The sequence below is a fragment of the Streptomyces sp. NPDC052016 genome, assembly GCF_044548445.1.
Classification (GTDB): Bacteria; Actinomycetota; Actinomycetes; order Streptomycetales; family Streptomycetaceae; genus Streptomyces.
Map to the genome: position 1 here is coordinate 112,355 of NZ_JBIUBX010000006.1, position 57,671 is coordinate 170,025.

Annotated in this window: 44 protein-coding genes (2 of these 44 running past the window's edge); 23 read left to right on the forward strand and 21 right to left on the reverse strand. The window is 72.0% G+C overall.

Annotation, left to right across the window (positions count from 1 at the left end; translation table 11 throughout):
* The 5 genes from ACIHAR_RS09970 to ACIHAR_RS09990 form a co-directional block, all read left to right on the forward strand.
* Positions 1-1,440 carry the 3' portion of a PucR family transcriptional regulator gene (locus tag ACIHAR_RS09970; RefSeq protein WP_400018389.1) on the forward strand. 144 nt of this gene lie to the left of the window's left edge, so only the last 1,440 of its 1,584 coding nucleotides appear in the window; the start codon falls outside the window, past its left edge; it ends in the stop codon at positions 1,438-1,440.
* 191 nt (positions 1,441-1,631) lie between these two features.
* Positions 1,632-2,474, forward strand: a complete 843-nt coding sequence (locus ACIHAR_RS09975) for a nitrilase-related carbon-nitrogen hydrolase (RefSeq protein ID WP_365459267.1) — start codon at positions 1,632-1,634, stop codon at positions 2,472-2,474.
* Positions 2,475-2,591: 117 nt separating this feature from the next.
* Positions 2,592-3,995 (forward strand): dihydropyrimidinase, encoded by a 1,404-nt coding sequence (gene hydA, locus ACIHAR_RS09980; RefSeq protein ID WP_400018392.1) that lies wholly within the window; start codon positions 2,592-2,594, stop codon positions 3,993-3,995.
* 11 nt (positions 3,996-4,006) lie between these two features.
* On the forward strand, positions 4,007-5,026 hold the full coding sequence (locus tag ACIHAR_RS09985; protein WP_365459273.1) for a TIGR03842 family LLM class F420-dependent oxidoreductase: 1,020 nt from the start codon (positions 4,007-4,009) through the stop codon (positions 5,024-5,026).
* 126 nt (positions 5,027-5,152) lie between these two features.
* Entirely contained in the window at positions 5,153-6,679 is a 1,527-nt protein-coding gene (locus tag ACIHAR_RS09990; protein WP_400018394.1) for an NCS1 family nucleobase:cation symporter-1, read from the forward strand.
* Positions 6,680-6,776: 97 nt separating this feature from the next.
* Here the strand turns inward: ACIHAR_RS09990 and ACIHAR_RS09995 are convergent, their stop codons facing one another.
* Positions 6,777-7,439: a hypothetical protein gene (locus tag ACIHAR_RS09995; protein WP_365459279.1), complete on the reverse strand. Its 663-nt coding sequence runs from the start codon at positions 7,437-7,439 to the stop codon at positions 6,777-6,779.
* Between the two features lie 294 nt (positions 7,440-7,733).
* Between ACIHAR_RS09995 and ACIHAR_RS10000 the strand changes: the two genes are divergently transcribed.
* From ACIHAR_RS10000 to ACIHAR_RS10015, 4 genes are all read left to right on the forward strand, one after another.
* Positions 7,734-9,560 (forward strand): gamma-glutamyltransferase, encoded by a 1,827-nt coding sequence (locus ACIHAR_RS10000; RefSeq protein WP_365459282.1) that lies wholly within the window; start codon positions 7,734-7,736, stop codon positions 9,558-9,560.
* Between the two features lie 94 nt (positions 9,561-9,654).
* Positions 9,655-10,503 carry an inositol monophosphatase family protein gene (locus ACIHAR_RS10005; protein ID WP_365459285.1) on the forward strand — a complete coding sequence of 283 codons (849 nt, stop codon included), beginning with the start codon at positions 9,655-9,657 and terminating at the stop codon, positions 10,501-10,503.
* Positions 10,504-10,627: 124 nt separating this feature from the next.
* Entirely contained in the window at positions 10,628-12,040 is a 1,413-nt protein-coding gene (locus ACIHAR_RS10010) for an NAD(P)/FAD-dependent oxidoreductase (RefSeq protein WP_365459566.1), read from the forward strand.
* A 44-nt stretch (positions 12,041-12,084) separates the two neighbouring features.
* Entirely contained in the window at positions 12,085-12,606 is a 522-nt protein-coding gene (locus ACIHAR_RS10015) for an O-acetyl-ADP-ribose deacetylase (RefSeq protein ID WP_365459288.1), read from the forward strand.
* Positions 12,607-12,914: 308 nt separating this feature from the next.
* Here the strand turns inward: ACIHAR_RS10015 and ACIHAR_RS10020 are convergent, their stop codons facing one another.
* Entirely contained in the window at positions 12,915-13,403 is a 489-nt protein-coding gene (locus ACIHAR_RS10020; protein WP_400018398.1) for a DUF4396 domain-containing protein, read from the reverse strand.
* 347 nt (positions 13,404-13,750) lie between these two features.
* Here ACIHAR_RS10020 and ACIHAR_RS10025 point away from each other — a divergent pair, with 347 nt between their 5' ends.
* The 5 genes from ACIHAR_RS10025 to chvE all read left to right on the forward strand — a co-directional run bounded on the left by ACIHAR_RS10025 (position 13,751) and on the right by chvE (position 25,927).
* Positions 13,751-17,911, forward strand: coding sequence for a molybdopterin-dependent oxidoreductase (locus ACIHAR_RS10025; protein WP_400018604.1), 4,161 nt, complete (start codon positions 13,751-13,753; stop codon positions 17,909-17,911).
* 180 nt (positions 17,912-18,091) lie between these two features.
* A complete protein-coding gene (locus ACIHAR_RS10030) occupies positions 18,092-22,000 on the forward strand; it encodes a glycoside hydrolase family 2 TIM barrel-domain containing protein (protein WP_400018400.1) in 3,909 nt (1,302 codons plus the stop codon).
* A 306-nt stretch (positions 22,001-22,306) separates the two neighbouring features.
* A complete protein-coding gene (gene lpdA / locus ACIHAR_RS10035) occupies positions 22,307-23,719 on the forward strand; it encodes a dihydrolipoyl dehydrogenase (protein WP_365459300.1) in 1,413 nt (470 codons plus the stop codon).
* A gap of 103 nt (positions 23,720-23,822) precedes the next feature.
* A complete protein-coding gene (locus ACIHAR_RS10040) occupies positions 23,823-24,311 on the forward strand; it encodes a hypothetical protein (RefSeq protein WP_365459303.1) in 489 nt (162 codons plus the stop codon).
* A gap of 524 nt (positions 24,312-24,835) precedes the next feature.
* Complete coding sequence (gene chvE / locus ACIHAR_RS10045) at positions 24,836-25,927, forward strand: multiple monosaccharide ABC transporter substrate-binding protein (protein ID WP_365459306.1); 1,092 nt, start codon at positions 24,836-24,838, stop codon at positions 25,925-25,927.
* Between the two features lie 178 nt (positions 25,928-26,105).
* On the opposite strand, the gene ACIHAR_RS10050 is transcribed toward chvE, so the two are convergent.
* On the reverse strand, positions 26,106-26,462 hold the full coding sequence (locus ACIHAR_RS10050; RefSeq protein WP_365459309.1) for a metalloregulator ArsR/SmtB family transcription factor: 357 nt from the start codon (positions 26,460-26,462) through the stop codon (positions 26,106-26,108).
* Positions 26,463-26,530: 68 nt separating this feature from the next.
* Between ACIHAR_RS10050 and ACIHAR_RS10055 the strand changes: the two genes are divergently transcribed.
* The 4 genes from ACIHAR_RS10055 to ACIHAR_RS10070 all read left to right on the forward strand — a co-directional run bounded on the left by ACIHAR_RS10055 (position 26,531) and on the right by ACIHAR_RS10070 (position 31,194).
* Positions 26,531-28,735 carry a heavy metal translocating P-type ATPase gene (locus ACIHAR_RS10055; RefSeq protein ID WP_400018405.1) on the forward strand — a complete coding sequence of 735 codons (2,205 nt, stop codon included), beginning with the start codon at positions 26,531-26,533 and terminating at the stop codon, positions 28,733-28,735.
* Between the two features lie 79 nt (positions 28,736-28,814).
* Positions 28,815-30,341 carry an AlkA N-terminal domain-containing protein gene (locus ACIHAR_RS10060; protein WP_400018407.1) on the forward strand — a complete coding sequence of 509 codons (1,527 nt, stop codon included), beginning with the start codon at positions 28,815-28,817 and terminating at the stop codon, positions 30,339-30,341.
* A 33-nt stretch (positions 30,342-30,374) separates the two neighbouring features.
* Positions 30,375-30,884 carry a methylated-DNA--[protein]-cysteine S-methyltransferase gene (locus ACIHAR_RS10065; RefSeq protein ID WP_400018409.1) on the forward strand — a complete coding sequence of 170 codons (510 nt, stop codon included), beginning with the start codon at positions 30,375-30,377 and terminating at the stop codon, positions 30,882-30,884.
* A 109-nt stretch (positions 30,885-30,993) separates the two neighbouring features.
* Positions 30,994-31,194 carry a DUF2191 domain-containing protein gene (locus ACIHAR_RS10070; RefSeq protein ID WP_365459318.1) on the forward strand — a complete coding sequence of 67 codons (201 nt, stop codon included), beginning with the start codon at positions 30,994-30,996 and terminating at the stop codon, positions 31,192-31,194.
* Positions 31,195-31,232: 38 nt separating this feature from the next.
* Here the strand turns inward: ACIHAR_RS10070 and ACIHAR_RS10075 are convergent, their stop codons facing one another.
* On the reverse strand, positions 31,233-31,730 hold the full coding sequence (locus ACIHAR_RS10075; protein ID WP_400018411.1) for an NUDIX domain-containing protein: 498 nt from the start codon (positions 31,728-31,730) through the stop codon (positions 31,233-31,235).
* 76 nt (positions 31,731-31,806) lie between these two features.
* The gene (locus tag ACIHAR_RS10080) at positions 31,807-32,883 is read right to left on the reverse strand and encodes an ADP-ribosylglycohydrolase family protein (protein ID WP_400018413.1); all 1,077 of its coding nucleotides are present in this window, start codon (positions 32,881-32,883) and stop codon (positions 31,807-31,809) included.
* Between the two features lie 243 nt (positions 32,884-33,126).
* Here ACIHAR_RS10080 and ACIHAR_RS10085 point away from each other — a divergent pair, with 243 nt between their 5' ends.
* Positions 33,127-34,245: a glycerate kinase gene (locus tag ACIHAR_RS10085; protein ID WP_365459572.1), complete on the forward strand. Its 1,119-nt coding sequence runs from the start codon at positions 33,127-33,129 to the stop codon at positions 34,243-34,245.
* A 1,005-nt stretch (positions 34,246-35,250) separates the two neighbouring features.
* Here ACIHAR_RS10085 and pssA read toward each other — a convergent pair.
* The 12 genes from pssA to ACIHAR_RS10145 form a co-directional block, all read right to left on the reverse strand.
* Positions 35,251-36,069 carry a CDP-diacylglycerol--serine O-phosphatidyltransferase gene (gene pssA / locus ACIHAR_RS10090; RefSeq protein ID WP_059254185.1) on the reverse strand — a complete coding sequence of 273 codons (819 nt, stop codon included), beginning with the start codon at positions 36,067-36,069 and terminating at the stop codon, positions 35,251-35,253.
* A 22-nt stretch (positions 36,070-36,091) separates the two neighbouring features.
* Positions 36,092-36,748 carry a phosphatidylserine decarboxylase gene (locus tag ACIHAR_RS10095; RefSeq protein WP_365459327.1) on the reverse strand — a complete coding sequence of 219 codons (657 nt, stop codon included), beginning with the start codon at positions 36,746-36,748 and terminating at the stop codon, positions 36,092-36,094.
* A 170-nt stretch (positions 36,749-36,918) separates the two neighbouring features.
* On the reverse strand, positions 36,919-38,124 hold the full coding sequence (locus ACIHAR_RS10100) for an acyl-CoA dehydrogenase family protein (protein WP_400018415.1): 1,206 nt from the start codon (positions 38,122-38,124) through the stop codon (positions 36,919-36,921).
* 2 nt (positions 38,125-38,126) lie between these two features.
* Positions 38,127-38,639 carry a MaoC family dehydratase gene (locus ACIHAR_RS10105; protein WP_365459333.1) on the reverse strand — a complete coding sequence of 171 codons (513 nt, stop codon included), beginning with the start codon at positions 38,637-38,639 and terminating at the stop codon, positions 38,127-38,129.
* Between the two features lie 5 nt (positions 38,640-38,644).
* Positions 38,645-39,604: a CoA ester lyase gene (locus ACIHAR_RS10110; protein WP_365459336.1), complete on the reverse strand. Its 960-nt coding sequence runs from the start codon at positions 39,602-39,604 to the stop codon at positions 38,645-38,647.
* Positions 39,601-41,628 (reverse strand): protein meaA, encoded by a 2,028-nt coding sequence (locus tag ACIHAR_RS10115; protein ID WP_365459339.1) that lies wholly within the window; start codon positions 41,626-41,628, stop codon positions 39,601-39,603. The genes ACIHAR_RS10110 and ACIHAR_RS10115 overlap by 4 nt, the downstream gene beginning before the upstream one ends.
* Before the next feature lie 18 nt (positions 41,629-41,646).
* Entirely contained in the window at positions 41,647-42,990 is a 1,344-nt protein-coding gene (ccrA, locus tag ACIHAR_RS10120) for a crotonyl-CoA carboxylase/reductase (RefSeq protein WP_365459342.1), read from the reverse strand.
* Between the two features lie 414 nt (positions 42,991-43,404).
* On the reverse strand, positions 43,405-44,220 hold the full coding sequence (locus tag ACIHAR_RS10125) for a TetR family transcriptional regulator (protein ID WP_400018420.1): 816 nt from the start codon (positions 44,218-44,220) through the stop codon (positions 43,405-43,407).
* Between the two features lie 136 nt (positions 44,221-44,356).
* On the reverse strand, positions 44,357-46,162 hold the full coding sequence (locus tag ACIHAR_RS10130) for a 3-hydroxyacyl-CoA dehydrogenase family protein (RefSeq protein WP_400018423.1): 1,806 nt from the start codon (positions 46,160-46,162) through the stop codon (positions 44,357-44,359).
* A 413-nt stretch (positions 46,163-46,575) separates the two neighbouring features.
* On the reverse strand, positions 46,576-46,965 hold the full coding sequence (locus ACIHAR_RS10135; protein WP_365459351.1) for a hypothetical protein: 390 nt from the start codon (positions 46,963-46,965) through the stop codon (positions 46,576-46,578).
* An 88-nt stretch (positions 46,966-47,053) separates the two neighbouring features.
* Positions 47,054-47,521, reverse strand: coding sequence for a hypothetical protein (locus ACIHAR_RS10140; RefSeq protein WP_400018426.1), 468 nt, complete (start codon positions 47,519-47,521; stop codon positions 47,054-47,056).
* Positions 47,509-48,021 carry a hypothetical protein gene (locus tag ACIHAR_RS10145; protein ID WP_400018428.1) on the reverse strand — a complete coding sequence of 171 codons (513 nt, stop codon included), beginning with the start codon at positions 48,019-48,021 and terminating at the stop codon, positions 47,509-47,511. The genes ACIHAR_RS10140 and ACIHAR_RS10145 overlap by 13 nt, the downstream gene beginning before the upstream one ends.
* 646 nt (positions 48,022-48,667) lie before the next feature.
* Between ACIHAR_RS10145 and ACIHAR_RS10150 the strand changes: the two genes are divergently transcribed.
* Positions 48,668-49,243 (forward strand): adenylosuccinate lyase, encoded by a 576-nt coding sequence (locus tag ACIHAR_RS10150; protein WP_365459360.1) that lies wholly within the window; start codon positions 48,668-48,670, stop codon positions 49,241-49,243.
* A 31-nt stretch (positions 49,244-49,274) separates the two neighbouring features.
* On the opposite strand, the gene ACIHAR_RS10155 is transcribed toward ACIHAR_RS10150, so the two are convergent.
* From ACIHAR_RS10155 to ACIHAR_RS10170, 4 genes are all read right to left on the reverse strand, one after another.
* On the reverse strand, positions 49,275-49,805 hold the full coding sequence (locus ACIHAR_RS10155) for a GNAT family N-acetyltransferase (protein ID WP_400018430.1): 531 nt from the start codon (positions 49,803-49,805) through the stop codon (positions 49,275-49,277).
* A complete protein-coding gene (locus ACIHAR_RS10160) occupies positions 49,802-50,200 on the reverse strand; it encodes a RidA family protein (protein WP_365459363.1) in 399 nt (132 codons plus the stop codon). The genes ACIHAR_RS10155 and ACIHAR_RS10160 overlap by 4 nt, the downstream gene beginning before the upstream one ends.
* A gap of 62 nt (positions 50,201-50,262) precedes the next feature.
* Positions 50,263-51,843 (reverse strand): alpha/beta hydrolase, encoded by a 1,581-nt coding sequence (locus ACIHAR_RS10165; RefSeq protein ID WP_400018433.1) that lies wholly within the window; start codon positions 51,841-51,843, stop codon positions 50,263-50,265.
* 135 nt (positions 51,844-51,978) lie between these two features.
* Positions 51,979-53,022 (reverse strand): Rv2578c family radical SAM protein, encoded by a 1,044-nt coding sequence (locus ACIHAR_RS10170; RefSeq protein WP_365459369.1) that lies wholly within the window; start codon positions 53,020-53,022, stop codon positions 51,979-51,981.
* Between the two features lie 168 nt (positions 53,023-53,190).
* On the opposite strand from ACIHAR_RS10170, the gene ACIHAR_RS10175 reads away from it, so the two are divergent.
* The 3 genes from ACIHAR_RS10175 to ACIHAR_RS10185 form a co-directional block, all read left to right on the forward strand.
* Entirely contained in the window at positions 53,191-53,634 is a 444-nt protein-coding gene (locus tag ACIHAR_RS10175) for an SRPBCC family protein (protein ID WP_365459372.1), read from the forward strand.
* A 161-nt stretch (positions 53,635-53,795) separates the two neighbouring features.
* The gene (locus tag ACIHAR_RS10180) at positions 53,796-56,201 is read left to right on the forward strand and encodes an MFS transporter (protein WP_400018435.1); all 2,406 of its coding nucleotides are present in this window, start codon (positions 53,796-53,798) and stop codon (positions 56,199-56,201) included.
* A gap of 142 nt (positions 56,202-56,343) precedes the next feature.
* Positions 56,344-57,671, forward strand: the 5' portion of a protein-coding gene (locus tag ACIHAR_RS10185) for a SpoIIE family protein phosphatase (protein ID WP_400018438.1). Its footprint extends 1,135 nt past the window's final position; the window shows 1,328 of its 2,463 coding nt (coding positions 1-1,328); the start codon lies at positions 56,344-56,346; the stop codon falls past the right edge of the window.

Genomic DNA, 57,671 nt, shown 5'->3' on the forward strand with positions numbered 1-57,671 from the left:
TGGGTGCACGTCGCCGAGGCCCCCGACGTCGGCGTGATGCTCAGCGGCGGCGAGATGGTGCTCACCACCGGGGTGCTGCTCGCCGGCGACGAGGGCAAGCAGGGCGAGTACATCCAGTCCCTGTACCGCGCGGAGGCCGCCGCCGTCGTCCTCGGCCTCGGGCGGGCCTTCCCCGCGCCGCCGGACGTGATGCGGCGCGCCGCCGAACGCTGCGGGCTGCCCATGGTCGTCCTGCACCGGCCCTTCCCCTTCGCCGAACTGACCGAGGAGGTCCAGTCACGGCTCGTCCGCAGGAAGTTCGCCGCCGTCAGCCTCTCGGAAGCCGTACGCACCGCCCTCACCGGGCTCATCACCGCCGGCGCGCCGCTGCAGAGGCTGCTCGACGAGGTCGCCCAGCACAGCGGCTGTCCCGTCGTCGTCACCAACCTCGCCCACCGCGTCCTGGCCACCGCCGGGGAGCGGTCCGCGGTCGACGACGTGCTGCGCGACTGGGAGCGCATCGCCCGCCAGGCCGGCGGCAGCGAGGGAGACGGCTGGATCCGTGCCGAGCTGGGCGGACGCGGGGAACGCTGGGGGCAGATCGTGCTGTGCGGCTACCGCGGCGACACCGCGGGCGGGCGGCTGCTCGCCGACCGGGCAGCCGAGGCCCTCGTCCTGCACCGCATGCTGGGCGGCACCGCCGCCCACACCTGGGAGGAGCAGTCCGCCCAGGGCCTGCTCACCGACCTGGTCTCCGGCGTCGTACCGGCGCGGCAGCTGCTGCCCCGCGCGCGGGCCGCCGGGCTGCCCGTCAACCGGCGCACCTTCGTCCCGCTGGTCGTCCGCGACGCCACGCCCGCCCCACTGGACCGCATGCTGCGCCTGCTGGGCCTGCCGGGACTGGTCGCCGAACTCGCCGACGGGGCCACCGCCGTGCTGCTCAGCCTCGCCCGCGACCAGGACGCCGAGGCGCTCGCCGCGCACTTCGCCGCCCGGCTGCGCACCGAGTCGGGGGAGAGCCGCACCGTCGTCGCCGCGGCCGACCCGCGGACCGCCTGGGACGACGTGCCCGCCGGACTGCGCGAGGCACAGCACGTCGCGGACGCCGTCGCCGACTCCTCGGCCGCCCTCCACCTCCCGGCGGTCGTCCGCCTCAGGGACGTCCACCTTAGGGGCCTGATCCGGCTGCTGCGCGACGACCCGCACGTGCAGTCCTTCGCCGAGCGGGAGCTCGACGGGCTGCTGTGCGCGGCCGGCGAGGACCTCCTCGCCGTTCTGCGCACCTACCTCGCCACCGGCCGCAACAAGTCCCGCACCGCCCAGCTCCACCACGTCTCCCGGCCCGCGCTGTACCGCCGGCTGGAGGCGATAGAGAGCCGGCTCGGGGTCGACCTGGACGACTTCGAGCAGGCCGCCTCGGTGCACATCGCGCTCCTCGCGCACGACGCCCAACAGGGATGACAGAGCGCCGCACCGCACGGCGCGCAACAGGAGTGAAACATGGGACGACCTGCGACAACGGCGGTGAAACATGGGCCGGCGAACGCGTGACACGGTGGCACGCCGCACGCCCGCAGACGTGACACGCTGCCACTCAAAGCCCGCTCGCGGACTTCCTAGGCTCGCCGCACACCGAGCGACCGGAGGTTCCGATGAGCAGAGTGATCCGTGCCGCCGTCTTCCAGACCGCGTGGACCGGCGACAAGGAGTCGATGATCCAGGTACACGAGCGGGCGGTGCGCGACGCGGCCGCGCAGGGTGCTCGCGTCATGTGCTTCCAGGAACTGTTCTACGGGCCGTACTTCTGCCAGGTCCAGGACCCGGCGTTCTACGAGTACGCCGAGCAGATTCCCGACGGGCCGATCGTCAAGCGCTTCCAGGCGCTCGCCCGGGAGCTGGGCATCGTCCTCGTCCTGCCGATGTACGAGGAGGAGCAGCCCGGTGTCCTCTACAACACCGCGGCCGTGATCGACGCGGACGGCTCGTACCTCGGCAAGTACCGCAAGCACCACATCCCGCAGGTCAAGGGCTTCTGGGAGAAGTTCTACTTCCGCCCCGGCAACGCCGGCTGGCCCGTCTTCGACACCGCCGTCGGCAGGATCGGCGTCTACATCTGCTACGACCGGCACTTTCCCGAGGGCTGGCGCGCCCTGGGCCTGGAGGGCGCCGAGATCGTCTTCAACCCGTCCGCGACCTCGCGCGGCCTGTCCGCCTACCTCTGGCAGCTCGAGCAGCCGGCGGCGGCCGTCGCCAACGAGTACTTCGTCGGCGCGATCAACCGGGTCGGCGTGGAGGAGCTGGGCGACAACGACTTCTACGGGACCTCCTACTTCGTGGACCCGGAGGCCCAGTTCGTGGGGGAGGTGGCGAGCGACAAGGAGACCGAGCTCGTCGTCCGCGACCTGGACATGGCCAAGCTGCGCGAGGTCCGCGACCGCTGGCAGTTCTACCGCGACCGCCGTCCGGAGGCGTACGGTCCGCTGACCGCGCCGTGACGGACGCGGTTCCCCGCACCCCCTGCTGCCGGGGGCGCGGGGAACCGCGCGATCGAACCTGGACGACCCGAGCCTTCCAGACTGCCCCCAGCCGAGCGAAACCGTAGGAGAGGGAGCATGAGCAGCCGTACCGTCATCCGCGGCGGTCTCGTCATCACCGCGTCCGACGAGATCCACGCCGACGTCCTGATCGAGGACGGCCGTGTCGCCGCCCTCGCCGCCTCCGGCACCCCGGCCGCCGAGGCCTGGACGGCCGAGCGGACCATCGACGCTACCGGGAAGTACGTGATCCCGGGCGGCGTCGACGTCCACACCCACATGGAACTGCCGTTCGGCGGCACCTTCGCCTCCGACACCTTCGAGACCGGCACCCGGGCGGCCGCCTGGGGCGGTACGACCACCATCGTCGACTTCGCCGTGCAGAGCGTCGGCCACACCCTGCGCGAGGGCCTGGACGCCTGGCACGCCAAGGCCGAGGGCAACTGCGCGATCGACTACGGCTTCCACATGATCGTCTCCGACGTCAACCAGGAGACGCTCAAGGAGATGGACCTGCTGATCGAGGAGGGCGTGACCTCCTTCAAGCAGTTCATGGCCTACCCGGGCGTCTTCTACAGCGACGACGGCCAGATCCTGCGCGCCATGCAGCGCTCCGCCGAGAACGGCGGCCTGATCATGATGCACGCCGAGAACGGCATCGCGATCGACGTCCTGGTCGAGCAGGCGCTGGCCCGGGGAGAGACGGATCCGAGGTATCACGGCGAGGTCCGCAAGGCCCTGCTGGAGGCCGAGGCCACCCACCGCGCCATCAGGCTGGCCCAGGTGGCGGGGGCCCCGCTGTACGTCGTGCACGTCTCGGCGATGGAGGCCGTCGCCGAACTGGCCAGGGCGCGCGACGAGGGACTGAACGTCTTCGGCGAGACCTGCCCGCAGTACCTGTTCCTGTCCACGGACAACCTCGCCGAGCCCGACTTCGAGGGCGCGAAGTACGTCTGCTCCACGCCCCTGCGCCCGAAGGAGCACCAGGCCAAGCTCTGGCAGGGACTGAGGACCAACGACCTCCAGGTGGTCTCCACCGACCACTGCCCCTTCTGTTTCGTCGGCCAGAAGGAACTCGGCCGCGGCGACTTCTCCAAGATCCCCAACGGTCTGCCGGGCGTCGAGAACCGTATGGACCTGCTGCACCAGGCCGTCGTCGACGGGCACATCTCGCGCCGCCGCTGGATCGAGATCGCCTGCGCCACCCCGGCCCGCATGTTCGGCATGTACCCGAAGAAGGGCACCATCGCCCCGGGCGCCGACGCGGACGTCGTCGTCTACGACCCGCACGCCGAACAGATCCTCTCCGCCGGGACCCACCACATGAACGTCGACTACTCGGCCTACGAGGGCAGGCGGGTCACCGGCCGCGTCGAGACGGTCCTGTCGCGGGGCGAACCCGTCATCACCGAGCGGGAGTACACCGGACACGCCGGACACGGCGTCTACACCCCGCGCTCCACCTGTCAGTACCTCACCTAGGGAGTGGCGCCATGGACTTCGGACTCGTCCTGCAGACCGACCCGCCCGCCTCACGGGTCATCAGCCTCATGAAGCGCGCCGAGCGCAACGGCTTCACCCACGGCTGGACCTTCGACTCCGCCGTGCTCTGGCAGGAGCCGTTCGTGATCTACAGCCAGATCCTGGCCAACACGCAGAAGCTCAAGGTGGGCCCGATGGTGACGAACCCGGGCACCCGCACCTGGGAGGTCACCGCATCCACCTTCGCCACCCTCAACGACATGTTCGGCAACCGTACGGTGTGCGGCATCGGCCGCGGCGACTCGGCCATGCGCGTCGCCGGCCGCAAACCCAACACCCTGGCCCGCATCAGCGAGGCCATGAAGGTCATCCGCGCCCTCGGCAGCGGCGACGAGGCCGACCTCGGCGGCACGGTCGTCAGGTTCCCGTGGATCAGGCCGGGGGCCGAACTCCCCGTCTGGATGGCCGCGTACGGCCCCAAGGCGCTGAAGATGACCGGTGAGGAGGCCGACGGGTTCATCCTCCAGCTCGCCGACCTCTACCTGACCGAGTACATGGTCAAGGCCGTGAAGGACGCCGCCGTCGCCGCCGGCCGCGACCCCGCCGAGGTCAGGATCTGCGTCGCCGCCCCCGCCTACGTCACCGAGGACGACTCCCCGGAGGCGCTCGCCCACGCCCGCGACCAGTGCCGCTGGTTCGGCGGGATGGTCGGCAACCACGTCGCCGACCTGGTGGCGAAGTACGGCGAGCACTCCTCCCAGGTCCCGCAGGAGCTCACCGACTACATCAAGGCACGCCAGGGGTACGACTACTCCCACCACGGCCGCAGCGACAACCCCGACACCGCCTTCGTGCCCGACGAGATCGTCGACCGGTTCTGCGTCATCGGACCGGTCGAGAAGCACATCGAGAAGCTGAACGCCCTGCGCGAGCTGGGCGTCGACCAGTTCGCCGTCTACGACATGCACGACGCGCAGGAGAAGGTCATCGACGCCTACGGCGCGCGGGTGATCCCGGCCGTCAACGGCTGACCCGCCCCCGTCACTCGCTCCGCCCATCCCCCCACTCCCGTTCTCCCCTCCTCCGCCGTCCCGGAGGAGGGGGCCGGAGACCCGCACGGCCTTTCCGGACCCACCCCTCGTTTGATTGGCCTGCCCATGACCGACACCGCTCCCACAGCCATACCGCCGACCTCCCAAGTCACCCTCGCCGACGGCCGGGTGGAGATCGCCCCCGGTTCGCCGCAGCCCAGCGGCCCCTACGCCAACGAGGACCTGCTGCCGGTCCCCGTGGCGAAGCGCACCTGGACCACGTACAACTTCTCCGCGCTGTGGGTCGGCATGGCCCACAACACGGCGTCCTGGACGCTCGCCTCCGGTCTGATCGCCGTCGGCATGGACTGGAAGCAGGCGGTGTTCACCATCGCCCTGGCCAACGTGATCGTGCTGGTCCCGATGCTCCTCACCGGGCACGCGGGACCGAAGTACGGCATCCCCTTCCCGGTGTTCGCGCGCGCCTCCTTCGGTGTCCGCGGCGCCAACCTGCCCGCCGTCGTACGGGCGTTGGTGGCGTGCGGCTGGTTCGGCATCCAGACCTGGATCGGCGGAGAGGCGATCTACTTCCTCGCCGGGAAGCTGATCGGCAGCGGCTGGACCGACGCCGGCAAGATCGGCGGGTACGCGTGGACGATGTGGCTGTCCTTCGCCATCTTCTGGGCGATCCAAGTCGCGATCATCTACCGGGGCATGGAGACGATCCGGCGCTTCGAGAACTGGGCGGCGCCGTTCGTGCTCGTCGGCGCGTTCGCGATGCTGATCTGGATGAGCGACAAGGCCGGCGGCTTCGGCCCGCTGCTCGACCAGCCGTCCCGGCTCGGCTGGGGCGGCGACTTCTGGAAGCTGTTCTGGCCCTCCCTCATGGGCATGATCGGCTTCTGGTCCACCCTGTCGCTGAACATCCCCGACTTCACCCGCTACGGCAGGAGCCAGAAGGCGCAGACGTGGGGCCAGGCGCTCGGCCTGCCGACCACCATGACCCTGTTCGCGCTGCTGTCGGTCCTGGTCACCTCCGGCTCGCAGGCCGTGTACGGCGAGACGATCTGGGACCCGGTCCAGCTCGCCGCCAAGACGGACAACGTCGTCGGCCTGCTGTTCGCGCTGGTGACCGTGCTGGTGGCGACCCTGTCCGTGAACATCGCGGCCAACCTGGTCTCCCCGGCCTTCGACTTCTCCAACGTGGCCCCGCGCAGGATCAGTTTCCGGGCCGGCGCGCTCGCCACCTGCGTCCTCGGTGTGCTGATCTTCCCGTGGAAGCTGTACTCCGACCCGCAGGGCTACATCTTCACCTGGCTCGGCCTGGTCGGCGGTCTGCTCGGCACGGTCGCCGGCATCCTCATCGCCGACTACTGGATCCTGCGCCGCACCAGGCTCGACCTCACCGACCTGTACCGCACGGGCGGCCGCTACTGGTACAGGGGCGGCTGGAACTGGCGGGCCGTCGTCGCCTTCGTCGTCGGCGGTGTCCTCGCCATCGGCGGCGCCGGCTTCAAACCGCTGATCGACGGGCGGCCCATCCCCGCACTGGAACCGCTCGCCGACTACGGCTGGGCGGTCGGCCTGGGCACCTCGATGGTGCTGTACCTGGCGCTGACGTACCTGGGAGGACGCGGGAAGACCACCGTGTGAGGCCGGGCGGGGCCCGGAGGTCCCCGAGGCCCGTGGAAGACCGCGGCCGAGGACCGCGGGGCGGCCGGAGCGAGGAGCAACTCTCCTCCGGCCGCCGTCAGTTGGCCGAGGCCTTCAGCGAGGCGACCGCTTCCTTCGCCGCCTTGATCGCGCCCTTGTTGATCTCGTCCGTGCTCGGCGCCTTCTTCGTCTCGAAGTCGCTGCCGTTGTAGGTGACGACCACCAGCGCGTTGGACACCCGCGCGAGCACGGTGCCCTCCCGGGTCTGCTGCTTGTCCTCGGTGGTGAGGTTGACCACCGAGTAGCCCTCGTCCCCCAGCCCGGGAACCGCTCCGCCGCCGCTCTTCTCCGTGACGCGCTCCTTGTACGAACTGCGCGCCGCGTCGTCCGAGTCCATCAGCTCGAAGGAGACGTCCAGCCAGCGGTAGTCGTAGCCCTTGAGCGCGTTCCAGGAACAGGTGCGGCGCAGGGTGGTGTCCGTCGACGGGATCTCCTTGCCCGCCGTCTTGGCGCCCGGCACCAGCGAGGAGACCGTCTTCGCGGCCACGCTCCCGCAGGGCGCGGGAGCGGCGGTGAACGTCTTCGACACCGCGGTGGAGGAAGGGGCCGACGCCGACCCGGAGGGGGTCTTCGGCGTTTTCTCGGCCGCGCTGTCCTGGGGGGAGGAGGACCCGGACGTCAACGCCCAGCCCGCGCAGGCGAGGACGACCACCGGGGACAGACGCGCGGTGAGGGTGAGCGGCAGTGGGAGAGAGCGCACGGCGCACTTTCGTGGGGGACGGTGCGGACGGGGTCCACGATGCGGACGGGGACGACAGTGTCACACGACTCCCTGTGGGGCGGAAAGGGTGAACTCGCTCCGTGGCGGCGCGGTGACAGCGCCGCGGAGGCGACGGTGGCGGCGCGGTGACAGCGCCGTGGAGGCAACGGTGGCGGTGTGGTGAAGCCGCGGACGCGACAGTGGGGGCGCGGTGAAGCGGCGGGCGCGACCGTGGCCGGAGGCCGGGGACGCGTGTGATCATCGGGTCGGTCACCGCAGACGTGAGGAGCCGCCGTGTTCACCACCCGCCCCACCCTCCAGGGCACCTTCGGCATGGTGTCCTCCACGCACTGGCTGGCCTCCCAGTCCGCCATGGCGGTCCTGGAGAACGGCGGCAACGCGTACGACGCCGCCGTGGCCGGGGCGTTCGTGCTGCACGTCGTCGAGCCCCACCTCAACGGGCCCGCCGGAGAGGTCCCGATCCTGCTCGCCCCGGCCGGCGGCGAGGTGCGCGTGCTGTGCGGGCAGGGCGTCGCACCGGCCGGCGCGACCGTCGCCCACTACCGGGGGCTCGGCCTGGACCTCGTGCCCGGCACCGGACCCCTGGCCGCCGCCGTCCCCGGCGCCTTCGACGCGTGGATGCTGCTCCTGCGCGACCACGGCACCAAGGACCTCGCCGACGTACTGCGGTACGCCATCGGCTACGCCGAGCACGGGCACGCGCCCGTGGAGAACGTCGGCGCGACCGTCGAGACGGTACGGGAGTTGTTCGAGAGCGAGTGGACCTCCTCGGCGCAGGTGTACCTGCCGGACGGACAGGCGCCCCGCCCCGGCCGGCTGCTGCGCAATCCCGCCCTGGCCGCCACCTGGAGACGGCTGCTCGCCGAAACCGCCGGCGCGGGGGACCGCGAGGCGCGGATCGAGGCCGCGCGGGAGGTGTGGCGCACGGGCTTCATCGCCGAGGCCCTGGTCCGGCAGGCGCGGCGGCCCACCCTGGACACCAGCGGCGAACACCACACCGGCACCCTCACGGCCGCCGACCTCGCCGGCTGGTCCGCGTCCTACGAAACACCGGTGACGTACGACTGGAACGGCTGGACCCTGTGCAAGGCCGGCCCCTGGAGCCAGGGCCCGGCCCTCCTCCAGCAGCTCGCCCTGCTGCCGCCCGAGCTGCCCGCGTACGGCTCCGCCGCCTACGTCCACCTGCTGGTCGAGGGCTGCAAGCTCGCCATGGCCGACCGGGAGGCCTGGTACGGGGACGCGGCCGAGGTCCCCCTCGCGGAACTGCTCTCACCGGAGTACAACGCCGGCCGGCGCCGGCTGATCGCGGACGAGGCGTCCTACGAGCTGCGGCCGGGCAGCCCCGGCGGCCGCGCCCCCCGGCTGAGCGCGCACGCGCGCGTGGTGGCCGCGGAGGCGCCCGGCTCCATCCCGATGGGCGCCGGCGAGCCGACGGTCGCCAAGGCGCCCACCTCACCGGTGCCCGGGGAGCCCGAGATCGCCGCGGACGGGGGCACGCGGGGGGACACCTGCCACCTCGACGTCGTCGACCGCTGGGGCAACATGATCGCCGCCACGCCCAGCGGCGGCTGGCTGCAGTCCAACCCGGTCGTGCCCGAGCTGGGCTTCCCGCTCGGCACCCGGCTGCAGATGACCTGGCTGGAGGAGGGCCTGCCGAACTCGCTCACCCCGGGCCGCCGCCCCCGCACCACCCTCACCCCCTCGATCGCCCTGCGCGACGGCGAACCCGTCCTGGCGTTCGGCACGCCCGGAGGCGACCAGCAGGACCAGTGGCAGCTGCACTTCTTCCTCGCCGTCGCCCTCCGCGCGCCCGTGCGCGGCGGACTCGACCTCCAGGGCGCCGTCGACGCCCCGAACTGGCACAACGACGGTTTCCCCGGCTCCTTCTACCCGCGCGGGATGCGGCCCGGCAGCGTCACCGTCGAGTCCCGGATGCCGGCGGAGGTGGTGGAGGAGCTGCGGCGCCGCGGCCACGACGTGACCGTGGGCGACGCGTGGTCCGAGGGCCGGCTGTGCGCGGTCGCCCGCGACCCGGTGAGCGGCGTCCTGTCGGCGGCGGCGAACCCGCGGGGGATGCAGGGGTACGCGGTGGGGCGATGAAGACGCGGCCGGCGCCCCCGGCTGTTCATCCCGATTCCACCCGTGATGCACCGGCGGGGCAGGGATTGTCAGTGGCGCGTGTTCTCATGGAGACATGATCGAAGACACGGAAACCATCGACGAGTTTCTCGCCCGCCACTCGGCCGACGTGGAGGAGGCGGTCCGCAAGGCCGCCGCGGCCGAGATCATGCCCCGGTTCCGGCAGCTCGCCGCGCACGAGGTCGACCAGAAGAGCGGTCCCCACGACCTGGTGACCGACGCCGACCGGGGCGCCGAGCTGTACCTCACCGAGGCCCTCGGCGCCCTGCTGCCCGGCTCGGTCGTCGTCGGCGAGGAGGCGGTGCACGCCAATCCGCTGACGTACGAGGCGCTCCGGGGCGACGCCCCGGTCTGGATCGTCGACCCGGTCGACGGGACACGGCAGTTCGTGCACGGCGAGGAGGGCTTCTGCACCCTCGTCGCACTCGCCCGCCACGGCGTCGTGTACGCCTCCTGGACCTACGCGGCGGCCCGCGACCAGCTCGCCACGGCCGTCCGCGGGCAGGGCGCCTTCCTGGACGGCGAGCGGCTGTTCGCCGGCCCCCCGGCACCCGGCCGCGACCTGACGGTGGCCACCTCCCACCCCGACTTCACCACCGACGAACAGAAGCACGCCCTGCTGGGCCTGTGGGCGGACGGTGTCGCACCGCGGCCCTGCGGATCGGCGGGACTGGAGTATCTGGCCGTCGCGCGGGGCGAGTTGGACGCCACGGCGTTCTCCTGGGAAGCGGCCTGGGACCACGCGGCCGGCCTGCTGCTGGTCGAGGAGGCCGGCGGCGCCCACCTGACCCTCACCGGCGAACCGTTCCGGATCACCGGAGGCAACAACCTGCCCTTCACGGCGGCCCGGGACGCGGCAACGGCCCGGCGGGTGACGGGACTGCTGTCGGGGACCCGCCCCTGACAGCCCGCGGACGCGGCCCGGACAGCCCCGCGACGGGGCGTGCCCCCGCGCCGCAGGCGCTGTCGGACCCCCGGCATATGCTGATCCCGGAGGCCACCGGCTGACGAAGGGGTCCGACGTGCCGATGCTTGACGTGGTCGTGGTGGGAGCGGGGCCGAACGGCCTGACCGCCGCCGTGGAACTGGCTCGGCGCGGCTTCTCCGTGGCCCTCTTCGAGGCCCGGGACTCCGTGGGCGGGGGAGCCCGCACCGAGGAGCTCACCCTCCCCGGGTTCCGCCACGACCCCTGCTCCGCCGCGCACCCCCTCGGCATCAACTCGCCGGCGTTCCGCGCCCTGCCCCTGGAGCGCTACGGCCTTCAGTGGCTGCACTCCGACCTGGCCATGGCGCACCCCTTCCCCGACGGCAGCGCCGCCGTGCTGTCCCGCTCGGTCGGCGAGACGGCCGCCTCCTTCGGGCCGCGCGACGCGGGCGCCTACCGTCGGCTCGTCGAGCCGTTCCTGGCCAAGTGGGACACGCTGGCCCGGGACTTCATGTCCCTGCCGCTGACCGCGCTGCCCCGCGACCCGGTGACGCTGGCCCGCTTCGGCCTGGTCGGCCTGCCCCCGTCCACCTGGCTCACCCGCCGCTTCCGCGACGAACCCGCGAAGACCGTCTTCGCCGGCCTCGTCGCCCATGTCATGTCCCCGCTCGGAGGATTCGCCACCGGCGCCATCGGCCTGGTCTTCGCCCTCGCCGCGCACGCCCGGGGCTGGCCCGTGGCCCGCGGCGGCTCCCAGGCCATCTCCGACGCCCTCGCCGGCCACCTGACGGACCTCGGCGGCGCCATCCACACCGACTACGAGGTCAAGCGCCTCGACGACCTCCCCCCGGCCCGCGCCTACGTCTTCGACACCTCACCCACGGCCCTCGCCCGCATCGCCGGCCTCGGCCGCTTCTACGAGCGCTACCGCTACGGCGCCGGCGTGTTCAAGATCGACTACGCGCTGGACGGGCCCGTCCCCTGGACCGCCGCGCAAGCCCGCACCGCCACCACGGTCCAGGTCGGCGCCGACAGCGCGGAGATCGGCGCAGCCCTGCGCGCCGCCTCCCGGGAGGGCCGCGCCCCCGAACGGCCCTTCATGATCACGGTGCAGCCCAGTGTCGTCGACCCCACCCGGGCCCCGGCCGGCAAGCACGTCTTCTGGGCGTACGCCCACGTCCCCAACGGCTGGACCGGCGACCTCACGGACGTCATGGAACGTCAACTGGAGCGCTACGCCCCGGGCTTCCGTGACCGTGTCCTCGCCCGCGCGATCGCCGGGCCCGCCCAACTCGCCGCCCGCAACGCCAACTACGTCGGCGGCGACATCGGCACCGGCGCGGCCAGCGGACTTCAGCTCCTGCTGCGCCCCAGACTGTCGCTGTTCCCGTACTCCACCCCGCACCCGGCCGTCTTCATCTGCTCCTCGGCCACCCCGCCCGGGCCGGGCGTCCACGGCATGTCCGGCCACAACGCGGCGAAGGCCGTCTGGCGCAGGCTGCGGCAGCAGACGTAGCGCCCGGCCCCGCGGGTCACGGACCGACCGAGAGGCAGCCCGGCATGACCACCCTCACCCTCGTCCGCGGCGACATCACCGACCAGTCCGTCGACGCCGTCGTCAACGCCGCCAACTCCTCACTGCTCGGCGGCGGAGGCGTCGACGGCGCCATCCACCGCCGCGGCGGCCCCGCCATCCTCGAGGAGTGCCGCAAGCTCCGCGCCTCCCGGTACGGCCGGGGCCTGCCCACCGGCCGGGCGGTCGCCACCACCGCCGGGGCGCTCGACGCGCGCTGGGTGATCCACACCGTCGGCCCGGTGTACAGCGCGACCGAGGACCGGTCCGAGCTGCTGGCCTCCTGCTACCGCGAGTCTCTCCGGGTCGCCGACGAACTCGGCGCCCGCACGGTAGCCTTCCCGGCCGTCTCCGCGGGCGTTTACGGGTGGCCGATGGACGACGCGGCCCGCATCGCCGTCGAGACGGTGGGGACGACGCGGACGGCGGTGGAGGAGGTCAGGTTCGTCCTCTTCGACGAGCGGGCGTACACGGCGTTCGCGGAGCGGCTCCGCCGCTGGACGGCCTGACGGCCTGACGGCGGGGCCGCGGGGCGGCTCCGGAGCGGCCCCCTTCCGCTTCGGCTCCGCTGGGCCGGGATCCCCGGTCGGTTGCCCGCGAGGACGGGCCGACCCACCGAGGATCCGCCAACCCACCGAGGATCCGCCGACCCACCGAGGATCCGCCGACCCACCGAGGATCCGCCGAGGCCCCCCTGGGACGGCGACGCCCCCGGGCCCCGTACCGCCCCCGTGAACGTCGGGGCCGGTACGGGGCCCGGGGGCTGCCCGCCGCCCGGTGCGGCGCGGGGGGCGGACCGGTGGCGGTGGACCCGGTCTCAGTGGTGGGCGTGGACCACGGCGTGGCCCTTGCCGCGGCCGATCATCCACTTGTTGACGGGCGTGGTGACGACGAAGGTGACCGCGAACCCGCCGAGGAGGGCCGACCAGAACAGCCCGTCGGAGAGGTGGGCGTCCATCGCGCCGGGGGTCAGGGCGATGATGGCGTTGTCGACGAACTCCATCACGGCGATGGAGACGGTGTCGGCCGCGAGCGCCACCTTGACGGCGGCCCGGAGGTCCAGGCCGGTGCGGAGCACGGCGAACAGGGTGAACGAATAGCCGAAGACGAAGGCGAGCGCGATCGCCAGGATCATGGTCGGCACGTTGCCCCACAGCAGGGCGGTCCCGATGACCATGCCGAGGATCTCGCCGATGGCGCATCCGGTCAGGCAGTGCAGCGTCGCCTTCACCGCCATGGCCCAGGAGGCTGTTCCCGGCCCGCCGTGAGTCGTCCCGTGGGCCGTCCCGTGAGCGGTGTGGTCCATGACCGTCATCCCCATTCGTCTCTCGAAGGAGCGCCCGTTCCCCGCGGGCTCACCTCACTTTATACCCCTAGGGGGTATCTTTCCAGGGGTGATGGGCCTCGGCTCGCACCTGCCCACCCGGCGGAAGGCGGGCCCCGCTCACACCCGCCCACCCCCCACTGTGCGCCGGGCTTAACCCCTGGCGGCCGGTCCGGGAGACACCTGCGTAATGCACGGTTCGTACCCTCGAAGAGGCTCTCACCAGGCCGATCGTCAGAAAGGGGCCGCCCGTGGCCGTGCCGGACCCGCGGACCGACAGCGCGACCAAGGTGCGCACGGTCTGCTCGTACTGCGGTGTCGGCTGCGGCATGGTGCTCGACATCGGCCTCGGCCCGGACGGACGCCGTACGGTCCTGAAGGCGTCCGGCGACAAGGACCATCCCGCCAACTCCGGCCGGCTGTGCACCAAGGGCGCGACCACGGCCGACATGCTCGCCGCGCCGGGCCGGATGACCACCGCTCTGGTCCGCCCGGACCGAGGGGAGGAGCCGCGGCCCGCTCCCGTGGACACGGCGGTCGCCGAGACGGCCCGGCGGCTGCGGGCGGTCGTCGACGAGCACGGGCCCGACGCCGTCGCCCTCTACGTCTCCGGCCAGATGAGCCTCGAGGCGCAGTACCTTGCGAACAAGCTGGCCAAGGGCTATCTGCGCACCAACCAGATCGAGTCGAACTCCCGGCTGTGCATGGCCAGCGCCGGCACCGGCTACAAGCTGTCCCTGGGCGCCGACGGGCCGCCCGGCTCGTACGAGGACCTGGACCGGGCGGACGTCTTCCTCGTCATCGGCTCCAACATGGCCGACTGCCACCCCGTCCTCTTCCTGCGGCTGATGGACCGGGTGAAGGCGGGCGCCAAGCTGATCGTCGTCGACCCGCGCCGCACCGCCACCGCGGAGAAGGCCGACCTGTTCCTGCAGGTCGCACCGGGCACCGACCTCGCCCTCCTCAACGGCCTGCTGCACCTGCTGCACGAGAACGGGCACACCGACCCCGACTTCGTCGCCGCGTACACCGAGGGCTGGGAGGCGATGCCCGCCTTCCTCGCCGACTACCCGCCCGCCACCGTCGCGGAGATCACCGGCATCCCGGAGGCCGACCTGCGCGAGGCGGCCCGGCTGATCGGCGAGGCGGGGGAGTGGACGAGCTGCTGGACGATGGGCCTCAACCAGTCCACACACGGCACCTGGAACACCAACGCCCTGGTCAACCTGCATCTCGCCACCGGCAAGATCTGCCGCCCCGGCAGCGGCCCCTTCTCCCTCACCGGCCAGCCCAACGCCATGGGCGGACGCGAGATGGGCTACATGGGGCCCGGACTGCCCGGTCAGCGGTCCGTGCTCGTCGACGCCGACCGCGCCTTCACCGAGGACCTGTGGGGGCTGGAACCGGGCGCCATCCGGGCCGACGGCGTCGGCAAGGGCACCGTCGAGATGTTCCGGAAGATGGCCGACGGCGACATCAAGGCCTGCTGGATCATCTGCACCAACCCGGTCGCCTCCGTCGCCAACCGCAGGACGGTGATCGAGGGCCTGGAAGCCGCCGAGTTCGTCGTCGCCCAGGACGTCTTCGCCGACACCGAGACCAACGCCTACGCGGACGTCGTCCTGCCCGGCGCGCTGTGGACCGAGACCGAGGGCGTCCTCATCAACAGCGAGCGCAACCTCACCCTCGCCCGGCCCGCCGCCGATCCGCCCGGTGAGGCCGTGGCCGACTGGCGCCTCATCGCCGCCGTCGCCCGCGCGATGGGCTACGAGGACGGCTTCTCCTACGACAGCGCCGAGGAGGTCTTCGAGGAGATCAAGCGCGCCCACAACCCGCAGACCGGCTACGACCTGCGGGGCGTCACCTACGACCGGCTGCGCGTCACCCCCGTGCAGTGGCCGGCCGCCACCCCCGACGGCCCGGCCCGCAACCCCGTCCGGTACGTGAACGACGACGGCTCGCTCACCTTCCCCACCGCGAGCGGCCGGGCCGTCTTCCACGCCCGCCCGCACGTCCCGCCCGCCGAGATGCCGGACGACGACTACCCGTTCGTCCTGAACACCGGCCGCCTCCAGCACCAGTGGCACACCCTGACCAAGACCGCCAAGGTCGCCAAGCTGAACAAGCTCGACCCGCGTCCCTTCGTCGAACTCCACCCCGAGGACGCCGCCGGGCTCGGCATCGCCGACGGCGACTCGGTGGAGGTCGCCTCACGGCGCGGCCGGGCCGTGCTGCCCGCCGTCGTCACCGACCGCGTGCTGCCCGGGTCCTGCTTCGCGCCGTTCCACTGGAACGACCTGTTCGGCGAGTACCTCAGCGTCAACGCGGTCACCAGCGACGCCGTCGACCCGCTGTCCTTCCAGCCCGAACTGAAGGTGTGCGCGGTGTCGCTGACGAAGGTGTCGACGCCGGTGAGCGTGCAGGTCCCGGCCCACCAGGCCCCGCCCGGCGAAGGCCCGACCGCGGGGACACGGAGCCCGGCGCTCGTGCCCACAGCCGTCCACTCCGCCACCGTCCACCCCACCGCTGTCCAGGCCACCGCCGTCCACGCCTCGGCCGCCTCCGTCTTCGGTCTGGAGCCCGCCCCGCCGCCCGTCCTGACCGAACGCGAACGCCAGTACCTGGTCGGCTTCCTCGCCGGCATCCCGGCCGGCGCGCCCGGTGTCCCGGTCCTGCCGCCGGACGCGCCCTTCAGCCCCGAGCACGCCCTCTGGGTCAACGGCACTCTCGCCGGCATGTACTCCCGCGCCTCCGCCGCCCACCAGCCGCCGCAGGGCCGCCGGGTCGTGATCCTGTGGGCCTCGCAGACCGGCACCGCCGAGGAGTTCGCCGCCGGCGCCGCCGCCCGGCTCAGCGCCGGCGGCCACAGCGCCTCCCTCGTCGCGATGGACGAGGCCGACCCCGCCGCCCTGCCCACCGACGCCGACCTGCTGCTGATCACCAGCACCTTCGGCGACGGCGACGCCCCGGACAACGGCGCCGGCTTCTGGGCCGGCCTGGCCGCGCCCGACGCCGGCCGCCTGGAGGGCCGCCGCTACGCCGTCCTGGCCTTCGGCGACTCCTCCTACGACGACTTCTGCGGCCACGGACGCCGGCTGGACCACCGTATGGACGAGCTGGGCGCCGTGCGGCTGGCGCCGCGCACGGACTGTGAGCCGGACTACGAGCCGCAGGCGGAGGCCTGGCTGGAGCAGGTGCTCATCGCCCTCAAGGAGGCCGAGGACAGCGCGCAGGCCGGTGCCGGTGCGGGTGCCGGTGCCGGAGCCGTGCCGTCCGCCTCCCCGGCGCCGCCCTCGGCCCCCGTGGCCTCCGTGGCGCTGCGTTCGCCGGCCGCGACCGCGGCCCCCGCCGCCCCGGCCAGGCCCCGGCGGCCCGACCCCGTCACCGCCCGCCTCGTCGGCAACCGGCTGCTGAGCATGCCGGGATCCGGCAAGGAGGTGCGCCGCTTCACCTTCGACACCCGCGACAGCGAGACCCCGCTCGTCTACGAGGCCGGCGACGCCCTGGGCGTGCGCCCGCTCAACGCCCCGGACCTCGTCGCCGAGTGGCTGGCCGTCACCGGCCTCGACGCCCACGCGCGCGTGCGGGTGAACGGCGTCGGCGAGACGCCCTTCGGGGAGGCCCTGCTGCGCCACCTCGACATCACCCGCATCACCCCCGCCCTGCTGCGCTTCACCGCCGACCGCACCCGCGACCCGCGCGAGCTGCGCAAACTGCTGCGACCGGACAACAAGGGCGAGCTGGCGAGGTGGTCCTGGGGCCGCCAGGCCGTCGACGTGGCCGCCGAGTTCGGCGTCCGGGCCGGCGAGCAGGAGTGGGCCGAGGTGCTGGGGCGCCTGCAGCCGCGCCTGTACTCGATATCGTCCAGTCCGCTGACCGACCCCCACCTCGTCTCGCTCACCGTCTCCGTGGTGCGGTACGAGAACCTGGCCGGCCGCTCCCGCCAGGGCGTCTGCTCGCCCTTCCTCGCCGACGCCGAGCCGGGCGCCGAAGTGCCGGTGCACGTGCAGCGCTCCCCGCACTTCCGGCCGCCCGCCGACCCGGCGACCCCGATGGTGATGGTGGGCCCCGGCACCGGCGTCGCCCCCTTCGTCGGCTTCCTGGAGGAGCGCCGGGCCCGCGGGCACCGGGCGGGCAACTGGCTGTTCTTCGGCGAGCAGCACCGGGCGACCGACTTCTACTACGAGGAGGAGCTCACCGCCCTCCTGGCCGACGGCACCCTGGACCGCCTGGACACCGCCTTCTCCCGCGATCAGCGCGCCAAGGTGTACGTCCAGGACCGGATGCGCGAGCACGGCTCCCAGCTGTGGTCCTGGCTCCGGGACGGCGCCCACTTCTACGTCTGCGGGGACGCCTCCCGGATGGCCAAGGACGTCGACCGGGCCCTGCACGACATCGCGGTCCTCCACGGCGGCCTGGGCGAGGAGGAGGCCGCGGTGTACGTCAAGCAGCTCGCGTCCGAGAAGCGGTACGTGCGGGACGTGTACTGACGGCGCGGCCGCGGCCCTGACGGACGGTCACTGCGGGGAGCCAAGTGGCGTTGCGCCGAAGGCAGTTGAAATTCGGCCATTACGGCGCGCCACTGTTCGGTTTATCAACACTATCCGACAATATCTGACGCACCCTCCGTCCGTGCAGCCGCACGGTACGCCCCGAGGAAGGTCATGGTCATGTCGCACCCGCACGTGTCGTCCATGGACCGGCCGGACCACCCCCCGCGGATGGTCGTCAGCCGTCGTCGTCTGCTCGAGGGATCGGCCGCCGTCCTCGGCGCGCTCGCCCTGTCCGCACCGTCCACCGCCCACCCGGCCACTGCGGCCGACGGCACCCCCGAGTGGAACGGCCACATCGACCTCTTCCGCCTCGGCACCGAACCCGCGCACACCACGCTCATGCCGTACGCGACCCTCGCCCAGGCCCTCGCCGCCGACCGCACCCGCTCCCCGTACCGGCTCAGCCTCGACGGCACCTGGAAGTTCGCCCACGCCGACCGCCCCGACGACCGGGACACCGACTTCCACCGCACCGACCTCGACGACAGCGACTGGGACACCCTCCCCGTCCCCTCCGCCTGGCAACTGCACGGCTACGACCGTCCCGTCTACATCAACATCACCTACCCCTGGTGGGGCCCCAACGGCCTCGGAGAGGAGGCGCAGCCGCCGGCCGCCCCCACCCGCTACAACCCCGTGGGCCAGTACCGCCGCACCTTCAGGATCCCGCGCGACTGGGCGGGACGGCGCACGTTCCTCCACTTCGAAGGGGTCAAGTCCGCCCATTACGTATGGATCAACGGGGAGTTGGTCGGCTACCACGAGGACTCCTACGACCCCGCCGAGTACGACATCACCGAGCACCTCAGGCCCGGCACCAACCACATCGCGGTGGAGGTCTACCGCTACTCCGACGGCGACTGGCTGGAGGACCAGGACATGATCCGGCTGAGCGGCATCTTCCGCTCGGTCTACCTGTACTCCACCCCCACCGTGCACCTGCGCGACTTCCGCCTGGACACCCCGCTGAGCGACGACTACCGGGCGGCCGAACTGTCCGTCACCGCGAGCGTGCGGGACTACGGCGGACAGGGGGGCGGACGCTACTCCGTCGAGACCCAGCTCTACGACGCCGACGGACATCCCGTGTGGTCCAGACCCCTGCAGCAGGCCGTCACCCTCGGCTCCGGCGAGGAGACGACCGTACAGGCCGCGAAGGCCGTCCCCGCACCGCGCCTGTGGTCCGCCGAACACCCGAACCTCTACACCGCCGTCCTGCGCCTGCGCGACCCCGCGGGCAAGATCGTCGAAACCCTCTCGCACCGGGTCGGCCTGCGCGAGTTCGCGCTCAAGGACGGCCTGATGCGCATCAACGGCAAGCCGGTCTCCTTCCGCGGCACCAACCGGCACGAGATGCACCCCGTGCGCGGCTCGGCGCTCACCCGCGCGGAGATGGTCCAGGACATCGAGATCATCAAACGGCTGAACATCAACAGCGTCCGCACCTCGCACTACCCCAACAACCCGCAGTGGCTGGAACTCGCCGACGAGTACGGCCTGTACCTCGTGGACGAGACCAACCTCGAGACCCACGGCATCCGGGGCGAGTACCCCGGCAACCACCCCGAATGGACCACCGCCAGTGTGGCCCGCGCCCAGAACATGGTCCACCGCGACAAGAACCACGCCTCGGTCGTCATCTGGTCCCTCGGCAACGAAGCGGGCGGCGGCAGCACCTTCAACGCCATGTACGACTGGATCCGCTCCTACGACACCACCCGCGTCATCCAGTACGAGGGCGACGACCGCCCCGGGATCAGCGACATCCGCTCCGAGATGTACGACAGTCCCGCCCGCGTCGAGGCACGCGCCGAGGACACCGGCGACACCCGGCCCTACGTGATGATCGAGTACTCCCACGGCATGGGGAACTCCAACGGCAACTTCAAGAAGTACTGGGACGTCGTCCGCCGCCACGCCGTCCTGCAGGGCGGCTGGATCTGGGACTTCGCCGACCAGGCCCTCGAGTGGCCCACCCCGACGCGCAAGCTCCTCACCGAGGCCGGACCCGGCCGGCTCCACGGCGAGATCCTCGCCCCCGGGGGAACCTTCACCCGCGCCGACGGCGTCTCGGGCGGCACCGTCTTCGCCCGCGACGCCCGCCTCGACCTCACCGGATCCCTCACCCTGGAAGCCTGGATCACCCCGCACGTGACCGGCTACCACCAGCCGATCCTCGCCAAGGGCGACACCCAGTACGCCCTGAAGCAGACGAACAGGAACCTGGAGTTCTTCCTCTACGGCGGCGGCCAGTGGATCACCGCGAGCTGGGCCCTGCCGGACGACTGGACCGGCCGCGAACACCACGTCGCCGGCGTCTTCGACGCGGACGCGGGCACACTGACCCTCCACGTCGACGGCGAGGTGCGGGCCACCCGCACCACCACCCGGCGCCCCACCGCCAACACCGCCTCCCTGTCCCTGGCCACCGACGTCGACAACCCGACCCGGGAGTTCAGCGGCACCATCCGGCGGGCCCGCGTGTACGACCGGGCGCTGAGCGCCGCCGAACTGGCCTCCGACAGCCGTGGCCCCGGCGACGACGGCGTACGGTTCTGGTTCGACGCCGCCACCGTCGCCTTCACCGAGAAACGGCCGCGCGCCAGGACGTTCCTCGCCTACGGCGGCGACTGGGCCGACAACCCCAACGACGGGGCCTTCTCCGGGGACGGCATCGTCACCGCCGACCGCGGACTCACCGGCAAGTCCGCCGAGGTCAAGCAGATCTACCAGGCGATCAACGCGGCTCCGGCCTCCGGCACCACGCTCACCCCCGGCGCGGCGGTCACCCTCACCAACGAGTACCTCTTCACCGACCTCCGCGCGTTCGACGGACGGTGGGAACTCCTCCGCGACGGAAAGGTGGTCCAGCGCGGCAGACTGAGCCGGGCCCAGATGGACCTGGCACCGCTGTCGAGCAAGGACGTCACCGTCCCCTTCGAGGTACCGGACGACCCGGCCCCGGGCGCCGAGTACTTCCTGCGGCTGTCCTTCACCACCCGGGAGTCCACACGGTGGGCGAAGGCCGGCTTCGAAGTGGCCAAGCAGCAACTCGCCGTCGACGCCGGCAGCCCCGCCGTCACACCGGTGCCGTCGGCGACCGTCCCGGCGCTGCGCCACACCGACGCCGACGGGACCGTCACCGTCACGGGCGAGGACTTCTCCGTCACCGTCGACAAGAAGACCGGCGTCATCACCTCCTACCAGGCCGGCGGCGCCCAGCTCATCTCCTCGGGCCCCGCCCCGAACTTCTGGCGCGCCCCCACCGACAACGACCGCGGCAACGGCCAGCACACCCGCAACCAGACCTGGCGCGACGCCGGCGCCCACCGCACCGTGACGGACGTCGCCGTCCGCGCCCTGCGCGACAGGGCCGTGGAGATCAAGGTGGCCGGCACACTGCCCACCACCACCGCGTCGACGTACACCACCACTTACACGGTCTTCGGCAACGGCGAGATCAAGGTCGACAACACCCTGCACCCGGGCGCGGCCACCCTCCCCTACATCCCCGAGGTCGGCACCCTGCTGCTCCTGCCCGGCCGCCTGGAGAACCTCCACTACTACGGCCGCGGCCCCGAGGAGAACCACTGGGACCGCAACAACGCCACCGACGTCGGCCTGTACTCCGGCACCGTCACCGGACAGTGGACCCCCTACCTGCGTCCCCAGGAGAACGGCAACAGGACCGACGTCCGCTGGGTCGCCCTCACCGGCCCCGACGGCACCGGCCTGCTCGTCTCCGGCGAACCGCTCCTGGAGGTCAACGCCTCCCACTTCACGCCCGAGGACCTGTCCGTCGGCGTCCGCCACGACTACCAGCTCACCCCGCGCAAGGAGGTCGTCCTGCGGCTGAGCCACCGGCAGATGGGCGTCGGCGGCGACAACAGCTGGGGCGCGCACACCCACGACGAGTACAAGCTGTTCGCCGACCGCGACCACGCCTACACCTACCGGCTGCGCCCGTTGAAGGACGTCGACGAGGCGATGAGCGCCTCCCGCAGGCCGACGGCCGCCTCCGAGTAAGGACTCCGCCGCCGGTTCAGCCGACGGCACCGGCTCCCCAGCGACGCACGGGCACGGTCACCGCTCGGTGGCCGTGACCGTCACGCCCTCTCCGGCCGGCGCCGGCGCGTCCGGCTCCGCCCGCAACCACCTGCCGGCCTCGAACTGACCGATCCGCGGGAGAACGGCGTGCCCCCGCCATGCCATCCGGCGGTTCATTTCGTCACAACAGTGCTCGATCACTCGCGCATTCCCCCCGGCGAGGCGAAACAATCGGAACGGCAGCACACGTCAACCCTCATGCACTCCACGGAAAAGGAACGTCCCATGGTCGAGCAGGACGAACGCTTCGACGTCGTGGTCCTCGGCGCCGGCCCCGGCGGCTACGTCGCCGCGGTCCGCGCCGCGCAACTGGGCAAACGAGTCGCGGTCGTCGAGGAGAAGTACTGGGGCGGTGTCTGCCTCAACGTGGGCTGCATCCCCACCAAGGCCCTCCTGCGCAACGCCGAACTCGCCCACATCCTCACCCGTGAGGCGAAGACCTTCGGCATCAAGGTCGACGGGCAGATCTCCTTCGACTACGGCGAGGCCTACCGGCGCAGCCGCAAGGTCGCGGACGGCCGCGTCAAGGGCGTCCACTACCTGATGAAAAAGAACAAGATCACCGAGTACGACGGCCGCGGCACCTTCCTCGACCCGCACACCCTCCAGGTGACCGACTACGAGGGCACCACCCGCACGATCGGCTTCGACCACTGCGTCATCGCCACCGGCGCCACCCCCAAGCTCCTGCCCGGCACCCGCCGCACCTCCCGCGTCGTCACCTACGAGGAGCAGATCCTCGCCGAGGACCTCCCCCGGTCGGTCGTCATCGCCGGAGCAGGCGCCATCGGCATCGAGTTCGCCTACGTCCTGCACAACTACGGCGTGAAGGTCACCATCGTCGAGTTCCTGGACCGCGTCGCCCCGCTCGAGGACGCCGAGGTCTCCGCCGAACTCGCCCGCCAGTACCGCAGGCTGGGCATCGACGTGCTCACCTCCACCCGCGTCGACGCCATCGACGAGTCCGGCCCCCAGGTCCGTGTCACCGTCACCGCCAACGACGGCAGCCGGCACATCCTGGAAGCCGACAAGGTCCTCCAGGCCATCGGCTTCGCCCCCAACGTCACCGGCTACGGCCTGGAGAACACCGGCGTGACCGTCACCGAGCGCGGCGCGATCGACGTCGACGGCCGCTGCCGCACCTCCGTCCCGCACATCTACGCCATCGGCGACGTCACCGCGAAACTGATGCTCGCGCACGCCGCCGAGGCGATGGGCGTGATCGCCGCCGAGACCATCGCCGACGCCGAGACCATGGAACTGGACTACGCCATGATCCCGCGCGCCACCTACTGCCAGCCCCAGATCGCCAGCTTCGGCTACACCGAGGCCCAGGCCCGCGACCTCGGACACGACGTCAAGGTGGCGAAGTTCCCCTTCAGCGCCAACGGCAAGGCACACGGTCTCGGCGACACCACCGGCTTCGTCAAACTGATCAGCGACGCGCAGTACGGCGAACTCATCGGCGGCCACCTCATCGGCCCCGACGTCACCGAACTGCTGCCGGAACTCACCCTGGCCCAGCAGTGGGACCTCACCGTCCACGAGATCGCCCGCAACGTCCACGCCCACCCGACACTGGGCGAGGCCGTCAAGGAGGCCGTCCACGGCCTCGCCGGCCACATGATCAACATGTGAGGCCGGGTGGCGGGGCCGCTCACCCGAACGGCCCCGCCACGCTCGCCCCCGCGGCACACCCGGGATGTCCTGCAACTCAGCCCCCCGAAAAGGACACCCGCCCATGACAGCCCGCCCGCACCCCGACCCCTCAGCCCCCGGCGGCGGCTCGCGGGGCGAGATCGGCACCGCCTGGTCCGTGCCGCCCGGCGGCCCCCGCCGCCCCTCCCCGCGGCACGACTCCCGACTCAACGGCGACATCGGCTTCGCCGGCGTCCTGATGCTGTGCAGCGGGATCCTCGCCGTGCTCCAGGGCATCGCCGCCCTCGCCGGGGACGACGTCTACGCCCGCGTCGGCGCCTACCTCTACGGACTGAACCTCGCCGGGTGGGGCTGGATCCACCTCGTCCTGGGCGTCCTCGCCACCGCCACCGGCGCGGGCCTGCTCAAAGGCGCCGGCCGGGCCCGCTCCGCGGGCATCCTCCTCGCCTCGCTCAGCCTGGTCGCCCAGTTCCTTTTCCTGCCCTACGAACCGCTCTGGTCGGTCGTGGTGATCGCGATCGACGTGTTCGTGCTCCGGGCCCTGGCGTCGCGCCGGGAGGGCGCGGGCTGAGCGCGTTCCGCTGTCCGCACGTGATCGCCGGGGGCGGGGGAGTGCGGGGGTGCGGGCGAGTGCCGGGGTGCGGGGCGAGTGGGCGTGAACTCCGTTGAGTGTCGGGGGAGATGCCCTCGCACTCGGTTCGCCGGAGCCCCAGGAGTTGAACGAAGCGTCGTTCTTCCGCACCTTTATGCAACCGTTCCTGTTCACACCGTTGACACTCCGCACACCCCCTCTTAGCGTCGCGCCAGCATTCCGACCGAGTGACGATATTTCGAACGACTGAAAGGCTCGTCGTGCCCTGCGCCTCACCGGTATCAGCACCCCTGGCCGGGACGCCGTGACGCGGCCCGGCTTCCGAACGGGCGCACACCGGCGAAGGGTTCACGAGAGTCGTCGAGCCCCGGACGCCGGGCCGCACCGACCCCCCGATCGGCGATCGGCGGGGCAGCGAGGCGCCTGAGCGCCGACGCGAGCAAGGTGCCGGGGACCTGACCATCGTCACCCCTCAACGACGAGAAGCACGAGGAACGATCACCATGCGCAACCGAAGAGCCGCGCTCGCCGCCATCGCCGGAGCCGTCTCCCTGGCTCTCACCCTGTCCGCCTGCGGCGAGAGCGGCGAAGGGGGCAGCGCGAAGGGCGGCGGCACCATCGGCGTCGCCCTGCCGACGCAGGCCTCCGAGCGCTGGGTCACCGAGGGCAAGAGCGTCGTCGAGGACCTCCGGGCCAAGGGGTACCAGGCCAAGCTGGTCTACGGCCAGGACAAGCCGGACACCCAGGTCGCACAGATCGAGGACCTGATCGAGCAGGGCGTCGACGCGCTGATCATCGCGGCCATCGACAACAAGTCGCTGAACGGCGTGCTCCAGCAGGCCGCCGACGCCGGCATCGCGGTGATCTCCTACGACCGGCTCATCCTCGGCACCAAGAACGTCGACTACTACGTCTCCTTCGACAACGAGCAGGTCGGCCGGCTCCAGGCCCGCTACATCATCGACCGGCTCGGACTGGAGGAGGGCAAGGGCCCGTTCGACATCGAGCTGTTCGCGGGCTCCCCCGACGACAACAACACGAAGTACTTCTTCAACGGTGCGATGGCGCTCCTGCAGCCGTTCCTGGACAGCAAGCAGCTGATCGTCCGGTCCGGCCAGACCGGGCTCGGCGAGGTCACCACCCTGCGCTGGGACGGGCCCACCGCGCAGAAGCGCATGGACGCCATCCTCGCCGAGTCGTACAAGAGCAGGACGGTCGACGCGGTCCTGTCGCCGTACGACGGCATCTCCCTCGGCGTCCTGTCCGCGCTGAAGGCGGACGGCTACGGCTCCGACAGCAAGCCCCTCCCCGTCATCACCGGCCAGGACGCCGAACTGGCCTCGGTGAAGTCGATCATCGCGGGGGAGCAGTCGCAGACCATCTACAAGGACGTCCGCGAACTCGCCGAAGTCGCCGCGGACATGGCCGACGACATCCTCAAAGGCAAGACCCCGAGGATCAACAGCAGAAGGGCCTACAACAACGGCGTCAAGTCCGTGGCCGCCTTCCTGCTCCAACCGACGAGCGTCGACAGGACCAACTACGACCTGGTCCTCGTCGCGGGCGGCTACTACACCGCCCAGGAACTCAAGTAGCCCCAGGACTCCGCCGGAACCCCTCCGCCCCCGAGGGCGCCGCCGGTGTCCGGCCCTGCTGACCCGCCCGCGGACGCCGGCCCGCGGACAGGCCGAGAACCACGCCTGTGTCCGGCGGGGTCCGTGGGCGGCCTGCGGGAACGCTGCCGCTCCCCGGCCCCGTCGCCGCCCGCCCGCCTTATTCGGAGGTGTCGCTGATCCCCAGCCGTAGGTGCTCCACGTGGTAGACCGCCTGGTCGAGCAGTTCGGCCACATGGTGGTCGTGCAGCGCGTAGACGATCGACCGGCCACGCCGCTCGCCGACCACCAGGCCCAGGTTGCGCAGCAGCCGCAACTGGTGCGAGCACGCCGACTGCTCCATGCCCACCTCGGCGGCCAACTCCGTCGCGGGCAACGGCCCCTCGCGCAGACGGGCGAGGATCAGCAGCCGGGAGGGGGTGGAGAGGGCCTGGAGGGTGGTGGCCACCTTGGCCACGTTGTCGGCGTCCAGACGGACGCGCTCGGTGGCTGAGGTGGTGACCGCTCCATGACCCATGCGGGACATCCTACCCGGCACACATGAACACATGAACGGATCTTCATCTGTTCCTGTATGGTGGCCGCGTGTCCACCACTCTCGCCTCCCCGCCGACCACCGCGTCCCCCTCGACGGCCCCGTCCCGCCGCACCCGCATCCTCAGCCTCCCGGAGGCCCGCTGGGCCCTGACGGCCACCGTCGCCTTCCTGCTGAGCCTCGGACTGGACCTCGGCGGCGCGCCGTCGTGGGCCTACGGAACCCTGTATGCGGTCGCCTACGTCACCGGCGGCTGGGAACCCGCCCTCGAAGGCCTGCGGGCACTGCGCGACAGAACCCTCGACGTCGACCTGCTCATGATCGTCGCCGCACTCGGCGCCGCCGCGATCGGCCAGGTCCTCGACGGAGCCCTGCTCATCGTCATCTTCGCCACCTCCGGCGCCCTGGAGGCCCTGGCCACCGCCCGCACCGCCGACTCCGTGCGCGGCCTCCTCGACCTCGCCCCCGACACCGCGACCCGGCTGACCGACGCGGGCGAGGAGACCGTACCGACCACCGAACTCGCCGTCGGCGACGTGCTGTTGATCCGCCCCGGCGAACGCATCGGCGCCGACGGCCGCGTCGTCGACGGCGTCAGCGAGGCCGACCAGGCGACCATCACCGGCGAACCCCTGCCCGTCGTCAAACGCCCGGGCGACGAGGTCTTCGCCGGCACCCTCAACGGCACCGGCGCCCTGCGCGTCCGCGTCGAACGCGACCCCGCCGACTCCGTCATCGCCCGCATCGTCACCCTCGTCGAGGAGGCCTCCCGCACCAAGGCGCCCACCCAGCTGTTCATCGAGAAGATCGAACAGCGCTACGCCGTCGCGGTCGTGGCCGCCACCCTCGCCGTCTTCGCCGTACCGCTCGCCTTCGGCGCCGACCTCACCGGCGCCCTGCTGCGCGCCATGACCTTCATGATCGTCGCCTCCCCGTGCGCGGTCGTCCTCGCCACGATGCCGCCCCTGCTCTCCGCCATCGCCACCGCAGGCCGCCACGGCGTCCTGGTCAAGTCGGCGGTCGCCATGGAACGCCTCGGCGAGATCGACACCGCGGCCCTCGACAAGACCGGCACCCTCACCGAGGGCACCCCGGAGGTCACGGACATCACCCCGCTGCCCGGCTCCGGCCTCGACGAGGACGCCCTCCTCGCCCTGGCCGCGGCCGCCGAACACTCCAGCGAGCATCCGCTGGCCCGCGCGATCGTGAGGGCCGCGCGGGGGCGGGGCCTGCGGTTCGCCCCCGCCGAGGACTTCACCGCGACCCCGGGGCGCGGGGTCACGGCGGTGGTCGACGGGTGTGTGGTGGGGGTCGGGCGTGCGGAGGACGCCGTCGTTGACCGTGTGCAGGGGGACGACGGTATGGGGGATTCTGCGGACCGTGCTCCCGCCGGCGGCGGTATGCGGGATTCCGTCGACCGTGTTCTCGCCGGCGACGGTATGGGGAATGCTGTCGACCGTGATCCCCGTGACAGCGGTATCCGGGATTCCGTCGACCGCGGCCTTGCCGGCGACGGTATGCGGGATGTCGTCGACCGTGGTCCCCGTGACAGCGGTATCCGGGATTCCGTCGACCGTGGTCCTCGTGGCGACGGCATGCGAGATTCCGTCGACCGTGGTCCTCGTGGCGACGGTATGCCAAACTCCGCCGGCACCACGGTCGTCGTCACCCGCGACGCCACCCCGGTGGGCACCCTCACCCTCACCGACCGCCTGCGCGCCGCCGCCCCCGAGGCCGCCACCGCCCTCGCCGCCCTCACCGGCACCACCCCCGTCCTCCTCACCGGCGACAACGCGCGGGCCGCCGCCCGCGTCGCCGACGCCACCGGCATCACGGACGTCCGCGCGGGCCTGCTCCCGCAGGACAAGGTGAGCGCCGTCCGCGAACTCCACGAGGCGGGCCGCAAGGTGCTGTTCGTGGGCGACGGCGTCAACGACGCCCCGGCGCTCGCCGCCGCACACTCCGGGGTGGCCATGGGCCGGGCGGGTTCGGACCTCGCCCTGGAGACGGCGGACGCCGTCGTCGTCCGTGACGACCTCACCGCGGTCCCCGCGGTCGTCCGGCTGTCGCGGACCGCCCGTCGGCTGGTGCTGCAGAACCTGGTGATCGCGGGGACGTGCATCACCGGCCTCGTGGTGTGGGACCTCGTCGGTCACCTGCCGCTTCCGCTGGGCGTGGCCGGGCACGAGGGGTCGACCGTGCTGGTCGGGCTCAACGGTCTGCGGCTGCTGCGGGACCGCGCCTGGAACGGGTGATCCGTGCCGGTGCTGGCCACGGGAGGTTGATGTCGGATTCTCGCCAGCGCCGGAGCGGCCGGTGGTCGATGCTGGACGCATGCAGAACGGGATGTACACCGACCGGGAGCGCTGTGTGCGTGCCGTGCAGTCCAAGGACGCGCGGTTCGACGGCTGGTTCTTCACGGCGGTTCTGACCACCGGTATCTACTGCCGGCCGAGCTGTCCGGTCGTGGCGCCGAAGCCGGAGAACATGACCTTCCAGCCGAGTGCCGCCGCCTGCCAGCAGGCCGGTTTCCGGGCCTGCAAGCGCTGCCGGCCCGACACCAGCCCGGGCTCCCCGGAGTGGAACCAGCGCGCCGACCTCGTCGCCCGCGCCATGCGGCTCATCTCCGACGGTGTCGTCGACCGCGAGGGGGTGCCGGGTCTCGCCACCCGGCTCGGCTACAGCACCCGCCAGGTCGAACGCCAACTCCTCGCCGAACTCGGTGCGGGTCCCCTCGCGTTGGCCCGCGCCCAGCGTGCCCAGACCGCGCGCCTGCTCATCGAGACCAGCGACCTGTCCATGGCGGACGTGGCGTTCGCCGCCGGTTTCGCCTCCGTCCGCACCTTCAACGACACCGTGCGCGAGGTCTTCGCGCTCTCCCCGAGCGAACTGCGCGCCCGGGTCACCGGGAAGAACGGCCCCGCCCGGCCGGGGGACACCGTGACCCCGGCCACGCGGGCCACGCCGGCCACCCCGGGAACGCTCCACCTCCGACTGCCGTTCCGCGCCCCGCTCAACCCCGACAACCTCTTCGGCCACCTCGCCGCGACCGGCGTTCCCGGGGTGGAGGAGTGGCGGGACGGGGCCTTCCGGCGCACGCTGCGGCTGCCGTACGGGCACGGCATCGTGGCACTCACCCCGCGCCCCGACCACATCGGCTGCCGCCTCACCCTCAGCGACCTGCGGGACCTCTCCGTCGCCATCAGCCGGTGCCGGCGCATGCTCGACCTGGACGCCGACCCGGTCGCCATCGACGACCAGTTGCGCACCGACCCGCTGCTCGCCCCCCTGGTGGACAAGGCTCCCGGCCGCCGTGTACCGCGCACCGTCGACGAGGCGGAGTTCGCGGTCCGCGCGGTCCTCGGGCAGCAGGTCTCCACGGCGGCCGCCCGCACCCACGCGGCCCGCCTGGTCACCGCGCACGGCGACCCGGTGGCGGACCCGGACGGCGGGCTCACCCACCTCTTCCCGTCCCCCGAGGCACTCGCCGCGGTCGACCCCGAGTCCCTGGCGATGCCCCGCACCCGCCGCACCACCTTCACCACCCTCGTCGGCCAACTCGCCGACGGTTCCCTGCACCTGGGTGTGGAGAGCGACTGGTCCGAAGCGCGGGCCCGCCTCCTCGACCTTCCCGGCTTCGGCCCCTGGACGGTCGACGTCATCGCGATGCGCGCCCTCGGCGATCCCGACGCCTTCCTCCCCACCGACCTCGGGATCCGGCGCGCGGTCCAGGAGCTGGGCCTGCCGTCCACGCCCGCGGCACTCACCGCCCGTGCGGCGGCATGGCGCCCCTGGCGGGCGTACGCCGTGCAGTATCTGTGGGCGACCGACAGCCACCCGATCAACTTCCTCCCTGTGTAAGGGCACGCCATGCAGACCGCCACGATGACCACCATGAGCCCCATGACCCCCATGACCACCACGAAGCGGCACACCGTCGTCGACAGCCCCTACGGCCCCCTCACCCTCGTCGCCGACGACGGTGTCCTGTGCGGCCTCTACATGACCGAACAGCGCCACCGCCCCCCGGAGGAGAACTTCGGCCCCCGCGACGACACGCTCTTCGACGCGGTCGAGAAGGAACTGGAGGCCTACTTCACAGGCGAGTTGAAGGAGTTCACGATCGAACTGCGCCTGCACGGAACCCCGTTCCAGCGCACCGTGTGGGCCGAACTCCTGAAGATCCCCTACGGCGAGACCCGCACCTACGGCGAACTCGCCGACGCCCTCGGCAAACCCTCCGCCTCCCGCGCGGTGGGCCTCGCCAACGGCAAGAACCCCGTCGGTATCATCGTCCCCTGCCACCGCGTCATCGGCGCGAGCGGCAGCCTCACCGGCTACGGCGGCGGCCTGGCCCGCAAGCAGCGCCTGCTGGACTTCGAGAGCGGTACGTCCCTCTTCTAGGCACAAGGGGTCATCGAGAGCGATGGTGACCGTGGTCCTGACCGCCCACGGCCCATCGCACCCCCGCCATCAGGTTATCGAGCGGCGGGGCGGGTGTTACTGTCCGGCCATGGCCAAGGTCGCTGTCTCCCTCGATGCCGAACTCGTCGTCGAGGTCATGGTGCTCACCGGTGTGGGCAACCCCCAGGACGCCGTCGAACTCGTCGTCCGGGACTACATCGAGCGCGGGCACCGTACGGAGGCCCGGACGGCCACGCGTGACGAGGAACTGCGCGCGGTGGACGTCAAGCCCCGCGACGTCGAGGGCTGATCCGGGATCACCCCGGCCGGACGCCGCGAGTCCGCTCGTCAGGCCACCCGGTGGCCGTTCTCCAGCTCGGCCGTGGCCGAGCCGTCCGCCAGTGCGTCGAGTGCGGCCAGTACCCGGTGGCCCAGCGAGCCCAGCAGGTAGTCGGTGATCTCCTCACGCGGGACCAGCCGCCAGGACAGCAGTTCGGCCTCCTGCAGCCGGATCGCCGCGAAGTCCTCTTCGGGGAGGACCCCGCCGTCGTACACGTACGCCACCAGCGGCGGCCGGTTCGTGCCGTGCACCCAGTCCACCGCGAGCAGCCGGCCCAGTGGGAGGTCGAGGCCGATCTCCTCGAGCGTCTCGCGGCGGGCGGCCTGCCGAGGCGTCTCGCCCTCGTCGGACTCGATCGTGCCGCCCGGGAGCGCCCACCCCTCACGGTAGCTGGGCTCGACCAGCAGCACCCGCCCTTCGGCGTCCCGGAACAGCGCGGCGGCGCCGGCCAGGACGCGCGGCAGGGAGGCGATGTACGCGGCGAAGTCAGTCTCAGCAGTGGTCATCCTGGAAGGGTAACCAGGCCCCGGACCCGCGGGCCCGGCTCGCGAGCGGCGCGAAGGAGCGGGCGAGCGGGCCGCGTCACGGTGCGTCCGCCCCCACGAGCCGTACCGTCCGCTCCGCCAGTTCGCTGATCCGCACCCCGTCGAACCCGAACACCGCGCTGCGCACGGTGTCCTCCAGGGGTTCCGTCCAGTGCGCGGGGATCGCCCGCGCACCGGTCAGGACGCCGGCGACGGATCCGGCCGTCGCGCCGTTGCTGTCGGTGTCCAGACCGCCGCGGACGGTGAGGGTGATGGTGCGGGTGAAGTCGCCGTCGCCGTACAGGAGCCCGGCGGTGAGGACGGCGGCGTTCGGGACGGTGTGGATCCAGCCGAGGCCCGCCGTCTCCTCCGCGATCGTCGTCAGCGTGTCCTCCCAGGGCATGCGGGTGTCGTGGAGGGAGACCACGCGGCGTACGACGCGGGCGAGGCGGCTGCTCGCCGGGATCACGGCCAGCGACTCGTCGACGGCGTGCCGCACCGTCGGCGCCGTGAACGCGGCCGAGACCAGCGCCGCCGCCCACATCGCCCCGTACACGCCGTTGCCGGTGTGCGACAGCGTGGCGTCCCGGCGGGCGAGCGACGCGGCCCGGCGCGGGACGCCGGGGCAGGTCCAGCCGTAGATGTCGGCGCGGATCAGCGCGCCGATCCACTCCTGGTAGGGGTTGTCGTACGTCGCCGTCAGCGGCGGCTTCAGACCGTTGGCGAGGTTGCGGTACGCCGCGCGTTCCGCGGTGAACGTCTGCAGGTACGGCAGCCGCAGCAGCCACAGGTCGCCGACCTGCTCGGTGCTGAAGTCGAAACCGTGGGTCTCCAGCAGGTCCAGGCCGAGGATGGCGTAGTCCACGTCGTCGTCGCGGCAGCTGCCGTGGATGCGGCCGCGCACGCACTGGCGCCATTCGGGGCGCAGCGGCGCGTCGTCGTCCCCGGCGGCCGGAGCGGGCAGGTAGTCGGTGAGCGGCAGGGCGGCGGCCCGCCGCAGGTAGCGGTCGATGCGCTCGCGCGTCCACAGGTCGCCCTGCTCGACCGGTTTGCCGAGCATGTTCCCGGAGATCCGGCCCAGCCAGCCCCCGAGGATGCGGTCGGTGAGTTCGGTGTCGGTGCCCACAGGGGTCATAGGTCCGGTGTACCCGATCGAGGGGCCGACCGCGCCGCCCCGTCGCCGCTCGAGGACCGCCGGCGCGCCGACCGAGGACCGCCGGAGGTTCGCTCGGGGCCGTTCGAAGGACGGGCCGGGCATGACGGGGGAGGCCTCCTCCGGATAGGGTCGCTGCGGCGCGACTGGCCCCTGACGTGCGCGGGGCCCGGAGAGCAAGGGGATGGCAAGGTGGCGGACACTGCAGCGCAGGGCACCCGCAGGGTGCTCGTGGCCGCGGACAAGTTCAAGGGCTCGCTGACGGCCGTGGAGGTCGCCGAGCGGGTGACGGCCGGGCTGCGCCGGGTCGTGCCGGACGTCGAGGTGGAGGCCCTGCCCGTCGCCGACGGCGGCGACGGCACGGTCGCCGCGGCGGTCGCGGCCGGCTTCGAACGCCGGGAGGTGCGGGTCGCCGGGCCCCTCGGTGACGAGGTGACCGCCGCGTTCGCGCTGCGCGGGGACACCGCGGTCGTGGAGATGGCCGAGGCGAGCGGCCTGCAACGCCTTCCGGCCGGCGTGTTCGCGCCGCTCACGGCCTCCACGTACGGCTCCGGGGAACTGCTGCGGGCCGCGCTGGACGCGGGCGTCCGCACGATCGTGTTCGGGGTCGGCGGCAGCGCCACCACGGACGGCGGAGCGGGCATGCTGTCCGCGCTCGGCGCGCGCTTCCTCGACGGGGACGGCGAGCCGGTCGCCCCGGGCGGCGGCGGTCTCGCGGCACTCGCCCACGCCGACCTCTCGGGCCTCGACCCCCGGCTGTCCTCGGTGGAACTCGTCCTCGCCAGCGATGTCGACAACCCGCTGACCGGGCCCAAGGGCGCCCCGGCGGTGTACGGGCCGCAGAAGGGCGCCTCCCCGGACGACGTGGAGGCGCTGGACGCGGCCCTCGGGCACTACGCGAAGGTCCTGGAGGCGGCGGTCGGCCCGAAGGCCGCAGAGTACGCCGCCGCGCCGGGTGCGGGGGCCGCGGGCGGCATCGGCTACGGCGCCCTGCTCATCGGCGCCCGCTTCCGCGCCGGCATCGAGGTCATGCTCGACGTCCTGGGCTTCGCGCCGGCGCTGGAGAGGGCCTCGCTGGTCATCACCGGCGAGGGTTCCCTCGACGAGCAGACCCTGCACGGCAAGGCGCCCGCGGGCGTCGCCGCGGCCGCCCGCGCGGCCGGCAAGGAGGTCGTCGCGGTGTGCGGGCGGCTCGCCCTGCCGCCGGAGGTGCTCGGCCGGGCCGGCATCCGGCGGGCGTACCCCCTCACGGAGGTCGAGCCGGACGTCGCGACGTGCATCGCGGAGGCCGGTCCCATCCTGGAGCGGGTCGCGGAGCGGATCGGACGCGACTTCCTGAGCTGAAACGGAGGCCGGGGGCCACCAGCCCCCGCCGCCCATCCCCACCCCCTCCCCGGGGCTCCGCCCCACCGGCCCCGCCAGAGGGCTGCGGCCCTTCGGACTCCCGCTCCAGCCCTGCCGGAGGGCTGCCGCTCCTTCGGACATCCGCTCCAGCCCTGCCGGAGGGCTGCCGCTCCTCCGGACTCCCGCTCCAGCCCTGCCGGAGGGCTGCCGCCCCTCCGGATACCCGCTCCGGTCCCGTACGGGCTGCGCATCGCTCCGGTCCGTACGGGCTGCGCATCGCTCCGGTCCCGTACGGGCTGCGCATCGCTCCGGTCCCGTACGGGCTGCGCATCGCTCCGGTCCGTACGGGCCGCGCATCGCGGCAGCCCCAGCGGGCCGCGCCTCGCGGCCCCGGACGGGCTGCGCTCATGACGTTGCACGGGGCTGCCCTTCCTTCACCTCGACCGAACACAACACCGACCTCGTCGGCTGCCTTGACCGACTCGCGCGGCTCACCGGGGACCGGCTCTGCCTGGAGCGGCGCGCGCGTGCGGCGGGCTTCGTCAGCCTCACGGCTCTCGACCGGCCTTGCCCCACGGCACTGCACGGGCTGCGCCTCACGGGTCCCGGCACCGGCCGCCTCACCACCCTGCACGGGCCGCGCCGCCAACGCCGGACGGGCCCGGTCGCCGTCCCCCGTGGCCGGCGCTCGCCAGGTCGACCCGCGGCAGGGCCCGCATGAGGCCCGCCCCCGCCGCACCGAGCCCCGTGGCCGGCGGGCACAGGCCACCGAGTCCCGTGGCCGGCGGCACAGGGCACCGAGTCCCGTGGCCGGCGGCACAGGGCACCGAGTCCCGTGGCCGGCGGGCACAGGCCACCGAGTCCCGTGGCCGGCGTGGGCGTGTGGGCGCGGGCCGGGCTCCGGAAGCAGGGCCGCGGTGGACGCCCGTGCGGGTGCCGGCCGGTGGACATGTGAAGGGCCCCGGACCGAGCGGTCCGGGGCCCTTCACAGCACAGCATCGCGCGCTACGGCAGTTGCGCCGCCCGCGCCTCCCGCCGGTTGTCGCGGAAGTTGTTCACCCGGCGGGCCGTGGCGAACAGGGGGATCACCGCGCCCATGACCAGCTGCAGCGCGCAGCCCGTCTGGAGGAGCAGCTGGCCGCTCGGGGCGTCGAAGGCCCAGGCCGCCAGGAGGCCCATCGACAGGACGATCCACGAGAGCATCGCGCCGGCGAGGCGGCCCCGCGGCTTGGGGTACTCCACGCGGCTCACCATCAGCCAGGCGGTGCCCAGGATGGCGAGGAGCGTCGCGACGAAGGGCAGCTCCAGGAGGACGATCGAGACCACCGTCAGCGCGCCGAACGGCGAGGGCATGCCCTGGAACATGCCGTCCTTCATCGTGACGCAGGAGAATCTCGCGAGCCTCAGCACGACCGCCAGCAGGACGACGATCGCGCCGACCGCCGCCACCCGCTGGTGCGCGTCGTCGGCGACCATGCCGTAGACCAGGACGAAGTACGCCGGGGCCAGGCCGAAGCTGATCAGGTCGGAGAGGTTGTCCAGCTCCGCCCCCATGGGGGAGGAGCGCAGCTTGCGCGCCACCAGGCCGTCGAACAGGTCGAAGACGGCCGCGCACAGCATCAGGATGACCGCTGTGGCCGCGCTGTGGCGGGCCATGCCGGACTCCTGGCTGCCGGTGAGATGCGGGATCAGGATGCCCGTGGTGGTGAAGTACACCGCCATGAAGCCGCACGTGGCGTTGCCGAGGGTGAGGGTGTCCGCTATCGACAGCCGGAGAGAGAGGGGCATCTCCTCCTCTTCGTCCACCTCGTCGGCCTCGGGCACCCAGCCCGCCTGGGTCTCCGGGTCAATCACGGTCAATGCGAGTCACCCCTGCCACGGTCTTCTGCCCCACCTCGACCGCGACGTCCACGCCCTCGGGCAGGTAGATGTCGACGCGCGAGCCGAAGCGGATGAGACCGATCCGGTCGCCCTGCTCGACCTTCGTGCCCTGCGGGATGTAGGGGACGATGCGGCGGGCGACGGCGCCGGCGATCTGGATCATCTCGATGTCACCGAGCTCGGTGTCGAAGTGCCAGACGACGCGCTCGTTGTTCTCGCTCTCCTTGTTGAACGCCGGCACGAACCCGCCGGGGATGTGCTCGACCGACGTCACCGTGCCGGACAGCGGCGCGCGGTTGACGTGGACGTTGAGCGGGCTCATGAAGATCGCGACGCGGGTCCGTCCGTCCTTCCACGGCATGATGCTCTGCACCACTCCGTCGGCGGGCGAGATGACCCGGCCCTGCGCGATCTCGCGCTCGGGGTCGCGGAAGAACCACAGCATGCCCGCCGCGAGAGCGGTGGCGGGTACGGCGACGGCCTTCGCGACGCCGGAGCGGCGGGCGCGGACGAGACTGACGGCTGCGGTGGCGACGGTCGGCAGGAGCCACGGCGATGCTCCGCGCGCGAGGCGTACGCCGACCAGGCTGTCGCGAGGTGCAGAGGTTTGGCTGTGGGGCATGGATGACCTTCGTAGCGGATGATGCCGCGCTTCGACGGGGGGACGGCGGCTTTCCGCGATCGTAGCGGTTCGGGGCCGCAACTGGGTAAGCCAGGAAGCCGAGTCGGCGGCGGAAGCGGATTGACGGGGTGTGATCTTCTTCTCGAAGAAAACACCCCCAACCCGGACATCTATCCCTGGAACCGATACTCTTCGAGCAACCTGCGGCCGATGATCATTTTCTGGATCTCGGCGGTACCTTCACCGATGAGCAGCATCGGGGCCTCGCGGTAGAGGCGCTCGATCTCGTACTCCTTGGAGAAGCCGTAGCCGCCGTGGATCCGGAAGGCGTCCTCCACGACCTCTTTGCAGTACTCCGAGGCGAGGTACTTCGCCATACCCGCCTCGAGGTCGTTTCGTTCACCGGAGTCCTTTTTGCGTGCAGCGTTCACCATCATGGCATGGGCGGCCTCGACCTTGGTAGCCATCTCGGCCAGCTTGAACTGGATGGCCTGGTGCTGGGCGATCGGCTTGCCGAACGTGTGACGCTGCTGGGCGTACTGGACCCCGAGCTCGAACGCACGCTGTGCGACGCCGCAGCCACGTGCCGCGACGTTGACGCGGCCGACCTCCACGCCGTCCATCATTTGGTAAAAACCGCGGCCTGTCACCCCTCCGAGCACGCGGTTCTCCGGAATCCGCAGGCCGTCCATGATGAGCTCGGTGGTGTCGACACCCTTGTAGCCCATCTTGTCGATCTTGCCCGGGATGGTGAGGCCGGGGCGGACCTGGCCGAAGCCGGGCTCCTTCTCGACCAGGAAGGTCGTCATCGACTTGTGGGGCGCCGTGCCCTCGGGGTGTCCTTCGTCACTTCGCACGAGGACGGCCACGAGGGAGGACGTGCCGCCGTTGGTCAGCCACATCTTCTGGCCGTTCAGGACGTACTCGTCGCCGTCCTTCACCGCCTTCGAGGTGATCGCCGACACGTCGGAGCCCAGGCCCGGCTCCGACATCGAGAAGGCGCCGCGGATGTCGCCGGCCGCCATCCGGGGCAGGAAGTGGTCCTTCTGCTCCTGGGTGCCGTGCTGCTTGAGCATGTACGCCACGATGAAGTGCGTGTTGATGATGCCGGAGACGGACATCCAGCCGCGGGCGATCTCCTCGACGCACAGCGCGTACGTCAGGAGCGACTCGCCCAGGCCCCCGTACTCCTCGGGGATCATCAGGCCGAACAGGCCCAGCTCCTTCAGGCCGTCGACGATCTGCTGGGGGTACTCGTCGCGGTGCTCCAGCTCGGTCGCGACCGGGATGATCTCCTTGTCCACGAAGTCGCGGACGGTGGCGAGGATCTCCTGCTGGACGTCGGTCAGACCGGCGGTCTGGGCGAGACGGGCCATCGTTACTTCTCCTGCGACTTCGGCTCCGGGCGGCCGGGCTGCTCGCCGCCGCGCTCCTTGATGTACGTCTCGGTGGGCACCATCACCTTGCGGCGGAACACGCACACGAGGGTGCCGTCCTGCTTGTAGCCCTTGGTCTCGACGTGGACGATGCCGCGGTCGTTCTTCGACTTCGACGGCCACTTGTCGAGCACGGTCGTCTCACCGTAGATCGTGTCGCCGTGGAAGGTCGGCGCCACGTGCTTGAGCGACTCGATCTCCAGGTTGGCGATGGCCTTGCCGGAGATGTCCGGCACGGACATGCCGAGCAGCAGCGAGTAGATGTAGTTGCCCACGACGACGTTCCTGCCGAAGTCGGTCGTCTTCTCCGCATAGTTCGTGTCCATGTGGAGCGGGTGGTGGTTCATGGTGAGGAGACAGAAGAGGTGGTCGTCGTACTCCGTGACCGTCTTCCCGGGCCAGTGCTTGTAGACCGCCCCGACCTCGAACTCCTCGTAGGTGCGCCCGAACTGCATCGCGCTCAGCCCTCCGGAATCTCGAACTTGCTGGTGCGCTGCATGCCGGCGGCGCGTCCCTTGCCGGAGATGACCAGCGCCATCTTGCGGCTGGCCTCGTCGATCATCTCGTCGCCGAGCATCGCGGAGCCCTTCTTGCCGCCCGCCTCGGACGTGTAGTAGTCGTACGCGTCCAGGATCAGCTCGGCGTGGTCGTAGTCCTCCTGGGAGGGCGAGAAGATCTCGTTGGACGCCTCGACCTGGCCCGGGTGCAGCACCCACTTGCCGTCGAAGCCGAGCGCGGCGGCGCGCTGCGCGACCTCGCGGTAGCCGTCGACGTTGCGGATCTGCAGGTAGGGGCCGTCGATCGCCTGGAGGTTGTTGGCGCGGGCGGCCATCAGGATCTTCATCAGGATGTAGTGGTAGGCGTCCGCCGGGTAGCCGGGCGGCTGCTCGCCCACGACCAGCGACTTCATGTTGATCGACGCCATGAAGTCGGCCGGGCCGAAGATGATCGTCTCGACGCGCGGGGAGGCCTGCGCGATCTCGTTGACGTTGTTGAGACCCTGCGCGTTCTCGATCTGCGCCTCGATGCCGATGCGGCCGACCTCGAAGCCCATCGTCTTCTCGATCTGCGTCAGCAGCAGGTCCAGGGCGACGACCTGCTGGGCGTCCTGCACCTTCGGCAGCATGATGCAGTCGAGGTTCTGGCCCGCGCCCTCGACGACCGTGACGACGTCGCGGTACGTCCACTCGGTGGTCCAGTCGTTGACGCGCACGACCCTGGTCTTGCCGGTCCAGTCGCCCTCGTTGAGGAACTTCACGATGGTGTGCCGCGCCTCGGGCTTGGCGAGCGGCGCGCACGCGTCCTCCAGGTCGAGGAAGACCTGGTCCGCCGGGAGGCCCTGCGCCTTCTCCAGGAAGCGGGGGTTGCTTCCCGGGACCGCGAGACACGAGCGGCGGGGACGCAGACGGTTGACGGTCATGCGGGGACCTCCAGGGGGTCGAGCTTGTTCGCTTTCCGGATCTCGTCGACGATGCGGCCGATGATCCCGGTGATGTCGAAGTCCTTCGGGGTGAAGACGGCGGCCACTCCGGCGGCCCTGAGCTGCTCGGCGTCACCATTCGGGATGATGCCACCGGCGATCACCGGTATATCTGTGGCACCGGCCACACGCAGCCGCTCCAGCACGTCCGGCACGAGCTGGGCGTGCGAGCCGGAGAGGATGGACAGGCCGACCGCGTGCACGTCCTCGGCGAGGGCCGCGTCCACGATCTGCTCCGGCGTCAGCCGGATGCCCTGGTAGACCACCTCGAAGCCGGCGTCGCGCGCCCGCACGGCGATCTGCTCGGCGCCGTTGGAGTGCCCGTCCAGCCCCGGCTTGCCGACCAGGAAACGCAGCTTGCCCACGCCCAGGTCCCGTGCGGTCACCTCGACCATGCGGCGCACCTCGGACAGGGCCGAGCCCTCCTCGGCGGGCACCGCCACCGGCGCCGACGAGACACCGGTCGGCGCCCGGAACTCGCCGAACACCTCGCGCAGCGCCCCCGCCCACTCGCCGGTCGTGACGCCGGCGCGGGCGCACTCCAGGGTCGCCTCCATGAGGTTGTCGGTGCCCTTGGCGGCCTCCTTCAGCCGCTCCAGTGCCTTGCAGGGGCGCGGGTGGTTGAAGGGCGGCTGGTACCGCGTGTCGCGCCAGTGCTGGAGGGAGGCGATCACGCGGGCCTCGACGGCCGGGTCGACCGTCTGGATCGCCGTGTCCAGGTCGGCGGTCAGCGGGTTCGGCTCGGTGGTCTCGAAGATGTTGACGCCGATGATCTTCTCCTGGCCCGACTCGATCCGCGCCCGGCGCTCGGCGTGCGAGGCGACGAGCTGCGACTTCAGGTAGCCGGACTCGACGGCGGCCATCGCGCCGCCCATCTCCTGGATCCGCTCGATCTCCGCGAGGGACTCCTCGACCAGCGCGTTCACCTTCGCCTCGACGACGTGCGAACCCTCGAAGATGTCCTCGTACTCCAGCAGGTCGCTCTCGTGGGCGAGGACCTGCTGGATGCGCAGCGACCACTGCTGGTCCCAGGGGCGGGGCAGGCCCAGCGCCTCGTTCCAGGCGGGGAGCTGCACGGCACGCGCGCGGGCGTCCTTGGAGAGGGTCACGGCCAGCATCTCCAGCACGATCCGCTGGACGTTGTTCTCCGGCTGCGCCTCGGTCAGTCCCAGCGAGTTGACCTGGACGCCGTAGCGGAAGCGGCGGTGCTTGGGGTCCTGGATGCCGTACCGCTCGCGGGTGACCTGGTCCCAGATGCGGCCGAAGGCGCGCATCTTGCACATCTCCTCGATGAAGCGGACGCCCGCGTTCACGAAGAAGGAGATCCGGCCGACGACGTCGCCCATGCGGTCCTGCGGGACCTGCCCGGAGTCCCGGACGGCGTCGAGGACGGCGATCGCGGTGGACATCGCGTACGCGATCTCCTGCACCGGCGTGGCCCCGGCCTCCTGCAGGTGGTAGCTGCAGATGTTGATCGGGTTCCACTTCGGCATGTGGGAGACCGTGTACGCGATCATGTCCGTCGTCAGGCGGAGCGAGGGTCCCGGCGGGAACACGTGGGTGCCCCGCGAGAGGTACTCCTTGACGATGTCGTTCTGGGTCGTGCCCTGGAGCTTGGTGACGTCCGCGCCCTGCTCCTCCGCGACGACCTGGTAGAGCGCCAGCAGCCACATGGCGGTGGCGTTGATGGTCATCGAGGTGTTCATCTGCTCCAGGGGGATGTCCTGGAACAGCCGGCGCATGTCACCGAGGTGCGCGATCGGCACGCCGACCCGGCCCACCTCGCCGCGGGCGAGGACGTGGTCGGAGTCGTAGCCGGTCTGGGTCGGCAGGTCGAACGCGACCGACAGACCCGTCTGGCCCTTGGCGAGGTTGCGCCGGTACAGCTCGTTGGACGCCTCGGCCGTGGAGTGACCGGCGTACGTGCGCATCAGCCACGGCCGGTCCTTCTGACGCTCAGTCATCTATGACCTCGGATGTCCTCAGATGTTCCGGAACCGGTTGATGGCATCGATGTGCCGCGCACGCTTCTCCTCGTCGCGCACGCCCAGGCCCTCCTCGGGCGCCATGCACAGCACGCCGACCTTGCCCTGGTGGAGGTTGCGGTGCACGTCGTAGGCGGCCTGGCCGGTGTCCTCCAGGGAGTACACCTTGGACAGGGTCGGGTGGATCTTGCCCTTCGCGATGAGCCGGTTGGCCTCCCAGGCCTCGCGGTAGTTGGCGAAGTGGGAGCCGATGATGCGCTTCAGGGACATCCACAGGTAGCGGTTGTCGTACTCGTGCATGTAGCCCGAGGTCGAGGCGCAGGTGGTGATGGTGCCGCCCTTGCGGGTGACGAAGACGCTCGCGCCGAAGGTCTCGCGGCCGGGGTGCTCGAAGACGATGTCGATGTCCTCGCCGCCGGTGAGCTCGCGGATGCGCTTGCCGAAGCGCTTCCACTCCTTCGGGTCCTGGGTGTTCTCGTCCTTCCAGAACTTGTAGCCCTCGGCGGTGCGGTCGATGATCGCCTCGGCGCCCATGGACCGGCAGATCTCCGCCTTCTGCGGCGAGGAGACGACGCAGATCGGGTTGGCGCCGCCGGCCAGCGCGAACTGCGTGGCGTACGAACCGAGTCCGCCGCTCGCGCCCCAGATCAGGACGTTGTCGCCCTGCTTCATGCCGGCGCCGTTGCGGGAGACGAGCTGCCGGTAGGCGGTGGAGTTGACCAGGCCGGGGGCCGCCGCCTCCTCCCACGACAGGTGGTCGGGCTTCGGCATCAGCTGGTTGGACTTGACCAGGGCGATCTCGGCGAGGCCGCCGAAGTTGGTCTCGAAGCCCCAGATGCGCTGCTCCGGGTCGAGCATGGTGTCGTTGTGGCCGTCGGACGACTCGAGTTCGACGGACAGGCAGTGCGCGACGACCTCGTCGCCGGGCTTCCAGGCGTTGACGCCGGGTCCGGTGCGCAGGACGACGCCCGCGAGGTCGGAGCCGATGATGTGGTACGGCAGGTCGTGGCGCTTGGTGAGCTCGCTCAGCCTGCCGTACCGCTCCAGGAAGCCGAAGGTCGACAGCGGCTCGAAGATCGAGGTCCACACGGAGTTGTAGTTGACGGAGGAGGCCATGACGGCCACCAGCGCCTCGCCCGGACCGAGTTCCGGCAGCGGGACCTCGTCCAGGTGGATCGACTTGCGGGGGTCCTTGTCGCGGGTCGCGAGGCCCGCGAACATCTCCGTCTCGTCCTTGTGCACGGTGATCGCGCGGTACGACTCGGGGAGCGGGAGGGCGGCGAAGTCCTCCGACGTGGAGTCGGGCGACTGGATCGCGGCCAGGATGTCCTTCACGGTCACGGTGTTGCCTCCGGCGATGCGCGCCCCGAGGGAAGGGCGCTGAGGGTTACGTCGGTGCTGCTGAGGGTTCGGGGAGTGCCGTCGGTTCGGCGGGTGGTGCTGATCGGCAGCGCTTTGTGGCGCGGGAGGTTGCCTGTGACGCAGGCGTCCGGGCGCGCAGGCCGGGAGCGGCTTGCGGGGACAGCCGACGTACGAATGGTCTCTGCACGCCGGCCGCCCGGACTCCTTCAACGTATGACACCGCGTGTCACCCCGCAAGGCACTGAGTGCCAGAACTTCTACTCAGCTGAAATCTTTACGTAACAAATGAGCGATGATCGATCGAACGCCCTCGGAAATCCACGCGAAAAGGGCCCTTGACGTGCCAAAACGGCCACCCGGTCGGGTGGCCGTTCTCACAGGGGCGGCGGCGGGTCAGCGCTCCTTGAGCGCCTGCTCGATGGTCCGCATGACCTCGTCCAGCGGGGCGTCGGTGCGGGCGACCGTCACCAGGACCTCACCCTGCGCGGAGACGGCGGCGGGCGCCGGCCGGGGCGAGGCGGAGTTGCCGCGCCCGGCCCCGATGCCCGTCCCGAACGTCTTCCGCACGATCGCGAAGGCGTGGTCGAGCTGCGCCTCGACGTCGCCCTGGCCCCCGGCCCTCAGCCAGCGCCGCAGGACGTGGTTGTGGGCGGTGACCACGGCCGACGCGGCGACCTCCGCCAGCAGCGGATCGTCGTTGGCGTCGTCGTCGTGGGCGTGCTCGTCGAAGTGGCCGAGGAGGTAACGGGTGAAGAGGCGCTCGTAACGGGCCACCGACGCGATCTCCGCCTCGCGCAGGGTGGGCACTTCGCGCGTCAGCTTGTAGCGGGCGACCGAGATCTCCGGCCGTGCCGCGTACATCTTCATGACTTCCTTGATCCCGCGGCACACCGTGTCCAGCGGGTGCTCGTGCGCGGGGGCCGCGTTCAGCACCGCCTCGGCGCGGATCAGGGTGTCGTCGTGGTCGGGGAAGATCGCCTCTTCCTTGGAGCGGAAGTGGCGGAAGAAGGTGCGGCGGGCGACCCCGGCCGCGGCCGCGATCTCGTCGACGGTGGTCGCCTCGTACCCCTTGGTCGCGAACAACTCCATCGCCGCGGCCGCCAGTTCCCGGCGCATCTTGAGCCGCTGGGCCGCCGCGCGGGAGCCTGCGGCACTTTCCGGCGCGTCGGGCGTGGCTGGTGTACGTGAGGACTTGGCGGGCTGGGACATGACCCGAACGTACTGCATGTGCGCAGCTCGGTGCGCATGTCCGGGGTTTCCCCCGCCCTCCGCGGGCGGGGGAGGGGCCGCCGGTTCCAGCAGCCCGCCCCAGTCCTCACCGGCTCGGAACCAGTCGCCGACGCCGTCAGCGGCGGGCATATTCGCGGAAGCCGCGGCCCGTCTTGCGGCCGAGGCAGCCCGCGGCCACCAGGTGCTCCAGGAGCGGCGCCGGAGCCAGTCCCGGGTCGCGGAACTCGCGGTGCAGCACCTTCTCGATGGCGAGCGAGACGTCGAGCCCGACGACGTCCAGCAGTTCGAAGGGGCCCATCGGGTAGCCGCCGCCCAGCTTCATCGCCGCGTCGATGTCGTCGAGTGACGCGTAGTGCTCCTGCACCATCTTGATCGCGTTGTTGAGGTACGGGAACAGCAGCGCGTTCACGATGAAGCCCGCGCGGTCGCCGCAGTCCACGGCGTGCTTCCTGACCTTGCGGCACACCTCGTGGACCGTCGCGTGGACGTCCTCGCCGGTCAGCACGGTACGGACGACCTCGACCAGCTTCATCGCGGGCGCGGGGTTGAAGAAGTGCATGCCGATCACGTCCTGGGGACGCGAGGTCGCGCGGGCCAGCGCGACGACCGGCAGCGAGGAGGTGGTCGTCGCCAGCACCGCGCCCGGCTTGCACACCTTGTCCAGCGTCGCGAACAGCTGCCGCTTGACCTCCAGGTCCTCGGCGATCGCCTCGACGGCCAGGTCGACGTCGGCGAAGGCGTCGTAGGAGCCGGCCGGGGTGATCCGGTCCAGGGTCTGCGCGGCGGCCTCCGCGGTGAGCCGGCCCTTGTCGACGGAACGCGACAGCGACTTGCCGATCCGGGCCTTCGCGGTCTGCGCCTTCTCCTCGCTGCGGGCGGCCAGGATGACGTCGTAGCCCGCCTTGGCGAAGACCTCGGCGATGCCCGAGGCCATCGTCCCGGAGCCCGCGACACCGACCGAGCGGACCGGACGGCCGGGGATCCCGGTACCGCCGGAAGCGGGGGTCAGCGCGTCGTGCACGACCGTCGCGCTGTTCGGCGCCTCGTAGGTGTAGAAGCCGCGGCCCGACTTGCGGCCGGTCAGGCCGGCCTCGCTGAGCTGCTTGAGGATGGGCGCGGGGGCGTGCAGCCGGTCGTGGGAGGCGGCGTACATGGCCTCGAGGACCGTGCGCGCGGTGTCGATGCCGATCAGGTCGAGCAGGGCGAGCGGGCCCATCGGCAGGCCGCAGCCCAGCCGCATCGCGGCGTCGATGTCCTCACGGGAGGCGTACTTCGCCTCGTACATCGCGGCGGCCTGGTTGAGGTAGCCGAACAGCAGCCCGTCCGCGACGAACCCGGGGCGGTCGCCGACCGCGACCGGCTCCTTGCCCAGGTCGAGGGCGAGGTCGGTGACGGCGGTGACGGCGGCCGGCGCGGTCAGCACCGAGGAGACGATCTCGACCAGCTTCATCGCCGGCGCCGGGTTGAAGAAGTGCAGTCCGAGCACCCGCTCCGGGCGCGCCGAGTCGGCGGCGAGCCGGGTGACGGACAGCGCGTTGGTCCCGGTCGCCAGGATCGCCTCGGGCCGCACGATCCCGTCCAGCTCCCGGAAGAGCTGCTGCTTGATCTCGTACGACTCCGGCGCCACCTCGATGACGAGGTCGGCGTCGGCCGCCGCCCGCAGGTCGGTGGAGGTGCGGACGCGGGAGAGGGCGTCCGCGCGCTCCTGTTCGGTCAGCCGGCCGCGCTCCACGGCGCGGGCGGTGGAGGCCTCCAGCGCGGCGAGGGACCGCGCGGCCTGGGCCTCGCTGACGTCGATGCCGATCACCTCGCGGCCGGCCTTGGCCAGGACCTCGGTGATGCCGGTGCCCATGGTGCCGAGGCCGACGACGGCGATCGTCCGCAGCGGGGACTGAGAGGCGGGGGACAGGGGAGTGGCCATCGCGGGACTCCAGAGAATGAGGGTGACGACTGGGAATGCGCCCGGGTGCGCCGAGGGTCTCCGGAGAGGCCCGGGCGCACCGGGTGCGTCGAGGAGTGCGGGTGTTGCCGGGCTGCGAGCGCACACGCCCGGGACCGTCGCTGCGGACGTGCACACGTCCGAGGAACGGTGATGACCGACCGGCCCTGTCCCGAGGCCGGGTCGTACGGGAGGTACGTGGTGTACCGAACCGACTTCCCTCCACCGCCTCGGGGGCGGGGGAGGTGCCTGCGTTGCGACGGCTGCGTCACCAGGCCGCCGCAAGCGGGTGTGCGAGTGGGTGACTCGCTCGTATGAGCTTAACCCGTGAGTAACGAGCGCGCCAGCCCTCTGTCGTTGTGAGGTGGCTCGCTCCGCGGCCGCCCGACCGGTCCTCAGGTGTCGCCGCCCGAACCGTCCTTGCGGCGGATGTGCAGGTAGACGGTGACGCAGACTCCGATGCCGGCCACGGCGACCGAGGCCAGGCCGACGTAGACCCCGGCGAGGACGGGCCGGCCGGTCACCTCCACGATGGCGAGGCCGATGGCGCAGAGGCAGCCGGCGACCAGCGCGTAGATGGTGGTCTTGAGGGCGAGGAGGCGCCGGCGCAGCCGCCGGCCGCCGGCGAAGTCGCGTACGGCGGTGGCCTCGCCACCGGCGGGGACGGCCGGAGCGGCGGCCGGGACGGCGGGGACGGCCGGAGCGGCGGCGGGCGCGGTGGGCTCGTCGCCGGACGGATCCGGGCTCTCGGCCTCCGGCCGCGGTGGAATCTCGTGGGTCGCCATCGTGGTGCGCTTTCTGTTCGGGGCCGGGGGTGGGGCGCCGGACGCCGCCGCTCCGCCGGGGAGGGGGAGCGGCGGCTCCGTCGGGGCGTCAGCCGACCAGCGCCTCCGCGCTCGCGGGCTGCGTCACGACGGCACGGCCGCCCCGCGGGGGCGGACCGGCCGTGCCTTCGGCGCGGTGGGTGCGGCCGTCGGGGGTGCGGTGCCCGGGGGCGTCGCCGTCGGTGTCCTCGTGCCGGGCCTGGCGCGGTCCGGTCCTCGAACGGACGCTCTCCCCGTGGAGCAGCCGGTCCAGGACCAGGCGGACGATCGCCCCGCCCGGCAGGTGACGCAGGGCGAGCAGGGCGCTTCGCGCGGCGGACGGGTTGCGTGCCGTGTCGAAGTACAGCGGTGAGGTCCAGGGAGCCTCGCCGGGATCGCCCCCCGCCGCCCGCCGCTCGATCTCCGCCTCGATGTCCTCGAAGTACCGGGCATCGTTCTCCAGCCACTCCTGCGGAGTGGGTGGAGCGGCATGGTCGATCAGACGCGCCGCGCGGCGGTGTGTCGTCACATGGGGCATGCCTTCTCCTTCCTTCTGTCGGTCTCCACGTCGAAGAAGCCCTTCTGGAGCTCCTCCACGGAGACGCCGGCGGTCGTCAGGTCGTCCTTGGCCTGTTTCATGAGCTTGCTGGTCCAGCCCTCGGAGCAGCCCAGCACCTCGGCGGTCCTGGCGTTGGTCCAGCCCAGGGAGGCGATGAGCCGGTAGACCGCCCGCCGCTTCTTCGGCAGGGCGTCGACCTGGACCAGCCAGGGACGGAACTCGTCGTCCAGCTCGCCGAACCTGAAGCCGTACAGCGAGACGAGGGGGATCAGGTGCACCTCGCAGGGGCCGCGACGGTCCCGCAGCCCCTGCACGTCGTCGGCCGCCAGCTGCATGGTCATGTCCATCAGCCGCTCGTACGCCTCTCCGACGCCGGTTCCGGCGGGGAGGCGGGGCAGCGTCCGGGCGAAGGCCTCCTGGGTGACGGCCGTGATGTTGCAGCGCGGGTCGTCGTAGGTCTCGAACGTGTCGAGCCGCACCTTGTGGAACAGACCGCGTATCAGTCCGCGTTGGTGGGACCGATCGAGTGGCGGGGAAGAACTCATGTGTTCAAGGCCCTTCGGACAAAGCGACGGCGCCGCCGGGCGCCTCGGTGCAGGAGCCCATCGGCTCCGCATCGACGGCACACATCATCAGGGGGGTGACCGCGGACCCTTTCCTGTCGGTCTCGCAGCCACTCGATGACTCATTACTTATCGGTAGCAACGCTCTGTGATCATTCTTGGGTAGACCACTGCCCGGTGATGTGCGCGGCGGTGGGGGATGCGTCCACAACGGCCGTCCCTCGGGCCGTTGGATGGGTCATCGTACTGACGAGGTCGGCCACCTCTTTCCGTCCCGCGAGCACACCCGGGCGGACGATCTTCCTTCGAAAGTGACGCGAATACGCCTGCGAGTGACCGGAGTTGGGCATGAGGTCGCGCTCCGTGTCCGGGTCCTGCGGCATTGCTGCACGTCACTGGGGGAGGAGGGACCGCACCGGCGCCCGTCGCGGGCCGGACGGGGAACGGGCGTGCGTATCTCGCAGGCGCGTTCGCGATCCCGGAACGTGCGCTCGTCGTGCTTCCGTGCGCCGCTGCGCGCCGCCCGTCCCCGGGGCCGCGCGCCAGCCCCTACCCTCGACCCATGGACGAAGAGTTGCGGGCGCTCACCGAGCGCTTACGGCGGGAGTCGGGCGGGACGGCGGCCTACGAACGGCTGGCGGACACCACCGACCGCGACGAACTGGCGGGCGTGCTCACCGAGTCGGGGAGGCCGCTGTGGGCCCGGGAGCTGGCCGCGTTCCGGCTCGGGCTCGCCGGGGACCGGCGGGCCTTCGAAGCCCTCGTCCTGCTGCTCAACCACCGCGACCCACCGCGCTGCGCCTCCGCCGCCTACGCCCTGGCCCGCCTCGGTGACCCGCGCACCGCGCGCGCCGCGGCCGCCCTGGCCACCAACGAACTGCGCGTCGCCTACGCCCTGCACCCCGTCCGGCTCCTGGTGGAGCTGCGCGCGCCCGAGTCCGTGCCCGCGCTGATCACCACCCTGCGGCGCCGGCTGCGCCCGCACGACCCCTACCGCGGGGTGGCCCTCGCCTGCGTCGACGGCCTCGGCGCCCTCGGCGACGACCGCGCCCGCCCCGTCCTGAACGAGGCCCTCGCCCACCCGGTCCTCGCGGAGGCGGCCGTGCGGGCGCTGGGGCGGATCCCGCGGCAACGGTGAGCGACTTCGGCCGCGCGCGGGGGAGGGGGTTTCACTGCCGGGCCGTCAGGTCCCTCACGTACCGCACCTCCGGGACCGCCACCCCGTCCACCTCGAAGGGTTCCTCGGCGCCGTCGGCGTGGAAGCCCGCCCGTGCGTAGAAGGCGCGGGCGGGCGTGTTGTCCTTGAGGACCCACAGGTACATGCGCCGGTGGCCGCGGGCCTCGTTCTGCCGCACCGCCTCGGTGAGGAGCGTCCGCCCGATGCCGGTGCCGACGTGGGCGGAGTGGACGTAGAGCGCGTACAACTCGGCGCCCGGTGTGCGGTGTTCGCCGTCGCGGTAGGGGCCGTGGGCCGCCCAGCCCACCACCTCGCCGGCCTGCTCCGCGACCAGGTTCACCACGCTGCCGTCGCCCCGCGAGAGCCGGCTGCGGCGCCGCTCGGCGTCCTCGGCGACGCTGAGCGCGTCGAGGTGGGACTGCGGGACGAGGCCCCGGTAGGCGGTCCGCCATCCGCGGATGCGGATCTCGGCGACACGGTCGCAGTCGGCGAGCGTCATCGCGCGGACCAGCGGAGCCGTCACTCGGGCACCACCGCGAACGCCTCGATCTCCATCAGGAACTCGGGGCGCACCAGTGCGGAGACCTGCACGGCCGAGGAGGCCGGGAGGCGGTCGTCGGGTATGTGCGCGGCGCGCGCCGCGCGGATCGCCGGCATGTGGGCCATGTCCGTGACGAAGTAGGTGAGTTTGACGACGTGGTCGAAGGTCGCGCCCGCGGCGGCGAGGCAGCGCCGCAGGTTCTCGAAGACCTGACGCGCCTGGGCCTCGGGGTCGCCCGCGCCGACCAGCGCGTGGTGTTCGTCGAGGGGAAGTTGCCCGGAGACGGCCACGAAACGGCCGGTGCCCAGGACGACGTGCGTGTACTGGGCGGCCGCGGCGACGCCGTCGGGGGAGGGGATCCTGGTCAGCTCACTCATGCCCTCCATGCTGGACCACGGGTCCGACGACGCCCCCGACGGGTCGCCGGACGGCAGGAGCCTCAGCCCCGGAAGCCGAGCAGCCCGTGGAGGGCGGAGCCGTGGGCGGTGCTCGAGGCGACCTTCGCGTCGAGCGGTTTGGGGTCGGGCAGCGCGGCGCACACCGCGTCGGCCGTGCCGCCGCTGCCGCGCGGCACCGTGCCGTCCGTCAGGTACGCCGCCAGGTGCTTGTCCAGGCAGGCGTTCCCGCTCAGCGTGATGCCGTGGTTGCCGCCGCCCTCCTCGACGACGAGGCTCGACCCGCGCAGCAGGGCGTGGACCGTCGCACCGCCCTCGTAGGGGGTGGCCGCGTCCTCCGTCGCCTGGAACAGCAGGGCCGGCGGCAGCTTGCCGTTGGTGACGTTCACCGGACCCCGCGAGCGGGTCGGCCAGAACGCGCACGGGGCGTTGTACCAGGCGTTGTTCCAGGTCATGAACGGCGCCTTCTCGTGCACCGCCCAGTTGTCCGACCGCCAGGCGTCCCAGTCCCGCGGCCAGGAGGCGTCGCGGCACTGCACCGCGGTGTAGACGCTGTAGCCGTTCTCGCCCGCGGGGTCGACCGCGGCGAAGTGCCGGTACGCCTCGACCAGCGGGGCCGTGTCCGCGTCGTTGACGTACGCGGCGAACGCCTCGGCGAGGTAGGGCCAGTAGCCGTTGTAGTAGCCGCCCGGCAGGAAGGTGTCCTCCAGCTCCGCGGCGCCCACCGTGCCGCCCGCCGGGGTCTTCGCCAGCGCCGTCCGCATCGCGTACCACCGGGCCTCGACCGTCCCCGGGTCGGTGCCGAGCCGGTAGGTGGCGTCGTGGCGGGCGATCCACGCCATCAGGGCCCGGTGGCGGGCGTCGAAGGCGTGGTCCTGGGCGAGGTTGTCGTCGTACCACACGCCGCCGGGGTCGACGACCGAGTCGAGGACCAGACGCCGCACCCGCTGCGGGAACAGCTTGGCGTAGACCGTGCCCAGGTACGTGCCGTACGAGTAGCCGAAGTAGTTCAGCCGCGGCGCGCCGAGGGCGTGGCGGATCGCGTCCATGTCCCGGGCGGCGCTGCGCGTGTCGAGGTACGGCAGCACGCTCGCGTACTTCTGGCCGCAGGCCGCGGCGAAGGACCTGGCGCGATCGAGGTTGGCCCGTTCGACCGCCGCGGTGCCCGGCAGGGAGTCGGGCCGCACCGGGCCGAAGTGGCCGGGACCGCAGTTCAGGGCGGGCGTGCTCCTGCCCACCCCGCGGGGGTCGAAGCCGATGACGTCGTACTGGGCGGCCACGTCCTTCGGCAGGGCCGACGCGACGAACCCGGCGAGCGTCAGCCCGCTGCCGCCGGGACCGCCGGGGTTGACCAGCAGCGGCCCCTGGTAGTGCTTCGCGGTGTGCGGGACGCGGGAGAGCGCGAGCGTGATCTGCTTGCCCGACCGGTTGCGGTGGTCGAGCGGCACCTTCAGGAACGCGCACTGCAGCCTCGGGTGGTCGGCGGTGGCGCACTTCTTCCAGGTGAGCTTCGCCGCCGGGACGGGCTCCGGGGCGTGCGACGGGCTCGCACCCGCGGGCACGGCGGTCAACGTCCCGGCCACGACGATCGCGGCACCGCACAGCACGGCCGTGCGTCTTCTCATGGAGTCCTCCCAGGACGGAGGTCGACGGACCGCGTGGATCACGGCCCTCGGCGCATCGTCCCGGAGAGCGGGCCCGCGAGAACCTGTTCCGGCGATACTTGACCCGTTTGGGTCGCGGGATGCCCTCGAACGCGCTCAGAGCAGGGTCAGTTGGGTCGGGCCGGAGGCCACGGGCTCCTCCACCGGCTCGGGCGGCCGGATCCTGCGGGGCGTCCCCGCGCGCGTGGGGCCGATCCCGTACTCCTCGGCCAGGTCGTGGACCTGGCGGGTGATCCGGCGCTGGTACCACTTCGGCGCGTAGGCGCCGTCCGCGTAGAGCCGCTCGTAGCGGCGCACCAGGTGCGGATGGTGCCGGCCGAGCCACGCCATGAACCACTCGCGGGCGCCGGGCCGCAGATGCAGCACCAGGGGGGTGACGGAGGTGGCCCCGGCCGCGGCGATCGCCCGCACGGTGTCCCGCAGTTGGGCCGGCTCGTCGCCGAGGAAGGGGATCACGGGCGCCATCAGCACCCCGCATCCGATGCCGTGCTCGCCGAGGGTCCGTACGACGTCCAGGCGGCGCTCGGGGGCCGGCGTGCCCGGCTCGACGGTGCGCCACAGCTCGGTGTCCGTGAAGCCGACCGACACGGAGATGCCCACGTCGGTCACCTCGGCGGACTGCTTCAGCAGGTCCAGGTCGCGCAGGATCAGGGTGCCCTTGGTCAGGATCGAGAAGGGGTTCGCCCGGTCGCGCAGGGCCGCCAGGATGCCCGGCATCAGCCGGTAGCGGCCCTCCGCGCGCTGGTAGCAGTCGACGTTGGTGCCCATGGCGACGTGCTCGCCGTGCCAGCGCGGCGAGGCGAGCTGGCGGCGCAGCAGTTCGGGCGCGTTCACCTTGACGACGATCTGGGTGTCGAAGCCGATGCCGGTGTCCAGGTCGAGGTAGCTGTGCGTCTTGCGGGCGAAGCAGTACACGCACGCGTGCGTGCACCCGCGGTAGGGGTTGACGGTCCACTCGAACGGCATCCGGGAGGCGCCCGGCACCCGGTTGAGGATCGAGCGGGCGCGCACCTCGTGGAAGGTCATCCCGCGGAACTCGGGAGTGTCGAAGGTCCTGGTCGTGACCGCGTCCGCGCCGAACAGCGCGGCGTCCGCCGCCCGGTCGTGACGGGATTCCACGGTGAGGTTCTCCCAGCGCATGACGCCTCCTCGGTAGCACTGGGCCCACAATAGAACATCTGTTCCCATGATCGTGCGGGAGTCCTTTCCGATCGGCCCGCGACCGCTTGCGCCACCCCGATTTGGCGGCCGGGGACCGGGGTGGTTGGCTTGCCCCCATCCCGAGACACAAGGACCTGGAGGAACCCCATGGCGCAGGTCGAAGCCACCACCGAGCGGGTCGTCGCGGCGGACCCGGAGAAGGTGTTCGACACGCTCGCCGACTACAGCGGCACGCGCGCGAGGCTGCTCCCCGAGCACTTCAGCGAGTACGAGGTGCGCGAGGGCGGCGACGGCGAGGGCACCCTCGTCCACTGGAAGCTCCAGGCCACCAGCAAGCGCGTCCGCGACTGCCTCCTGGAGGTCACCGAGCCCACCGACGGCGAGCTCGTCGAGAAGGACCGCAACTCCTCGATGGTCACCGTCTGGCGCGTCACCCCGGCCGGCGAGGGCAGGTCCCGCGTCGTGGTGACCACCACCTGGACCGGCGCCGGCGGCATCGGCGGCTTCTTCGAGAAGACCTTCGCCCCCAAGGGTCTCGGCCGGATCTACGGCGCGATCCTCGCCAACCTCGCCGCCGAGGTCGAGAAGTAGCTCCCCGCGTCAAGGGCCCGACCGCCCTTGACCGTTGGCCCCCCTCACCGGTTCGAGTGGTTCTCCCTTCGGACCGGGTCTGTGCCGTAACTCGTCGCGCTTGCCCGGAGTTGCCGCTGTACGCGGCAACCGTGTGGCAGGTGCGACGAGGGGAGCGGCAGGTGCGCGGGACCACTCTGATGCGGGGCTCACTCCACGGCGGACCGCCGAGCACCCCCGCGGCGCCCCCGCGCGCCCCCGCCCCCGAACCGCCCCCGACCGCCGAACTCGGTCCGCGCCGGGTGCGGTTGGTCTTCTTCTCCCTCATGCTCGCGCTGTTGCTGGCGGCGCTGGAGCAGATGATCGTCGCCACCGCCCTGCCGAAGATCGTCGGCGAGCTGCACGGCCTGGACCGGATGTCCTGGACGATCACCGCCTACCTCCTCACCGCCACGATCGGGCTGCCGGTCTACGGCAAGCTCGGCGACCTCCTCGGCCGCAAGGGCGTCTTCCAGTTCGCCATCGTCGTCTTCGTCGTCGGCTCCGCGCTCGCCGGGCGGGCGCAGACCATGGACCAGCTGATCGCCTTCCGCGCCGTGCAGGGCGTCGGCGCGGGCGGCCTCATGATCGGCGTGCAGGCGATCATCGCGGACATCGTGCCGCCCCGGCGGCGCGGCCGCTTCATGGGCCTCATCGGGGCGGCCTTCGGCCTCGCCTCCGTCGCCGGACCGCTGCTCGGCGGCTACTTCACCGACCACCTCTCCTGGCGCTGGTGCTTCTACGTCAACGTCCCCTTCGGCCTGGTCACCCTCGCCGTCGTCACCGTCGTGCTGAAACTGCCGAAGCCGCGGGCCCGGGCGGGCTTCGACATCCTCGGCACCCTGCTGCTCGCCACCGCCTCCACCTGCCTCGTCCTGCTGACCGGCTGGGGCGGCACCGAGTACGCCTGGGACTCCCGCGTCATCCTCGGACTGGCCGCCGGAGCGGCCGTCGCCACCGCTCTCTTCCTCCTCGCCGAGCACGTCGCCGCCGAACCCCTCGTCCCCCTGCGGCTGCTGCGCGACCCCGTCTTCGCCGTCACCGGCCTGGTCGGGCTGGTGACCGGCGTCGCCCTGTTCGGCGCCGCCGCCTACCTGCCGACCTTCCTGCAGATGGTCGACGGGGTGTCCGCCACCGAGTCCGGCCTGCTGATGCTGCCCATGACGGGCGGCATCGTCGCCGCCTCCGTGCTCTCCGGGCAGCTCGTCACCCACACCGGCCGCTACAAGATCTACCCCGTCCTCGGCTGCGCCCTGGCCGCGCTCGGCATGTGGCTGCTGTCCCGGCTCGGGACCGACACGCCCCGGCTGCACTACGGCCTCTGGACGGCCGTCCTCGGCGCCGGCATCGGCCTGGTCATGCCCGTCCTGATCCTCGCCGTGCAGAACTCCGCGCGCCCCGCCGACCTCGGCACCGCCACCAGCGCCCACAACTACGTCCGCCAGATCGGCGGCAGCGCCGGCGCCGCGGTCTTCGGCACGCTCTTCGCCGCCCGGCTCACCGACGCCCTGCGCGAGCGCCTGCCCGCGGGGACGCGGACCGGCCTGCCCGACCCCCAGTCCCTCACCCCCCAGCTCGTCCACGCGCTGCCCCCGGCGCTGCGCGACGCCTACGTCCGCGCCTACGCCGACGCCATGCCGAGGATCTTCCTCTACCTCGTACCGGTGCTCGTCCTCGGCCTGCTCATCGCCTTCTTCCTCAAGGAGAGACCGCTGGTGTCCCACAACGCCGCCGAAACGGAGCCCGCGACCGTGAACACCCCGATCCCGCAGGCCCGTTCCCCGTACACCGCCGGAATCCCCGTCTGCGGCACGGTGCAGCACCCCGACGGGACCGTCGTCCCCCGCGCCGCGCTCACCCTCATCGACGTCGCCGGACAGCAGATCGGGCGGGGCGCCAGCGGCGAGGACGGGCGGTACGCGCTGGCCACACCGGGCTCAGGGGCCTACGTCCTGATCGCCGCCGCGGGCGGGCACCAGCCGCAGGCCGTCTCGGTCACCGTCGGGGAGCGCCCCGTCGAGCTGGACATCGTCCTGGGCGGCGCCGGACGCCTCGCGGGCAGCGTGCTCACCGCGGACGGCAGCCCCGTGCGGGACGCCGCCGTGACCCTCACCAACGTCCACGGAGAGGTCGTGGCGAGCACCCGCAGCGGACGCGAGGGCGGCTACGTCATCACCGAGCTGGTGGCCGGCGAGTACACCCTCGCCGCCAGCGCCCCCGCCTTCCGCCCGGCCGCGCTGCCCGTCACCGTCCAGGCCTCCCGGGAGACCCGCCAGGACGTCGAACTCGCCGGCGGGGCCCTGCTGCGCGGCACGGTCCGGGCCACCGGCGGCAGGCCCGTCGAGGACGCGCGCGTGACGCTCCTCGACGCGGCGGGCAACGTCGTCGACACCCTCACCACCGGCCCCGACGGGACCTTCCGCTTCGTCGACCTGGCGTCCGGCGAGTACACCGTCATCGCCGCCGGCTACCCGCCGGTCGCCACCGTGCTGCACGTCGCCGGAGGCGGCCGTACGGAGCGTGACCTGCAGCTCGGCCACGAGGACTGACGGGGACACGGGGGCGGGCGGCACCCCGTGCCGCCCGGGTGGAACCAATTCCAGAAATGCCGCACATCCCGAGCGGCGCGCGCCGTACGGTGGTGCCTGCGGGACAGATCTTGCACAGCTCTGGGGAGAGAGGGCCTGGGCCATGGACCGTGGCACCGAGCGGGACACGCCTCCCAGCCGCGGAGCCGGCAACGGTACGGCGGCCGGGCCCGCCGACGCCGGACGCATCCCGCTCGCCGTGGTCGTCGTCGACCGCGAAGGCCTCGTCTCCCACTGGAGCACCGGCGCCCGCCGCCTGTTCGGCGTCCCCAAGGACGACGCCATCGGGCAGTCCGCGCTCGACCTCCTCCCCGTCTCCGGCGCCCTCCCCGAAGTGGACGAGGACCTCCCCTACGAGGGGTACGCGGCCGCCGACGGCCTCGGACCCGGCCTGGGGACCTCCCTCGACGGCGGACTCGGCTACCCGGCCGCCGGACGGGCCCGGCTGACCGTCCCCGAACGGACCCGGGTCGACGTGCTCTGGTGGGCGTACCCGCTCGTCGGGCCGGGCCGTGAGCGGCTGCTCGTGCTGGCCGCCGACGCGGAGGGCCTGCACCGCGACGAACACGCGGACGGCCTGCTCGCCGAGCGGATCGCCCCCGGCTTCGCGTTGCACACCGACTTCCCCGGCGCCGAGGAACTCGCCCGCGGGCTCCCCGAGATCCTGCCCAGCATGAGCGTCGGCGAGAGCGCCCGCATCGTCTCCCAGGTCCTCGAACTCGGCTACCCCGTCCTGGAGTTCAGCCACAACGACCGGGTGCCCGTCACCCCGGACTGGGGCGTGGCCCGGCGCGTCCGGCGCAGAGCCCGCCGCGAGCGCGCCGAACGCGCGGCCGCCGCGGGCCTGCCGCAGCCCGAGGACCCCGACGACGAGGGCGAGGACCTGGAACACGTCGCCGTCCGCGAACGCCTGGAATTCCTCAACGAGGTCAGCGGGCGGATCGGCACCTCCCTCGACCTTTCCCGCACCATCGTCGAGGTCAGCAAGGCCGTCGTCCCCCGCTTCACCGACGTCGCCGGCACCTATCTGCGCGAACAGGTCGTCGCCGGCGAGGGCTTCCCCGAGGGCGTACCGGACACGACCACCCTGTGGCACCGGGTCGCCGTCGAGCACACCGACGAACCCGGCCGCTGGGACGACGTCGTCCCCGTCGGCGAGGCCATGCCCTTCCCGGCGCATACGCCGTTCTTCCAGTGCATGACCACCGGCGAGCCGGTCCTCGTGCCGCGCATCAGCGAGCAGATGGGCCACGCCATCGCCTCGCAGTTCGAGAAGCGTGACATCCGGCCCCTGATCACGGGCCGCTCCATGCTCGTCGTACCGCTCAAGGCCCGTGACGTCGTCCTCGGGTTCATGATCCTGCTGCGGCACCCCGAGCGCGCCGAGTTCAACGACATGGACCGGGTCACCGGCGCCGAACTCGCCGCCCG

Coding starts and splice junctions, on each gene's coding strand:
- ACIHAR_RS09975 (WP_365459267.1), top strand. CDS start 1,632: ATGAGCAGAGTGATCCGTGCCGCCGTCTTCCAGACCGCGTGGACCGGC.
- hydA (WP_400018392.1), top strand. CDS start 2,592: ATGAGCAGCCGTACCGTCATCCGCGGCGGTCTCGTCATCACCGCGTCC.
- ACIHAR_RS09985 (WP_365459273.1), top strand. CDS start 4,007: ATGGACTTCGGACTCGTCCTGCAGACCGACCCGCCCGCCTCACGGGTC.
- ACIHAR_RS09990 (WP_400018394.1), top strand. CDS start 5,153: ATGACCGACACCGCTCCCACAGCCATACCGCCGACCTCCCAAGTCACC.
- ACIHAR_RS10005 (WP_365459285.1), top strand. CDS start 9,655: ATGATCGAAGACACGGAAACCATCGACGAGTTTCTCGCCCGCCACTCG.
- ACIHAR_RS10010 (WP_365459566.1), top strand. CDS start 10,628: ATGCTTGACGTGGTCGTGGTGGGAGCGGGGCCGAACGGCCTGACCGCC.
- ACIHAR_RS10015 (WP_365459288.1), top strand. CDS start 12,085: ATGACCACCCTCACCCTCGTCCGCGGCGACATCACCGACCAGTCCGTC.
- ACIHAR_RS10020 (WP_400018398.1), bottom strand. CDS start 13,403: ATGGACCACACCGCTCACGGGACGGCCCACGGGACGACTCACGGCGGG.
- ACIHAR_RS10025 (WP_400018604.1), top strand. CDS start 13,751: ATGGTGCTCGACATCGGCCTCGGCCCGGACGGACGCCGTACGGTCCTG.
- ACIHAR_RS10030 (WP_400018400.1), top strand. CDS start 18,092: ATGTCGCACCCGCACGTGTCGTCCATGGACCGGCCGGACCACCCCCCG.
- lpdA (WP_365459300.1), top strand. CDS start 22,307: ATGGTCGAGCAGGACGAACGCTTCGACGTCGTGGTCCTCGGCGCCGGC.
- ACIHAR_RS10040 (WP_365459303.1), top strand. CDS start 23,823: ATGACAGCCCGCCCGCACCCCGACCCCTCAGCCCCCGGCGGCGGCTCG.
- chvE (WP_365459306.1), top strand. CDS start 24,836: ATGCGCAACCGAAGAGCCGCGCTCGCCGCCATCGCCGGAGCCGTCTCC.
- ACIHAR_RS10050 (WP_365459309.1), bottom strand. CDS start 26,462: ATGGGTCATGGAGCGGTCACCACCTCAGCCACCGAGCGCGTCCGTCTG.
- ACIHAR_RS10060 (WP_400018407.1), top strand. CDS start 28,815: ATGCAGAACGGGATGTACACCGACCGGGAGCGCTGTGTGCGTGCCGTG.
- ACIHAR_RS10065 (WP_400018409.1), top strand. CDS start 30,375: ATGAGCCCCATGACCCCCATGACCACCACGAAGCGGCACACCGTCGTC.
- ACIHAR_RS10070 (WP_365459318.1), top strand. CDS start 30,994: ATGGCCAAGGTCGCTGTCTCCCTCGATGCCGAACTCGTCGTCGAGGTC.
- ACIHAR_RS10075 (WP_400018411.1), bottom strand. CDS start 31,730: ATGACCACTGCTGAGACTGACTTCGCCGCGTACATCGCCTCCCTGCCG.
- ACIHAR_RS10080 (WP_400018413.1), bottom strand. CDS start 32,883: ATGACCCCTGTGGGCACCGACACCGAACTCACCGACCGCATCCTCGGG.
- ACIHAR_RS10095 (WP_365459327.1), bottom strand. CDS start 36,748: ATGCCCCACAGCCAAACCTCTGCACCTCGCGACAGCCTGGTCGGCGTA.
- ACIHAR_RS10100 (WP_400018415.1), bottom strand. CDS start 38,124: ATGGCCCGTCTCGCCCAGACCGCCGGTCTGACCGACGTCCAGCAGGAG.
- ACIHAR_RS10105 (WP_365459333.1), bottom strand. CDS start 38,639: ATGCAGTTCGGGCGCACCTACGAGGAGTTCGAGGTCGGGGCGGTCTAC.
- ACIHAR_RS10110 (WP_365459336.1), bottom strand. CDS start 39,604: ATGACCGTCAACCGTCTGCGTCCCCGCCGCTCGTGTCTCGCGGTCCCG.
- ACIHAR_RS10115 (WP_365459339.1), bottom strand. CDS start 41,628: ATGACTGAGCGTCAGAAGGACCGGCCGTGGCTGATGCGCACGTACGCC.
- ACIHAR_RS10125 (WP_400018420.1), bottom strand. CDS start 44,220: ATGTCCCAGCCCGCCAAGTCCTCACGTACACCAGCCACGCCCGACGCG.
- ACIHAR_RS10130 (WP_400018423.1), bottom strand. CDS start 46,162: ATGGCCACTCCCCTGTCCCCCGCCTCTCAGTCCCCGCTGCGGACGATC.
- ACIHAR_RS10135 (WP_365459351.1), bottom strand. CDS start 46,965: ATGGCGACCCACGAGATTCCACCGCGGCCGGAGGCCGAGAGCCCGGAT.
- ACIHAR_RS10140 (WP_400018426.1), bottom strand. CDS start 47,521: ATGCCCCATGTGACGACACACCGCCGCGCGGCGCGTCTGATCGACCAT.
- ACIHAR_RS10150 (WP_365459360.1), top strand. CDS start 48,668: ATGGACGAAGAGTTGCGGGCGCTCACCGAGCGCTTACGGCGGGAGTCG.
- ACIHAR_RS10160 (WP_365459363.1), bottom strand. CDS start 50,200: ATGAGTGAGCTGACCAGGATCCCCTCCCCCGACGGCGTCGCCGCGGCC.
- ACIHAR_RS10165 (WP_400018433.1), bottom strand. CDS start 51,843: ATGAGAAGACGCACGGCCGTGCTGTGCGGTGCCGCGATCGTCGTGGCC.
- ACIHAR_RS10170 (WP_365459369.1), bottom strand. CDS start 53,022: ATGCGCTGGGAGAACCTCACCGTGGAATCCCGTCACGACCGGGCGGCG.
- ACIHAR_RS10175 (WP_365459372.1), top strand. CDS start 53,191: ATGGCGCAGGTCGAAGCCACCACCGAGCGGGTCGTCGCGGCGGACCCG.